This window comes from Pseudomonas sp. NY15181 (assembly GCF_048068055.1).
Lineage (GTDB): Bacteria > Pseudomonadota > Gammaproteobacteria > Pseudomonadales > Pseudomonadaceae > Pseudomonas.
In genome coordinates this window covers 334,712-390,706 of record NZ_JBLUPT010000001.1, presented here as the reverse complement: position 1 = coordinate 390,706, position 55,995 = coordinate 334,712, and the positions used below count along the sequence as shown (strand labels likewise).

Below are 55,995 nucleotides of genomic sequence, written 5' to 3'. Positions count from 1 at the left end.
AATGATGCCGCGCGGGGCGAAGGCGCGAACTTCGTCGTCGCTCATGTCGAACGGATGGATCTCGCAGTACACGCCGATCTCGCGGACGCGGCGGGCGATCAGCTGGGTGTACTGGGAGCCGAAGTCCAGGATCAGGATCCGGTGAGCGTGAATGTCTTGGGCCATGACCATCTCTCGTAGCGAAATTCTCAAACGACACGGGGCTGTATCAACCAGCCCCGTGTCCGACTCATTAACCTGAAACCCTTAACCTACGCGGTAGTTCGGGGCTTCCTTGGTGATCTGTACGTCATGCACATGGGACTCGGCCATGCCGGCGCCGGTGATGCGCACGAACTGCGGCTTGGTGCGCATGTCGTGGATATCGGCGCTGCCGGTGTAGCCCATGGCGGCGCGCAGGCCACCCATCAGCTGGTGGACGATGGCGGTCAGCTGGCCCTTGTAAGGCACGCGGCCTTCGATGCCTTCCGGTACCAGCTTCTCGGCGCCGGCGGAGGCGTCCTGGAAGTAGCGGTCGGAGGAACCGGTGGAGCCGGCCATGGCGCCCAGGGAGCCCATGCCACGGTAGGACTTGTAGGAACGGCCCTGGAACAGCTCGATCTCGCCCGGAGCTTCTTCGGTACCGGCGAACATCGAACCCATCATCACACAGTAGGCGCCAGCCACCATGGCCTTGGCCAGGTCGCCGGAGAAGCGGATGCCACCGTCGGCGATCAGCGGAACGCCAGTGCCTTCGAGGGCAGCAGCGACGTTGGCGATGGCGGAAATCTGCGGCACGCCGACGCCAGCGACGATACGGGTGGTGCAGATGGAGCCCGGGCCGATGCCGACCTTCACGGCGTCGGCGCCAGCGTCAGCCAGAGCCTTGGCAGCTTCGCCGGTGGCGATGTTGCCGCCGATGACCTGTACGTGCGGGAAGGTTTCCTTCACCCAGCGCACGCGGTCGATTACGCCCTTGGAGTGGCCGTGGGCGGTGTCGACAACGACTACGTCAACGCCAGCGGCGACCAGCGCGGCAACGCGCTCGCCGGTGTCGGCGCCGGTGCCGACGGCCGCGCCGACGCGCAGGCGGCCCAGGTCGTCCTTGGACGCCAGCGGGTAGGTCTTGGCCTTCTCGATGTCACGGAAGGTCACCAGGCCGGTGAGATAGAAGTTCTCGTCGACGATCAGCATCTTCTCGATGCGGTTCTCGTAGAGCGCTGCCTTGATCTCTTCCAGCGGAGTGTTCTCGCGGGCGGTGACCAGCTTTTCCTTCGGGGTCATGATCGCGGCGACGCTGTCGCCGACGTTCGGCTTCACGCGCAGGTCGCGACCGGTGACGATGCCGACCAGTTCACCCTCTTCCACCACCGGGAAGCCGGAGAAGCCGTACTCGCGGGCGATCTGCAGCAGCTCGATGATCTTGGTCGACGGGGTTACGGTGATCGGGTCGCGGACGATCGCGGTCTCGTGCTTCTTGACCTTGCGAACTTCGGCAGCCTGCTGCTCGATGCCCATGTTCTTGTGGATGATGCCGATGCCGCCTTCCTGCGCCATGGCGATCGCCAGGCGGGATTCGGTCACGGTATCCATCGCGGCGGACACCAGCGGGATGTTCAGTTCGATGCCACGGGTCAGTCGGGTTTTCAGGCTCACGTCCTTGGGTAGGACTTCCGAATAACCGGGAATCAGGAGGACGTCGTCGAAAGTGAGGGCTTCTTGGCTGATGCGCAGCATGGCGGGGGCTCCCGATCGGGAAAAATGGAAGCGCGGCATTATATCCCAGCTGGGGGGCGCGGCTCAACGTAACCAGACGATCTGAATAAAGCCTTTCTCAGCCTTGCGCGCTGGCCCCTGTTCACAGGCCCGCTTATCATCCTTCGCCATGCAGAATGATCCCTTCCAACGGCTGGGCCTCGACCGCGAGGTACTGACCGTCAGCCAGCTCAACCAGCGCGCCCGCCACCTGCTGGAGGACGTGTTCCCGCAGGTGTGGGTCGAGGGCGAGATCTCCAACCTCGCCCGCCCCGCGTCGGGCCATATGTATTTCACCCTGAAGGACAGCAACGCCCAGGTGCGCTGCGCGCTGTTCCGGCAGAACGCCCTGCGCGTGCGCCAGGCCCTGCGCGACGGTCTCGCCGTACGGGTACGCGGCAAGGTCTCGCTGTTCGAAGGGCGCGGCGACTACCAGCTGATCGCCGACGCTGTGGAACCGGCCGGTGACGGCGCCCTGCGCCTGGCCTTCGAAGCACTGAAAGAGAAACTCGCCGCCGAGGGCCTGTTCGCCGCCGAGCGCAAGCGCGAACTGCCGGCGCATCCCCGGCGCATCGGCATCGTCAGTTCGCCCACCGGCGCGGTGATCCGCGACATTATCAGCGTGTTCCGCCGCCGCGCGCCGCAGGTCGAGCTGACGCTGATCCCTACCGCCGTGCAGGGCCGAGAGGCCATCGGGCAGATCGTCCGCGCGCTGAAGCTGGCCGATGCGCAGGGCTTCGACGCGCTGATCCTGGCCCGTGGCGGCGGCTCGCTGGAGGACCTCTGGTGCTTCAACGAAGAGCCGGTGGCCCGTGCCATCGCCGCCTGCGTGACGCCCATCGTCAGTGCCGTGGGCCATGAAACCGATGTATCGATCAGCGACTTCGTCGCCGACGTGCGCGCGCCCACGCCTTCGGCCGCCGCCGAACTGCTGGCGCCCCACAGCGGCGACCTGCAGCAGCGCCTGGACGGCCTGCGCCGCCGCCTTATCCTGCGCATCCAGGACCGTCTGACCCGCGAACGCCTGCGCCTGGAGGGCACCGCCCGGCGTCTGCGCCACCCCGGCGAACGTCTGCGCCAGCAGGCCCAGCGCCTGGACGACCTGGACATGCGCCTGCGCCGCGCCTTCGAGCGCCAGTTGCAGATCCGCCAGGAGCGCGTCGCCCGTCTCGACACCCGCCTCGCCGCGCAACACCCGGGTCGCAACCTCGCCCTGCTGCGCCAGCGCCTGGAAAACCTCAGCGGCCGACTGCCCCGCGCCACCCAGGCGATCCTGCGCGAACAGCGCCAGCGCCTGGACGGCCTGATGCAGACGCTGCACATCGTCAGCCCACTGGCTACCCTGGGGCGCGGCTACAGCATCCTGCTGGACGACCGCGGCCAGGCGATCCGCAGCGCCGCGCAGACGAAGAACGGCCAGCGCCTGAAAGCCCGGCTGGCCGAAGGCGAGCTGGAGGTGCGGGTGGAAGACAACCACCAGGCCCCCGTCACCCTTTCCCTGCTGGACTGAATTGCAATGACCGACCTGCTCGCACCGATCCTGCCGCAACCCGATCCGGACTGGGCCGAAGCCTTCCGCATGCCCATCGTCGAATGCGGCCAGCCGCTGCAGGCGCTGGGCATCGCCACCGGGTTCGCGGTGTGGCCGGCCTATCACCGCCTGGGCGTACCCAATGCGCAGCCGGAGTGCTATGCGCGCAGCGACGTGTTCGAGCGCCTGCTGCAAGCCGCCCGCCTGCTGCCGGACGGCCTGCGCCTGGTGATCCTGGATGCCTGGCGGCCCTTCGCGGTGCAGCAGCATCTGTACGACACGCTCTATGAAATCCTTCGCCAGCACGAACCGGATGCCGATCCAGCCGAGCTGACCCGCCGTACCCGAGAGTTCGTCGCCCCGCCCAGCACCCGTGCCGAATCACCCAGCCCGCATCTCACCGGCGGCGCCATCGACCTGACCCTGTGCGACCGTGACGGCCGCTGGCTGGACATGGGCAGCCTGTTCGACGAGGCGACGCCACGCTCCTACACCCGTCATTACGAAGAGATCGCCGCGCCGGACGAAGCCCAGCGAAAGATCCGCGACAACCGCCGGATGCTGTTCAATGCCATGAGCGCGGCGGGGTTCAGCAACCTCTCCAGCGAGTGGTGGCATTACGACTACGGCGATCAGCTGTGGGCGGCGCATCTGGGCAAGCCCCACGCCATCTACGGCCCCGCGCAGGTGCTGTCGCTGGAGCAGTTGTGGCGTCAGCAGCTGGATGGCCTGCGCCGCTAGCGCTTTGGCGAAGAAACATCCGGGAACTGTAGGAGCGAGCTTGCTCGCGAACAGCTCCGCTGCAGGTTGGTTCGCGAGCAAGCTCGCTCCTACATTGCTTTTTGGATCCCCGCGTTCGCGGGGAAGACGACTGCGGAGTGCGGTGCATGACATCGTCACTCCCGCGAACGCGGGAGCCCAAAAGACAGTTGCTTCTACAAAAAGCGCGCCGTGCTACCCCGTAGTGCTTTCGACGAAATCGCCCCGCTCGCCGAATCGCCCCGTGTAGACTGCCCGCTTCATCCGCCGACACGTCCACGGATAGCGCCATGCTCCGACTCTTCTGCCTGCTCACCGCCACCCTCCTCGCCCTGCCCGCCCACGCTGAAGGCTTCATCAGCCGCACCCTGAACAAGCCGGTGCCCGGCGGCGTCGCCGTGGTGCAGCTGGGCCAGGACGCCGCCGTGCCCACCGCCAGCTACCAGGGCAAACCGGTGCTGGTGGTGCGCGAGGAAGGACGCGACTGGATCGCTATCGTCGGCATTCCGCTGACCGCCAAGGCCGGCGCCCAGCAGATCGTCGTGAGGCAGGCCGGCGCCAGCCGCAACCTCGGCTTCAGCGTCGACAGCAAGCACTATAAAGAGCAGCACATCACCCTGAAGAACACCCGCCAGGTGAACCCGCTGCCCGAGGATCTAAAGCGCATCAACCGCGAGCTGGCCGAACAGACCGCCGCCTACCGCAGCTTCAGCCCCGGCACGCCGAGCAACCTGGTGCTGGACAAGCCGGTCAACGGCCCGCTCTCCAGCCCCTTCGGCCTGCGCCGCTTCTTCAATGGCGAGGAACGCAACCCGCACTCCGGGCTGGACTTCGCCGTGCCCGCCGGCACCCCGATCAAGACACCGGCTGCCGGCAAGGTGATCCTGATCGGTAACTACTTCTTCAACGGCAACACGGTGTTCGTCGACCACGGCCAGGGCTTCATCAGCATGTTCTGCCACATGTCGAAGATCGACGTGAAACTCGGCGACCAGCTCCCGCGCGGCGGCGTGGTCGGCCGCGTCGGCGCCACCGGCCGGGCCACCGGTCCGCACATGCACTGGAACGTCAGCCTGAACGACGCCCGCGTCGACCCGGCGATCTTCATCGGCGCATTCAAGCCCTGAGCCGATGAACATCCGCCTGAGATTCGACCTGACCAGCGCCGTCTTCGCCCTGCTCTGGTTCGCCGTGCTGGTGTGGCTGGCCACTGCTGGCGCCCATCTGGGCTGGCTGCGCGGCTTCGGCGGCGACGTGCTGGCGGTGGTCTGGCTGTACTGCCTGCTGCGCGCCGCGCTGGACGCGCCCGCAACCGGGCTGGCCAGCACAGCGCTGGCCTGTGGGTTGCTGATCGAGTTCGGCCAGTTTCTGGCGGCGACGCTGCACTGGCAGATCGGCAATCGCGCGCTGCGTATCGTGCTGGGCGCCACACCGGACTGGCCGGATGTGCTGGCCTACTGCATCGGCTTCGTGCTGATCTTCGCGGCGCGCCGGACGCGCCTAGCCTTCAAGCCAGCGAGCAACTGAAGAACCGCGCCCTCTCCCCGAGCCGCACATGCACCGAACGTCGGCCTGAATAACCCGGCGATCTTCATCAGCGCGTTTAAGCCCTGAAGAACGCCCAAGGGCGAATCAATAGCCGCCCTCGTGCTGCGGCTTCTTGGGCACACGTTCCAGTTCGTGGAGCTGGCCGATCAGACAGGGCTCGGGGATGCCCGCCGAGTCGACCGAGATGATGCGATCAAGCGTCGTGACCGACCCGACCGTATTGCTGATATTCAGCCGATTGCTGAACCCCAGGTTGTTGCACGGCGCGGAAAAGGTCACCAGGTAACGCCGCCCCGGCGATTGGCCAAGGACGATGTGGCCCTTGTCGAGGTATTGCCAGCCCTCGGTATCCCGCACCGGGATCGACTTCACCGCATCGCCCTGGCGCAGGCCGAGCTTCTCCAGGTGCTGGTCCAGCGGCAGTTGGTCGTCGTGCAAGCTGGAGTGGCTGCAGGCGGCCAGCAATGAAATAGCCGCCAGCAGGATGGCGCCGTGTACGCTGCGCATGCTCTACCTCCCGACCACGGGTGGTGGCCACAGGCCGGATCACCTGGGACCCGGCCCCATTTTCCCACCAGACCGCCGCCGCGGCGCGCAGCCGGCCAGACGGTCAGTCCATCTTCATACCGTGCATGTCATGGCCCATGTCGGTGCCTTTCGGGGCTTCCTTCTGCACGGCAACCTCGACCTTCACGTCGCCGGCCTTCTGGAAATGCAGGGTCAGCGGGAAGCGCTCGCCATCGGCCAGCGGCTTCTTCAGGCCGAACAGCATCAGGTGGTATTGGCCGGGGGCGAAGACCAGCTTGCCGCCGGCGGGGATGTCCACGCCCTCGACCTTCTGCATCTTCATCATGCCGTCCTTCTCCACGTGCTGGTGGATCTCGGCGCTGGCGGCGCGCTCGGTGTCGGCGCCGAGCAGGCGGTCGGCGTCCTTGCCGTGGTTCTCCACGACGAAGTAGGCGGCGCCGTTCACCGAATTGGCCGGCAGCAACAGTGACCAGGGGTGATCGATATGCAGGTTGCCGGCCTCATATTCGTGGGCCGTGGCGGCGCCGGAGAAGCCCAGCAGGACAGCGAAAGCGAGCAGGGTTTTACGCATCTTCGAGACTCCAGTTGTGCTTGTGATCAGATCCGCCAAGGCGGCGGAGAAACATCGAGCCGCCGGCGCAACGATCGCGCCGCAGCATAGCCTGCCTCGCGGCAGGCGTCAGGGTAAAACAGCGCACGAATCAGCCCAGTGCCGGGCTGCGCGATCTGAAGCGCGACAGCACGGCCCAATCCAGTGCCCACACCAGCAGCAGCGACGCGCCCACCAGGGGGAAGGCGACGCCGAGGATGGCCATGATCGCCACCCCGCCCTTCCACACCGGCAGCGCGTGTGGCATCGGCGGCACGCCGAGGCGGCCCTGCGGGCGGCGCTTCCACCAGATCCACAGGCCGCTGACCGCGCTGAGCAGGATCATCAGGCAGACGGCGAGCATCAGCAGCTGGTTGAACAGGCCAAACATCTTGCCCTCGTGCAGCATCACACCGGACTCGACGCCCTTGGCCACCAGCCCGTAGTCCTTCCAGCGCAGGTCGGCGAGCACCTTGCCGGTGTACTGGTCGATGTGCAGGGTGGCGTCGTTGCGCGAATCGTCGGCGAACACCGAAACGGTGAACACGCCTTCCGCGCCCTTGGGCAGGGCGATGGCGTAACCCGCCGTCACACCGGCCTGGTCGGCGGTATCGACCACCTGCTGCAGGCTGATCTGCGGCATCGCCATGCCGCCGGAACCGTGGGCCATGTGCTCGGCGTGGGCGCCGCCGGACATCGGCATCGGGGTGTTTTCCATCGCCCAGGGAATGGTCTGGCGATGCGCCTCATTGAGGGTGCGCGCCTCCAGGTCCGACTTGGGCACCTCGTTCCACATGGCCGCCGGGAAGCGGTTCCACACGTCGGCGAAGGACTTGCCCCAGAAGCCGGTCCAGGTCATGCCGGTGAGCAGCATGAACAGCATCAGCAGCGAGCCCCAGAAGCCGACCACCATGTGCACGTCACGCCACAGGGCACGGCCGCGGCGCGACAGGTCCGGCCAGAGCAGCACGCGCAGCGAACGCTTGCGCGGCCACCACAGGTAGAGACCGGAAACGACGAGCACGATCCCCCAGCCGGCAGCCAGCTCGATCAGCCGGTCGCCGACGGTACCGATCATCAGCTCACCGTGCAGCGCGCGGGCCATGGCCTGCAGGTTGGACTTGGCGTCCTGCAGGCCGAGCAGCTTGCCACTGTAGGGATCGACGAAGGCGTTCACCTCACGCCCATCAAGCTGGGCAACGAACTGCGCGCTGCGGTCGGCAGCGGGAGCCGGCAGGTACTGGCTGACCTGCAGCTGCGGGTTCTGGTGATGCAGGTGCATCAGTTGCTCGTCGGCGGACAGCCGCACTTCGCCGGGCTTCACCTGCAGCAGGTCGCTGTACATCAGCGGGTCGAGCTGCGGCTTGAACAGGTAGATGATCCCGGTGATCGACAGCAGGATCATGAAGGGCGCGACGAACAGCCCGGCGTAGAAGTGCCAGCGCCAGGCCAGGTTGTAGAAATCGAATGTCTGCTTCTGCATTCGTTGATCTCCTCACACAAGGAGGCCCCGACTGGCGGGGCCGGTCGGGCTTAGAACGAGAAGTCCACTTTGGTCCAGAGCGTGCGCCCCGGCTCGTGGATCGATTCGGGGTTGTTCGCCGGGTAGCCGAAGCCGGCGTTGCCCGCCAGGTTCAGGTGCTCGGCGTAGTCCTTGTCGAACAGGTTGTCGACGCCGGCGCTGACCTTGAAGTGCTGGCTCAGCCTGTACGCGCCGTTGAGCGAGAACACCGCGAAGCCCGGGCTTTCATCGAAGTCGTAGCCGACCACGTTGCCCTGCCCCTCGGCGACCCTCCCCTGGCGCGCCACCACCCGCCAGAGGCCGCCCGCGCTCCAGGCGTCCTGCCCGTAGGTCAGGCCGAAGCGCGCCTCCAGCGGCGGCATCTGCGGCAGGGCGCGGTCGTCGGTGGTGTTCTTGCCCCAGGCGTAGGCCAGGGTCGCGTCGGTCGCCCAGTTGGTGGTGAGCGCATAGGCCGCGCCCAGTTCGCCGCCCATGATGCGCGCATCGACGTTCCGCGCCTGGGAGGTCTTGCCCATCATGCCGTCGCTGTACTCGAACAGGATGTAGTCGCGGATCACCCCGACGTAGCCGGAGGCCCAGGCCTTGAGCTTCTCGTCCTCGTACTGGGCGCCGAAGTCCAGTTGGGTGGTCTTCTCCGGCTCGATGCTGTCGAAGGCGTTGACCGAGCCGGCCGGCCCCTTGTCCGGGGAGAACAGCTCCCAGTAGTCGGGGAAGCGCTGCACATGGCCAAGGCCGGCATAGAGGGTGGTCGGCGTATCGGCCAGATCGTGCTCGTAGCGCACGAAGCCGCTGGGCAGGGTATCGGCGCGGGTATCATCGGCGGTCGGGTTGGGGTGGGTCATGTGCCCCGACCCCGCGGTCTGCCGGTAGTCCTTGGCCGAGGCGCGGTCCAGGCGGGCGCCACTGATCACGCGGTCACGCTCGGCGGCGTACCAGGTCAGCTCGCCGAAAGCGCCGTAGTTGTGGAAGACCGCGTCCTTGTTCCACGGCTGGTCATCGTAGGTATTGATGCCCATGCCCATGCGTTCGCGGTGCTCGCTGGTCTGCGCGTCGACGCCGGAGACCAGCTTGAAGTCGTCCCAGCGCCAGGTGGCGGCCAGGCGCCCACCGAGGGTGCGGCGATCGACATTGGAGGCCATCGGCCCGGCCATCATCCCGGTGCCCGAGGGCGTGCGCAGGCTGTAGTTGTCCATCACGTGGTCGGCGTAGTTGTAGTAGACCTGCGCCTCCAGCTTGTCGAGCACCTCGCCGAGGTTGGACTTCTCGAAGCGCAGGCCGAGGCTTTCGCGCTTGAACTGCGAGCCGTCCATCCCGCGTCCGGCGTAACGCGCCTCGCCGTCGCCCTTGCCGGCGGTGAGTTCGACCAGGGTATCGGCGTCCGGCGTCCAGCCGAGGGCCACGTCGCCGTTCCACTTGTTCCAGCGCGAGGGCACGGTGTCGCCGGCGCCGTCCTCGTAGTCATCGGACTGCGATTTGTTGCCGGTGAAGCGCATATAGCCCTCCGGCCCGCCGGCAGCGGCGTCCAGCACGCGGTCGAAACGGCCGTTGGAACCGGCGACCAGGCTGCCGTTGATCCGCGAGCCCAGCTCGCCGAAGCGCTCCGGTTCGCGGTCGAAGCGGATGGTGCCGGCCGAGGCGCCGGGGCCCCAGATCACGGTTTCCGGGCCCTTGACCACGGTGAGCCTGTCGTAAGTTTCCGGCGAGATATAGGAGGTCGGTGCGTCCATCCGCGCCGGGCAGGCGCCGAGCAGGGTGGTGCCATTGGTAAGGATGTTCAGGCGCGAGCCGAACATGCCGCGCAGCACCGGGTCACCGTTGGTGCCGCCGTTACGGATGGCGGAGAAGCCGGGGATGGTCTTGAGGTAGTCGGCGCCGTCGCTGGCCGGGATCGGCTGGCGCGGCTGCTTCGGGTCGGTGACGATGGTGAGCGGCGAGCTCTGCGCCACGGCGGTGATGACGCTGGGCTCCAACTCCACAACGTGGGTGGAGTGATCGTCGTCCTCGGCCAGGGCCGGGACGGCAGTGAAACCGCCAAGGGCGGTCAGCGCGCACAGGGCGCGCAAGCCGGCGGCACGCGGCCGACGGCGCATTTGCATGCGGGACATTCCATTTATTCCGTGATCGGTGAAATCGCCCGTTCCATGCGGACACGCACGGCGCGCAGGCGGAAGCGGTCATCCGCGCCTGCGGTCGATGGATTCGGGATAGGGGATCAGCCGATCAGGGCCGGTGGAGCGCGGGAGCGGGCGCCGGGGAAGACCGGCGAGGCGGGAATGGTGGAGCTCGTGAACTGGGCGACAGGTGTGCCGGTGGCGGGCTGGCCATGGTCCAGCAGGACCGGCGGCGGCGTCAGCGGCGGGCTGTGGATCAGCAGGCTGCAGTAGCCGCACTTCTCCATGAAGGCATCGGCGCTGAGAGGCTTCTCGCCGTGGGATACCGGTGCAGCATGCTGGTCCGCAGCGCGATGGCCGTCGGAGCAGGCCAACTCGTCCATGCCGGCCATGTCGTGCGCCGCCACGTCCTCGCCGCCGTGCCCCATCCCATCGTGGTGCTCACTGGACGCCCCATGCTGCATCGGCATGGGATGGTCCATGGGCATAGGGTGATCCATCGGCAGCGACTGGGATACCAGCGGGCCGACATAGATCATCAGCATGGCGAACAGCGCCAGCCAGGTTCCTATGCCTTGTCGGGTGCGGCCATGTCGGGTGCGACGGGTCACGAAATGTCCTTGCGGATGGAAAGCCCCGCCTTGAGCGGGTGCGCAATGATCGCACGGAGTTCCGCAGCTCCGCTGCGGCACGTGGACGCAGAATCAGTTAAGCACAGCAAATGACTCTAATAAAAATTGCTCAAACACGGAAATCTAAGCAATTTTTTATCACCACAGTCGTAGCAGAGAGTTTTTCTACCAATTTTTAACGAATGCTTGCCATCGCCCTCTCAGGCCATTAGGTTGGCACTCATGAAAACCGCACACACCCTCATCCTGCTTCGCCAACACGCCTGCCTGCGCCTGGTCAGCCCGCGACTGCGTGGCTGATTCCTCCTCCCGGTTTCGTCTCTTTTTCATCTTTTTTTCGCGCAGGCCCGCTGGCCAGAAAGAACAAGGATTCCGCTCATGAGCATGTTGAAAGATCCGTCGAAGAAATACCGTCCGTTCACCCAGATCACCCTGCCCGACCGCACCTGGCCGGACAAGATCATCGACAAGGCGCCGATCTGGCTGTCCACCGACCTGCGCGACGGCAACCAGTCGCTGATCGAGCCGATGGACGCCGAGAAGAAGATGCGCTTCTTCAAGTGCCTGGTTCAGGTCGGCCTGAAGGAAATCGAAGTGGGCTTCCCGTCCGCCTCGCAGACCGACTTCGACTTCGTCCGCGAGCTGATCGAGGGCGGCCACATTCCCGATGACGTCACCATCCAGGTACTGACCCAGGCCCGCGACGACCTCATCGAGCGCACCTTCGAGTCCCTGAAGGGCGCGAAGAAGGCCATCGTCCACTACTACAACGCCTGCGCGCCGAGCTTCCGCAAGATCGTCTTCAACCAGGACAAGGCTGGCGTGAAAGCCATCGCCGTGGCCGCCGGCCAGACCATCAAGCGCCTGGCCGATGCCGCGCCGGAAACCCAGTGGGGCTTCGAGTACTCGCCGGAAGTGTTCAGCTCCACCGAGACCGACTTCGCCGTCGAAGTGTGCAACGCGGTGATCGACGTGTTCCAGCCGACCCCGGCCAACCGTCTGATCCTCAACCTGCCCGCCACCGTCGAGTGCGCCACCCCGAACAACTATGCCGACCAGATCGAATGGTTCGGCCGCCAGATCGACAAGCGCGACAGCGTGCTGATCAGCCTGCATACCCACAACGACCGTGGCACTGGCGTGGCCGCCTCCGAGCTGGCGCTGATGGCCGGCGCCGACCGCGTCGAAGGCTGCCTGTTCGGCAACGGCGAGCGCACCGGCAACCTGTGCCTGGTGACCATGGCGCTGAACATGTACACCCAGGGCATCGACCCCGAGCTGGACTTCTCCGACATCGACGCCGTGCGCAAAGTGGTGGAAGAGTGCAACCAGATTCCGGTGCACCCGCGTCATCCGTACGTTGGCGACCTGGTCCACACCGCCTTCTCCGGCTCCCACCAGGACGCCATCCGCAAGGGCTTCGCCCAGCAGAAGGAAGACGCCGTGTGGGAAGTGCCGTACCTGCCGATCGACCCGGCGGACATCGGCCGCAGCTACGAGGCCGTGATCCGCGTGAACAGCCAGTCCGGCAAGGGCGGCATCACCTTCCTGCTGGAGCAGGAATACGGCATCAGCCTGCCGCGCCGCATGCAGATCGAGTTCAGCCAGGTGGTACAGAACGAGACCGATCGCCTGGGCCTGGAAATGACTGCCGAGCAGATCTACAACCTGCTGCAGAACGAGTACCTGCAGGCCGTTTCCCCGTTCGGCCTGAAGAGCTACCGCCTGCAGGAAGAGAACGGCATCTGCGCCATCGACATCGACGTCACCCACAAGGGCGAACAGCACCGCTGGCACGGCAAGGGCAAGGGCACCCTGGAAGCCCTGGTCGCCTCGCTGCCGGTGGACGTCGAGATCATGGACTACAACGAGCACGCCATTGGCGCCGGCACCAATGCCCGCGCGGCCGCCTACATCGAACTGCGCGTCGAGGGTGGCCGTTCGCTGCACGGCATCGGCATCGATGAAAACATCACCACCGCGAGCTTCCGTGCGCTGTTCAGCGCCCTGAACCGCGCCGTGACGCTGGGCCACGCGAAAGCCGCGTAAGCCCGGTAGCACCGCTGTCCCCTTTGCCCCGGACGCCTTGTGCGTCCGGGGCTGTTTTCGAAGGAACGAAAACATGAACGCGCCCAAGGACAATCCCTTCCGGCCTCCCCACGCCTCCTTGCTGGACAACCCGCCGAGAAAGCCGCTCTACCGCCTCGCCGCCGTCGGCATCGCCACCTTCTTCGGTACGCCCGTCGCCGGCGCCTGGATCATCGCCCACAACCTGCGCTGCCTGGGCCGACACGAGCAGATACGCAACGTCTGGCTGGCAGGGGTCGGACTGTTCGTGGTTCTGTCGCTGATCGGCTGGTTCCTGCCGGACAACTTCTCCGCCGCCCCCACCACCATCGCTGCCGTACTGGGCCGGCGTCTCGGGTAGGCCGTCGCGCGTTTTTCAACGCCTGAAAACACCGAAGGCCCCATCGGGGCCTTCATGTCTTACTCGTCGTCACCGCTGGCGGTCACCGCGCCCAGGCAACACAAGCGATGCTCCTGGCCGCCGGCGTGCAGCAACCAGCTTTCCTCCGTGGCCTGATAGCGTGCCTCCATCACCTCGTTATAGGTGAAGGCCCACTGACGGCGGTCGCGGCCATCGATGGACTCGATCAGCAGCACCACCTCGTCGCTGGCGAAGGGCTGGTCGGCGTGGGCAGCGGCGTCGGCCTGGTCCAGCAGCGACTCGTTCAGCTCGAACTGCCAGGCGTGCAGGCCGTCGATCAGCAGCATGTCGGCGGTTTCCAGCTGGTCCAGCAGGTAGGGAGTGGTGGTCATGGCGGGCACTCGGCAATGGGCAGGCCGTCATGATAGAGCAAAACCCATTGCCGGCCCTCCCCTCCTAATCGGCCAGCGCCGCCAGCACGCCACGCAGCCGCTCGACGGTGGCCGGGGCGCAGGGCTGCATCGGCTCGCGCAACTCGTCGGCGATCAGCCCCTGCAAGGCCAACGCCGCCTTGACCGCCGCCGGGTTGGGCTCGGCGAAGGCGGCCTGGATCCATGGCAGCAGGCGGTAGAAGGTCGCCCGCGCCGCGGCCAGATCGCCCGATTCGACCTGACGCTGCATCCGCACATAGAGATCGGCGCGCACATGGGCTGACGCGGAAATCGCTCCGGCACCGCCCTGGCACAGGTTGTTGAAGATCTGCAGGTCCTCGCCCGTCAGCACCTCGACCTCGCCATCGGCGATCAATGCGAGGGTGGTCTCCAGATCACCGCTGCAATCCTTGATCGCGGCGATGCGCGGATGGCGCACGATGCGCCGCAGGGTTTCGCGCTCGATGCGCACGCCGGTGCGGTAGGGAATGTCGTAAAGCACCACCGGCACACTGGCGGCATCGGCCACAGTCTGGAAGAACGACTCCAGGCCGGCCTGCGACGGCCGGATGTAATACGGCGCCGGCACCAGCAGGCCGGCCAGCGGGCGGCGCTGGATCCCCTGCTGGAAGGCCAGCAGTTCGCGCAGGTTGTTGCCCGCCAGGCCCATGATCACCTGCTGCGGCGGCACCCACTGCAACACGGCATCGAGCACGGCGAGCTGCTCCTCATGGCTCAGCGCCGCCGCCTCCCCAGTGGTGCCACAGACCACGAAGCCGGCGACGCCGTCCTCCAGCAGTCGGGAAACCAGGTTGTGCAGCGCGGCGAAATCGACTTCCCCGGCACGGAAGGGAGTGGCCAGGGCCACCCAGATTCCACGAAACGTAGACATGCAAAAACTCCTTGTGGCTGACCGTCTGGTCACCGTCAGGGAGGGATGCGGGAATCAAGCGGGGGAGAGATGTACGACCTGCGCGCCTTGTGTCCTGTCAGCCCATCTGACGGGACAGCACGCCCCGGTCAAATGAGCGACTGTTTCTTCGATTTCTTGGCAACGACGACGCATACGCCAGCCTGGGCGGAGAAGCCCGGGAGCGGCAGCGAAGAGTCGAGGTTGGCAAGCATGGGCAATTTTCGTGTGCGAAATCAGGTCACCGATAGTGCGCAAGCTCCTAGGCGCCTGTCAACCATCTCCCACGTCTATCACGCCTCAGCCGTCTATGCTGGTTCAACGACAGTGCAGCCGGGGGAGACCTGACAGATGAAACATCGCGAACTGGGCCAGTCCGGACTGGCGATTCCGCCCCTGGTATTCGGCGGCAACGTGTTCGGCTGGTCGGCGGACGAAGCCACCTCCTTCCGCCTGCTGGATGCGGTGGTCGACGCCGGGATCAACTGCATCGACACGGCCGATGTGTATTCGCGCTGGGTGCCCGGGCACGTCGGCGGCGAGTCGGAAACCCTGATCGGCAAGTGGCTGAAGAAGACCGGCAAGCGCAATCAGGTGCAGATCGCCACCAAGGTCGGCATGGACATGGGCAACGGCCACAAGGGCCTGTCGGCGGTCTATATCGAGCAGGCCCTGGAGCGCTCGCTCAAACGCCTGCAGACCGACTACATCGATCTCTACCAGGCCCATTGCGACGATCCGCACACCTCCATGGAGGAAACCATGGGCGCCTTCGCCGAAGCGGTGGAAGAAGGCAAGGTGCGAGTGATCGGCGCCTCGAACCTCGACGCCCGGCGCCTGCGCGAGGCCCGCGAGCTTTGCGATCGTCTGAAGTTGCCGAACTACCAGAGCCTGCAGCCCAACTACAACCTTTACGACCGCGCCAACTACGAGACCCATCTGGAACCCACGGTGAAGCAACTGGGGCTCGGGGTGATCAGCTTCTACTCCCTGGCGGCGGGCTTTCTCACCGGCAAGTACCGCAGCGAGGCGGACCTGGGCAAGAGCAGCGTGCGCGGCTACAAGGTGAAGAACTTCATGAACGAGCGCGGCTTCGCCATCATCGATGCGCTGGAGGAAGTGGCCGGCGAGCTGAACGCCACGCCCACCCAGGTAGCCCTGGCCTGGCTGATTGCGCGACCGAGCATCACCGCGCCGATCGCCAGTGCATCGAAGCTGGAGCAGTTGCCGGACCTGATCGCGGCGGTGGACCTGAAGCTCAGTGACGAGGCGATGCAGCGGCTGAACACTGCCAGTGCGTATTAAGCGCCGAGGTCGGATCTACCTGTAGGAGCGACTTTGCTCGCGAACCGCCCAACACTGATGCGGCTGAAAATCTCTGTTCGCGAGCAAGCTCGCTCCTACGAAAAGCACACCTTCCCTGAGGCCCTCAAATCTGGATATCGAACCGATCCGCATCCAGATAGGCCGGGAAGCGCTCCCGGTAGACCGCCAGTTCGGATGCGCTCAAGGCAACCTGGAACACACCATCGGCACTTCCCGCCGCCAACAGGTTGTCGCCCTGGAAGTCCAGCACCTGGCTGTCGCCGGAATAGGCGTGGCCCTTGCCGTCCTCGCCGACGCGATTGACCGCCGCGACATAGCACAGGTTCTCGATGGCCCGCGCTGGCAGCAGACGGTTCCAGTGCTGGCGACGCGCGGCCGGCCAGTTGGCGGTATAGAGCAGCAGGTCGGTGTCCTGGGCATTGCGGCTCCACACCGGGAAGCGCAGGTCGTAGCAGACCAGCGGACGAATCCGCCAGCCCTTCCACTCCAGCAGCACCTGCTGCTCACCCGGCGTGTAGTGCTTGTGCTCGCCGGCCATACGGAACAGGTGGCGCTTGTCGTAGTACTGCACCTCGCCGTCCGGGCGAGCCCAGAGCAGGCGATTGCGGTGGCTGCCGTCGGCGGCGCGAATGATCACGCTGCCGCAGACCACGGCATCGAGCTGCGCAGCCTGCCCACGCAGCCAGGCGTAGGTGTCGCCCTCCTCTGCTTCGGCCAGGGCCTCGGAGTCCATGGAAAAGCCGGTGGTGAACATCTCCGGCAGGATCACTACGTCCGCGCCGCGGGCACTTTCCAGCAGCACATCGAAGCGCTCGCGGTTGGCCCTGGCGTCATGCCAGACCAGGGTGGTCTGCACCAGGGCCAGCTTGAGGTCGGGCAATTGACTCAGATCGCGCATAGTCTTTCCGCCGCCTGGCGCAGCGTCTCCTCTTTCTTGGCGAAGCAGAAGCGCACCAGGCGCATGTCCGCCGGGGCCTGCTGGTAGAACACCGAGACCGGAATGGCGGCCACGCCGTGCTCGCGGGTCAGCCACTCGGACATGGCGACGTCGTCCAGGTCCGGACGGATCGCCGAGTAGTCGACCACCTGGAAGTAGGTGCCGGCGGCCCGCTGGAAGCCAAAGCGCGAGCTTTCCAGCAGGTCGCAGAACAGGTCGCGCTTGGCCTGGTAGAAACCCGGCAGTTCGCGCAGGTGCTCGGGGTGCTCGGCCATGAAGTCGGCCAGGGCGCACTGCAGCGGGGTCACCCCGCAGAAGTTCACGTACTGGTGGATCTTGCGCATTTCCGCCGACAGCGCCGGCGGTGCCACCACATAGCCGGTCTTCCAGCCGGTGACGTGGTAGGTCTTGCCGAAGGAGCTGATCACGAAGGCGCGGGGGTAGAGCTCGTCGTGGGCCAGCACGCTGGCATGCTGCACGCCGTCGTAGATCAGGTGCTCGTAGACCTCGTCGCTGATGACGTAGATCTCGCGGTCGCGGATCAGCGCCGCCAGGCGGTCCAGGTCGGCGCGGTCGATCAGCGCGCCGCTGGGATTGTGCGGGCTGTTGAGGAAGATCAGGCGGGTACGCGGGGTGATGGCGTCGGCCATGCGCTGCCAATCGATGCGGAAGTCCGGCAGGCTCAGCGGCACATGCACGCAGCGGCCGCCGGCCAGCTCCACCGAGGGCTCGTAGCTGTCGTAGCAGGGATCGAGGACGATGGCCTCGTCGCCCGGGCGAATCAGCGCCTGTACCGCGCAGAAGATCCCTTCGGTAGCACCGGGGACGATGGTCACCTCCGCGTCGGCGCTGACCTTGCGGCCATAGAAGCCGGCGACTTTCAGCGCGACCTGTTCGCGCAGGGCCGGCAGGCCGGTCATCGGGCTGTACTGGTTATGCCCGGCCATCACGTGGCGGGCGACGGCTTCGAGCAATGGCGCGGGGCTGTCGAAGTCCGGGAAACCCTGGGAGAGATTCAGCGCACCGCATTCGGCGGCGAGCTGGGACATGCGGGTGAAGATGGTGGTGCCGACGTTCGGCAATTTGCTGGTGAGCATGGCGTGACTACAGGCTGCGGGCGATGAGAGGGAGGCCCTACTCTATCGCCTGCAGCCTTGCGCCTGAAGTCCGACAGACGTTATTTACGCTTGTCTTTCTTCTTCTTCTCGGCCTTCTTGTGGTGCGACATCAGCCGGCGCTTCTTGTTGACCTGGCGTTCGGTGAGCTGGGTCTTCTTGCCCTCGAACGGGTTGTCGCCGCCCTTGTACTCGATGCGGATCGGCGTACCGACCAGCTTGAGCACACGGCGGTAGGTCTTCTCCAGGTAACGGGTGTAGGCCTTGGGCACCGCGTCCACCTGGTTGCCGTGGATCACGATCAGCGGCGGGTTGGCACCACCCAGGTGCGCGTAGCGCAGCTTGATGCGGCGGCCGTTGACCATCGGCGGCTGGTGGACCTGGATGGCGTCCTCGAGGATCTGCGTGAGCTTGCTGGTGGGCCAGCGGGTCACGGCGGAACGGAAGGAGTCCTGCACCGACTTGTACAGGTGGCCGACGCCGGTGCCGTGCAGCGCAGAAATAAAGTGGATGTCGGCGAAGTCGGCGAACATCAGCCGGCGCTCCAGCTCGGTCTTCACGTACTCGCGCTCGGCGGATTCCATGCCGTCCCACTTGTTCAGCGCGATGACCAGCGCGCGGCCGGTCTCCAGCACGAAGCCGAGCAGGTTGAGGTCGTGCTCGACCACGCCTTCGCGGGCGTCCATGACGAAGATGACCACGTTGGCGTCCTGGATCGCCTGCAGGGTCTTCACCACGGAGAACTTTTCCACCGCTTCGAAGATCTTGCCGCGGCGGCGCACGCCAGCGGTGTCGATCAGGGTGTACTTCTCTTCGTTGCGCTCGAAGGGGATGTAGATACTGTCGCGGGTGGTGCCGGCCTGGTCGTACACGATCACCCGCTCTTCGCCGAGCATGCGGTTGACCAGGGTGGACTTGCCGACGTTAGGGCGACCGATGATGGCGATCTTGATGCCATCCTTCTCGCTCGGGCCGGGAATGCGCTTGGCTTCCTCGCCCTCGGCGACTTCTTCCAGCTCGCTGGGCAGGTCGTTGTCTTCCGGCGCCTCGGGCTCCGGAGCGAACATCTCGCCCAGGGCTTCCTGCAGCATCTGGGTGATGCCACGGCCGTGGGCTGCGGCGATCGGGATCGCATGGCCCAGGGCCAGCGGGCTGAACTCGGCACGGGCGATGTCCGGATCGACGGTATCGACCTTGTTCGCCACCAGATAGGTGCGCTTGTTCTTCTTGCGCAGGTGCTCGCCGATCATCTCGTCGGCGGCGGTGAGGCCGGCACGGGAGTCGACCATGAACAGGACGGCGTCGGCCTCTTCGATAGCCTGCAGCGACTGCTCGGCCATCTTGGCGTCGATACCCTCTTCGTCACCGGAAATACCACCGGTATCGATGACGATGAATTTCTTGCCCTGCCACTTGGCCTCGCCGTACTGGCGGTCACGGGTCAGACCGGCGTACTCGGCGACGATGGCGTCACGGGTGCGGGTCAGGCGGTTGAACAGGGTGGACTTGCCGACGTTCGGGCGGCCCACCAGGGCTATTACGGGAACCATGCGGCTCTCCAGGAAATTTGAATTTCAGAAAACACGACGGCCGCTGCCGTTTTTCACGGCAGCGGCCGGCAGTAACACTCAGCTTAGCGGAGCGTGTAGGCGACCAGCTTGCCGCTGTTGCCGAACACGTACATCCAGCTGCCGACTACCAGCGGACGAACCCGCACACCGTCGCCATCGACCTTCTCGCGGCCAACGAAACGACCGTCAACCTGGCTCAGCAGGTGCACGTAACCTTCCAGGTCACCCACCACCACGTTGCTCGAGAACACGGCCGGGGCGGACAGCTGGCGGCGAGCCAGCGCGTCGTTGCTCCACAGCGAGGACGAGCCACGGGAGTCCAGGCTTTCCACAGTACCGGTGGCCTGGCTGATGAACACGCTGCCGGTACCTTCGGCAACGCCGACATAGCTGGAGGCTTCACGCTGCCACAGTACACGGCCAGTGCTCTCGTCCAGCGCCGCGGCGCGGCCCTGATAGCTGGCGACGTAAAGGACGCCATCGGCCAGCAGCAAACCGCCGTCGATATCGACCACGCGGTCCAGTTCGGAACGGCCCTGCGGGATAGCCACACGCTGCTCCCAGACCGGCAGGCCACGCTGGACGTCCACGGCAACGACCTTGCCGCTGGCCAGACCCGCCAGTGCCAGACGGCCGTCGATCAGCGGAGCGCCGGTACCGCGCAGGGTCAGCACCGGCACGGTGCCTTCATAGATCCAGCGCTGGTTGCCGGTGGCGGCATCGAAGGCGACCAGTTTGTCGTCCTGGGTCTGCACTACCACCACGTCGCCGTTGGTGGCCGGAGCCGCCAGCACTTCGCTGGTGACCTTGGCGCGCCACTTCTGCTCGCCGCTGCCGGCGTCCAAGGCGATCACGTCACCACGCATGGTGCCCAGCAGGACCAGCCCGTTGCCGACGCCAACGGCGCCGGAAACCGGCAAGTCGAGATCCTTTTTCCACAGCACGTCACCGCTTTCGCGCTGGATCGCCATGATCCGGCCTTCGGCGGATGCGGCGTAGATGGTCTGGCCATCCACCGCCGGCTCGAGCAGGTTGTACAGCTCGCCCTGGCCGTCACCGACCGAGCGGCTCCATTGCTTCTCCAGACGAACCTCTTCCTTGAAATCGGTGAGCTCCGCCGGGGGCAGTTCTTTCTTGCTGTTGCTGCTGCAGCCTACGGCCAACAGAGTCAGCGCGAGCAGCGCGGCATGTTTCCAGCGCAGCATGTCAGGCGTCTCCCTTGGCCAGGTCGTCGAGTTTCATCTGCAGGGCGCCGACGGCGGCGTCTTCCGGCAGGGCGGCCTTGGCCTTCTCGTAGGCACTGCGCGCCTCGTCGGCACGCTTGAGCTGGACCAGCAGGTCGCCACGCAGTTCTTCGCGGGTGGCGACATAAGCCTTGTCGGCGCTGCCATCGAGCAGCTTCAGCCCTTCCTCGGCCTTGCCCTGGGCGCCCATCACGCGGGCCAGGCGCTGGCGAGCCAGCTCGCCGAGGGTGGCGTCTACCGGCTTGTCGACGATGGCCTTGAGCTCCAGGACGGCGTCATCCAGCTTGCCGCTGTCCACCGCGACCTTGGCGACGAACAGGCGACCATACTGGGAATACGGAGTACCGGCATATTCGCTGGTCAGCTTGTTGGCCAGCTCGGCGACCTTGGCGGTATCCGGCTTGCCAGCGGGGTTCAGGGCGGTTTCCAGCAGGGCCTGATAGATCACCGAGGCACCCTGCGCCTGGTTGTTCTGGTACTTCTTCCAGGCTTGCCAGCCGAACACCACCACCAGTGCCAGGGCGGCACCGGTCAGCAGGGGCATGCCATTGCGCTGCCACCAGTCCTTGATGTCCGCCAGTTGTTCTTCTTCGGTACGCGTACTCACCCCAATACTCCTATCCGCTCGATTCTCAAGCCTGCTCGAGACAGGCTGCCAGGTGCTCGGGCAGAGCGTCCCAGGCGATGTTCTGTTGTTCGCCCTCGCCACGCAGGGGCTTGAAACCTACCACGCGGTTGGCCAGTTCGTCGTCACCCAGAATCATTGCGAACTGTGCACCGCTCTTGTCGGCCTTCTTGAACTGGCTCTTGAAGCTGCCACCGCCGGCATTGACCAGCAGGCGGACGCCGGGGATGGCGTCACGCAGGCGCTCGGCCAGGCTCAGGCCGGCGAGCTCGGCCGCTTCGCCGAAGGCGCAGAGGAAGAGGTCGGCCGGACGGCTGAGTTCCTCGGGAACCAGGCCCAGGGTTTCCAGCAGCAGCACCAGGCGCTCCACGCCCATGGCGAAGCCCACGCCTGGGGTCGGCTTGCCGCCGAACTGGCTGACCAGGCCGTCGTAGCGGCCACCGCCGCAAACGGTGCCCTGGGAACCGAGCTTCTCGGTGACCCACTCGAACGCGGTGCGGCAGTAGTAGTCCAGGCCGCGCACCAGCTTCTGGTTGATCTCGTAGCGCAGGCCGACCGCGTCCAGACGGGCCTTCAGGCCCTCGAAGTGGGCGAGCGACTCTTCGTCCAGGTAGTCGTGCAGGGTCGGCGCGCCGACCAGCAGGGCCTGGGTGCTTTCCACCTTGCTGTCGAGGATACGCAGCGGGTTGGTGGTCATGCGGCGCTGGCTGTCTTCGTCGAGCTGGTCGAAGCGATCCTGCAGATAGGTGACCAGTGCGTCGCGGTAGCGCGCGCGGGCCTCGCTGGAACCCAGGGTGTTGAGCTGCAGGGTCACGGCATCGGCCATGCCCAGCTTCTGCCACAGGCGCCAGGTGAGGATGATCAGCTCGGCGTCGATGTCCGGTCCGGGCAGGTTGAAGACTTCCACGCCGATCTGGTGGAACTGGCGATAGCGGCCCTTCTGCGGCTTCTCGTAGCGGAACATCGGGCCGGTGTACCAGAGCTTCTGCACCTGGCCGCCGCCGGAAAGACCGTGTTCGAGCACGGCGCGCACGCAACCTGCGGTACCTTCCGGGCGCATGGTGAGGGATTCGCCGTTGCGGTCGAGGAACGTGTACATCTCCTTGTCGACCACGTCGGTGCCTTCACCGATGCCACGGGCAAAGAGTTCGGTGAACTCCAGGATCGGCATGCGGATTTCTTTGTAGCCGTAGCCATCGAGCAGCTCGGCAAAGGTACTTTCCAGATAGCGCCAGGCCGGAGTCTGTTCCGGCAGGATGTCGTTCATGCCACGGATGGCTTGCAGGGACTTGCTCACTTAGGGTCCTTGTTGCGGTCAGCCGCGCACGATCAGGGCGGCGTCGGCCTCGGCCTTCTCGGCCGCTTTTGCGCGGATCAGCCGTTCCAGCTCATCCACCAGGTTTTCGTTCTGCAGCTTCTGCGCCGGCTTGCCGTCGATGTAGATCAGGTTGCTCGGCGTGCCGCCGGTAAGACCGATGTGGGCTTCCTTGGCTTCGCCGGGGCCGTTGACCACGCAGCCGATCACGGCCACGTCCAGCGGCACCAGCAGGTCCTCCAGGCGGCCTTCCAGCTCGTTCATGGTCTTCACTACATCGAAGTTCTGCCGCGAGCAGCTCGGGCAGGCGATGAAGTTGATGCCACGGGAGCGCAGGCGCAGCGACTTGAGGATGTCGAAACCGACCTTGATCTCTTCCACCGGATCGGCGGCCAGGGAGATGCGGATAGTGTCGCCGATGCCTTCGGCGAGCAGCATGCCCAGGCCGACGGCGGACTTCACGGTGCCCGACCGCAGGCCACCGGCTTCGGTAATGCCCAGGTGCAGGGGTTGTTCGATTTCCTTGGCCAGCAGGCGATAGGCGGCCACCGCCATGAACACGTCGGAGGCCTTCACGCTGACCTTGAAGTTCTGGAAGTCCAGGCGCTCGAGGTGGTCGACGTGGCGCATGGCCGATTCCAGCAGGGCTTCCGGGGTCGGCTCGCCGTACTTCTTCTGCAGGTCCTTTTCCAGGGAGCCGGCGTTGACGCCGATGCGGATCGGGATATTGCGGTCGCGGGCGGCATCCACCACGGCCCTCACCCGGTCTTCGCGACCGATGTTGCCGGGGTTGATGCGCAGGCAGTCGACGCCCAGTTCGGCCACGCGCAGAGCGATCTTGTAGTCGAAGTGGATGTCGGCGACCAGCGGGACCTTGACCTGCTGCTTGATCTTGCCGAACGCCTCGGCGGCGTCCATGTCCGGCACGGAGACGCGCACGATGTCGGCGCCGGCCTCTTCCAGACGGCGGATCTGGCCGACGGTGGCGGCCACATCCAGGGTATCGGTGTTGGTCATGCTCTGCACGGCGATGGGAGCATCCCCACCCACCGGCACGTTACCCACCCAGATCTTGCGGGACGGGCGACGTTTGATCGGAGACTCGCAATGCATCGTTACTGTCCACCCAACGTCAGGCGCGCGGTACCGCCGCGCGCCGGTGTCACTTCGACCGGCTGGCCGTTGTAGCTGACCTGCGCACCGCGGGCGAAGCCCAGGCGCAGTTGAACCGGAGCCTTGGCCGCCAGCTCCAGGGAATCGCCCTTGCGCTTGAGCGAGCCGAATAGGACCTTGCCATCGGCATCGGTGACCTGGGTCCAGCAGTCTTCGGTGAACTGGATCTTGACCACGCCCTGGCCTGCGGCGGCGACTACCGGGGCAGCCGGCTGGGCTTCGACCGGCGCGACCGGAGCGACCGGTGCAACAGGCTGCGGAGCAGCGGCTTGGGCTACAGGAGTAACCGGAGCCGGGGCCGGAACGGCATCAGTGGCGACCGGCGCCCCCGGCACAGACGGAGCGACGGGGTTGGCCGCAACCGGCGGCGTGCCTTCGGCCGGAGCCTCCGCAGCGGCGCTTTCGCCGGCAGGCTCGGCGGGCACGGCCGAGGGATTGGCCTGGTCTTCGGCGACTGCCTGGTCTTCCGGCTCGTCAAGCGTATGGATCTCGGTGGTGCCGTCGGCGCTCTCGACCTCGACATGCTCCATGTTCAGGCTGCCACTCTCGGCGGTGCGGGCAGCACGCTCCTGCCACCAGAAGTAGCCGAAGCCGATCAACAGGGCGAGCAGCACCAGGCTGAACAGGCGCAGCAGATTGCGCGACAGCCGCACCGGCTCGACTACGCGGCCGATGCTGTGCACGTTGCTGCCGGTGGCGTCGGTGCCGGTGTACTGGTCGAACGCCTGGACCATTTGCCCCTGGTCCATGCCCAGCAGCTTGGCGTAGGCGCGGACGTAGCCACGCGCGAAGGTGTGTCCGGGCAACTGGTCGAAAGAGCCTTGCTCCAGCTGGCGCAGGGAGTGCTCGGTCAGGTTTAGCTGGCCCGCAACCTGGGCGACGCTCCAGCCTTTGTTTTCACGCGCCTGGCGCAGCGTGTCGCCAGGATTGGCGCGGGTCGTGCCGATGACATCGGACTGCGACGTGCTCATCATTTATCCGCCTGGTATGCCTGGTATTCAGGAGAAGCGGGATACAGGCGCTTGAGTTGCAGCCCGTAGCTGGCAGCGGTATCCCGGTCGTCATAGATCTTCGCCAGTCGAATTCCCAGCAGCAGGCTGCGCGCGGTCTGCGGGCCCTGCCTGAGGTATTCCTGGTAGTAGGCTCGCGCCGGAACGTACTGACGATCCTGGTAATTGAGTTCAGCCATCTCGATCAGCGCGCTGGGCTGATTGCGATTGAGGCGAATGGCCTTCTCAAAGTATTCCTTGGCCTGCTCGCGCTGCTTGAGCTGCAGGCAGACCAGCCCGAGGTTCTCGAAGATGCGCGAACGCTCGGGATAGAGTCCGTCCTCGGACGCCTTGATGTAGACGTCGTAGGCTTCCTTGTAGCGCTTCTGCTCGAACAGGAAGCCGCCGTAGTTGTTCAGGATGCGCGCATCGTCCGAACGGGCTGACAGCGCCTTGCGGTATTCGGTCTCGGCCAGCTGCGGCTCCATCTCGGTCTGGTAGACCGCGGCCAGTGCGGTATGGGCGTCGGCACTGGAGGAGTCCAGTTCCAGCGCCTGGCGCAGCGGAACCTTGGCCTGCTCGGCATTGCCGGCACGCAGGTAGCCGAGCCCGAGCTGGATGAAGGCGTCGCGCGCCTCATCCCGGCCCTTCTCGGTTTTCAGAGGATCCTGTTTACCAGACGTCACGCAACCCGTCAGCACGGTTGCCAACAGCAAGAACAGCGCGGCGCGCAGGGTCATAGGAATCCTCCCCAGGTCAATTTCGATTGGCGGCGTTCGACGCCTGCTCGTTTTCCGTCGCCAGCTGGCGGACGGCGATGTAGCGTTCGCTGCGGCGGGTGCGGTCCATCACCTGGCCCACCAGTTGACCACAGGCGGCGTCGATATCATCACCACGGGTGGTGCGCACAGTCACATTGAAGCCGCCTTTGTGCAGCATGTCCTGGAAACGGCGGATGGCATTGTTGCTCGGCCGCTCGTAGCCGGAGTGCGGGAACGGATTAAACGGAATCAGGTTGATCTTGCAAGGGAAATCCTTGAGCAATGCGATCAGTTGCTCGGCATGCTCGGGCTGGTCGTTGACGTTGGCCAGCAGGGTGTACTCGATGGTCAGCACGCGCTCCTTGCCCAGGCGCGTGATGTAGCGATAGCAGGCGTCGAGCAGCATCTCCAGCGGGTACTTCTTGTTGATCGGTACCAGCTTGTTGCGCAGTTCGTCGTTGGGCGCGTGCAGCGACAGGGCCAGGGACACGTCGGTCACCTCGGCGAGTTTGTCGATCATCGGCACCACGCCAGAGGTGGACAGGGTGACCTTGCGCTTGGAAATACCGTAGCCGAGGTCTTCCATCATGATGCTCATCGCGGTCACGACGTTGTCGAAGTTCAGCAACGGCTCGCCCATACCCATCATCACCACGTTGGTGATGGCACGGTCGATCTTGCCCGGGATGGTCCCGAACGATTGGTTGGCGATCCACACCTGGCCGATGATCTCGGCGGAGGTCAGGTCGCTGTTGAAGCCTTGTTTGCCGGTGGAGCAGAAGCTGCAGTCCAGCGCGCAACCGGCCTGGGACGACACGCACAGGGTGCCGCGGCCGCCTTGCGGGATGTACACGGTCTCGACGCAACTGCCCGAGGCCACGCGCACGACCCACTTGCGGGTACCGTCAGAGGAAATGTCCTGGCTGACGATCTCTGGGGGACGAATTTCGGCAACGGCCTTGAGCTTTTCGCGCAAGGCCTTGCCGACGTTCGTCATGGCGTCGAAATCGACGGCGCCAAAGTGGTGAATCCATTGCATCACCTGGCCTGCGCGGAAGCGCTTTTCACCGATGGACTCGAAGAATTCCTCGAGCTGGGGCTTGGTCATGCCCAGCAGGTTGGCCTTTACAGCGGTATCAGTCATGGATTCACCCTCGCTCATTCGCTGAAATCAGCGAATGCGCTCGCACACCTCGGTGCTGGAGAAGAAGTAAGCGATTTCACGAGCAGCGGAAGCTTCCGAGTCGGAACCGTGTACGGCGTTCTCGTCGATGGAAACGGCGAAGTCGGCGCGGATGGTGCCGGCGTCGGCTTTCTTCGGATCGGTGGCGCCCATCAGCTCACGGTTGCGCAGGATGGCGTCTTCGCCTTCCAGAACCTGCAGAACGACCGGGCCGGAAGTCATGAAGGCAACCAGGTCCTTGAAGAAGCCGCGCTCTTTGTGCTCGGCGTAGAAACCGCCAGCTTCGCGCTCGGACAGTTGAACCATCTTGGAAGCGACAACGCGCAGACCGGCTTTCTCGAAGCGGGTCAGGATTTCGCCGATGACGTTCTTGGCGACAGCGTCGGGCTTGATGATGGAGAAGGTACGTTGCAGGGCCATGGAAATAACTCCGGAAAGCAAGGTTGGTAAAGCCAAGAAGCCCCTGGCGTGGGCCAGGAGCTCCTGTGATTCAGGGTTTGCCGCAGGCGACGCCCGGCGGGCGACGGCGCGGGACCGCCTCCGCCTGTGCGGGGGCGGCAGCTGAAGAAATTCCCTCAGGAATTTCTTCAGGGCACACCTAAAGATAAAACCCGCGAATTATACGCGGGTTCATGACAAATGGGTACGCGGCAAGCGCGCCGCGCGCCCTCAGTCGAGCTCTTCGATCCAGGCGGCCTGGATGGCTTCCAGGACCTTTTCACCGCCGCGGGAAGGATCGTCGCTGAACTCCGGCAATGCCAGCACCCAGTTGTGCAGATCGACGAAGTTCACGTAGTGCGGATCGACTTCCGGCTTGGACTCGGCCAGCTGGATGGCGATTTCGAGCACATCAACCCATTTCAGACTCATCGTTGGCGCTCCACTCAGTGACCTTCGGAAACCTGGTTGATGGTGTACTTCGGAATCTCCACCACCAGGTCCTCCTCGCCCACCACGGCCTGGCAGGACAGGCGCGAATCCGGCTCCAGGCCCCAGGCCTTGTCCAGCATGTCGTCTTCCAGCTCGTCGGAGGCTTCCATGGAGTTGAAGCCTTCGCGCACGATCACGTGGCAGGTGGTGCAGGCACAGGACATCTCGCAGGCATGCTCGATCTCGATGCCGTTACGCAGCGCCGCCTTCATGATGGTTTCGCCCGGCTGGGCTTCGATCACCGCACCTTCCGGGCAATGTTCGGCGTTCGGCAGAAATACGATCTGCGGCATCTTGGCTTATTCCTCGATTTCGTTGAGCCGGCGACCGGCCAGTGCGGCCTTGACGGTGGCGTCCATACGGCGCGCGGCAAAGGCGTCGGTCACCTGGGACAGGCGCTTGATCTGTTGTTCGATGGCGGCGGTGTCGCTGCCGGCGGCCAGTTCGCGCAGGGAGTCCATGTTGGCATCGATAGCCAGGCGCTCCTCGGCATCCAGCAGACGCTCGCCGTCGGCGTCCAGCGCCGACTGCACGGCCTCCAGCAGGCGCTGGGCCTCGACCTGCTGCTCGCGCAGGGCGCGGGCGGCCATGTCGTCGCCGGCGTACTGGAAGGAGTCCTGCAGCATGCGGGCGATCTCGCCATCGGTCAGGCCATAGGACGGCTTGACCTGAATGCTCGCCTCGACGCCCGAAGACAGTTCGCGGGCGGAGACGCCCAGCAAACCATCGGCGTCGACCTGGAAGCTGACGCGGATCTTCGCCGCACCGGCCACCATCGGCGGAATGCCGCGCAGCTCGAAGCGCGCCAGGGACCGGCAGTCCTTGACCAGCTCACGCTCGCCCTGCAGCACGTGAATCATCATGGCCGTCTGGCCATCCTTGTAAGTGGTGAACTCTTGGGCACGCGCCACCGGAATGGTGGTGTTGCGCGGAATCACCTTCTCCATCAGCCCGCCCATGGTTTCCAGGCCGAGCGACAGAGGGATTACGTCCAGCAGCAGCAGTTCTTCGCCGCGCTTGTTGCCAGCCAGGGCGTCGGCCTGGATGGCGGCACCAATGGCCACCACCTGATCGGGGTCGATATCGGTCAGCGGTTCGCGACCGAAGAGTTCGCCCACCAGCTCGCGCACGCGCGGCACTCGGGTCGAACCGCCAACCATGACCACAGCGCTGACTTCCTCCAGCTCCACGCCGGAATCACGCACGGCGCGACGGCAAGCCTTGAGGCTGCGCTGGATCAGCGGATCGATCAGCGACTCCAGGTGTGCGCGACTCAGCTCACCGCTCCAGCCCTCGTAAGCAACCGGAACACTGGCGCTATCGGTCAGCGCCTCCTTGGCCGCGCAGGCGGTCTGCAGCAGACGGCGCTGGGCACCCGGATCGAGATCAGCCGATACACCAGCCTGCTCGATGATCCAGCTGGCGATGGCATGGTCGAAATCATCACCACCCAGGGCGCTGTCGCCACCGGTGGCCAGAACCTCGAAGACACCGCGAGTCAGGCGCAGGATGGAAATGTCAAAGGTGCCGCCGCCCAGATCGTAGATGGCGACCACGCCCTCGGCGTTCTTGTCCAGGCCGTAGGCCACTGCGGCTGCGGTCGGCTCATTGAGCAGGCGCAGCACATGCAGTCCGGCCAGACGCGCGGCGTCCTTGGTGGCCTGGCGCTGGGCGTCGTCGAAATAGGCGGGAACGGTGATCACCGCGCCAACCAGCTCACCACCGAGGGTCGATTCGGCACGCTGACGCAGGGTACGCAGGATTTCCGCCGAGACTTCCACCGGACTCTTGGCGCCCTGGACGGTCTCGATGAAGGGCATGTGCGACTCGCCCTGAACGAAGCGGTACGGCAGTTGACCACCGAGCTGTTTCACATCTTCCAGACCACGCCCCATGAGGCGCTTGACCGAGATGATGGAGTTCAGCGGGTCCTGGGCCGCCCCGATACGTACACTCTCCCCCACCTCGATGCGATCGGCGAGGTAGCGCACGGCCGACGGCAGGATGACTTCTCCATGCTCATCGGGCAACGGAGCGGCAACACCGCTACGCACGGCGGCGACCAGGGAATTGGTGGTGCCCAGATCGATCCCCACGGCCAGTCGACGCTGGTGTGGCTGGGGGCTCTGTCCGGGCTCGGCGATCTGCAGTAGGGCCATGCGTTTTCTAATCAGACTTATCGGGCGCGGCGCGGGCCGCGCGAATTAATCGTCGAGTCGCTCTTCGAGCTGCCGCACTTCCTGCGCCAGCTTGTCGAGGAACTGCATGCGCCGCACCAGGCGCTCGGCCAGCTCGCGGCGGTCGGCGTCATCCCAGCAGTCGGCGAACTCCGAGTCCAGCTGCTGCTGGGCCGCTTTCAGCTGGCTCTTGAAGTACGCCACGCCATCGAGATCGGCGCTGTCCTGCAGGTCCTCCACCTCCTCGCGCAGACGCATCTGCTGCAGGAGGAACTCCGGGTCCTGCACCGTGGCTTCCAGTGGCAAGGCATTGCCGCGCAGGGCCAGCAGGTAGAGGGCACGGCGCGGAGCGCTCTTGAGCGTCTGGTACGCGTCGTTGAGTTCGGCGGCCTTTTCCAGCGCCAGTCGCTGCTCGCGCTCGGAAGCATCGGCGAAACGATCCGGATGGACGTTGCGCACCAGCTCGCGGTAGCGGTTGCCAAGGGCTTCCAGATCGACCCGGAAGTCCGGCTGCAGGTCGAACAGCGCAAAGTGACAGGGACTACCCACACCCGGCCTCAGACGTTGAAGCTTTCGCCGCAGCCACACTCACCGCGCACGTTCGGGTTGTTGAACTTGAAGCCCTCGTTGAGGCCTTCCTTGGTGAAGTCCAACTCGGTGCCGTCGAGGTAGACCAGGCTTTTCGGGTCGATGATGACCTTCACGCCGTGGCTCTCGAACACCTGGTCCTCGGCTGCCAGTTCGTCGACGAACTCCAGCACGTAGGCCAGGCCGGAACACCCGGTGGTGCGCACGCCAAGACGAATACCCTCGCCCTTGCCGCGCCCTTCGAGGGAGCGGCGAACGTGATTGGCGGCGGATTCGGTCATGCTGATGGCCATGGGAACTCCTTACTCAACGAATCGCGATTCAGAGAAGACCTTTCTTCTGCTTGTAGTCGCGCACGGCCGCCTTGATGGCGTCCTCGGCGAGCACCGAGCAGTGGATCTTCACCGGCGGCAGAGCCAGCTCTTCGGCGATAGTGGTGTTCTTGATGGATTCGGCCTCGTCCAGGGTCTTGCCCTTCATCCACTCGGTGGCGAGGGAGCTGGAGGCGATGGCCGAGCCGCAACCATAGGTCTTGAACTTGGCGTCTTCGATGACGCCCTGCTCGTTGACCTTGATCTGCAGGCGCATCACGTCGCCGCAGGCCGGCGCGCCGACCATGCCGGTGCCGACGTCCGGATCCTCGGCATTGAGCTTGCCGACGTTGCGCGGATTTTCGTAGTGGTCGATGACCTTGTCACTGTAAGCCATGGCTAATCCTCACTTCTATGGGGCGGGTCAGTGGGCCTGCCATTCGACCTTGGACAGGTCGACACCCTCTTTGAACATATCCCACAGCGGCGAGAGTTCACGCAGCTTGGAAACGGCTTCCACCACCTTATTGGCGGCATAGTCGACCTCTTCTTCAGTGGTGAAGCGGCCGAAGCTGAAACGGATGGAGCTGTGCGCCAGTTCGTCGTTGCGACCCAGGGCGCGGAGCACATAGGACGGCTCCAGCGAGGCCGAGGTGCAGGCGGAACCGGACGATACGGCCAGATCCTTGAGCGACATCATCAGCGACTCGCCCTCGACGTAGTTGAAGCTGACGTTGAGGATGTTCGGCGCGTAGGAAGTGGCGCTGCCGTTGACGTACAGCTCTTCCAGGCCCTGGACCTGCTCGAAGAAGCGCTTGCGCAGGCCTTCGATACGGGCCATTTCCTGGTGCATTTCTTCCTTGGCGATGCGGAAGGCTTCGCCCATGCCGACGATCTGGTGGGTCGCCAGGGTGCCCGAACGCATGCCGCGCTCATGACCGCCACCGTGCATCTGGGCTTCCAGGCGTACGCGCGGCTTGCGGCGCACGTACAGGGCGCCCATGCCCTTGGGACCGTAGACCTTGTGGGCGGAGAAGGACATCAGGTCGACCTTGAGCTTCTCAAGGTCGATGTCGATCTTGCCGGCCGACTGGGCGGCGTCGACGTGCAGCAGGATGCCGCGGGAGCGGGTCAGCTCACCAATGGCGGCGATGTCGTTGACGCTGCCGACTTCATTGTTCACGTGCATGACCGACACCAGGATGGTGTCCTCACGCAGGGCGGACTCGACCATCGCCGGGGTGATGATGCCCTCGGGAGTCGGTTCCAGGTAGGTGATCTCGAAGCCTTCGCGTTCCAGCTGGCGGCAGGTATCCAGGACCGCCTTGTGCTCGATCTTCGAGGTGACGATGTGCTTGCCCTTGGTGGCGTAGAAGTGCGCGACACCCTTGATCGCCAGGTTGTCGGACTCGGTGGCACCGGAAGTCCAGACGATCTCGCGGGGGTCGGCATTGACCAGCTCAGCGACCTGGCGACGGGCGTTCTCAGCCGCTTCCTCGGCCTTCCAGCCAAAGACGTGGGAGCGCGAAGCCGGGTTGCCGAAATTGCCATCTACCAGGAGGCAGTCAGCCATTTTCTGAGCGACACGCGGGTCCACCGGGGTTGTGGCGGAGTAGTCGAGGTAAATCGGCAATTTCATCAGGTAACTCCTACAGGCGGGCGTTCGCTCAATCGATGGCGGACGCTTCAATCTTGTCGAGGCGCGGCGTCTTGCTGCCCGAGCAGCGGCGCTCGTCCTGGCGCTGGGCCACCTCTTGAACTTCGCGGCGCTCGACCAGGTCGGCCAGGCTGATGCCGCTGAGGAACTCGTGAATCTGCTGACTGAGGTCGCACCACAGGTGGTGGGTCAGGCAGGTATCGCCGGAGTGGCAGTCACCCTGCCCCTGGCAACGGGTAGCGTCCACCGATTCGTTGACCGCATCGATCACCTGGGCGACATGGATGCCGGTCATGTCCCGGGACAGCTGGTAGCCGCCGCCCGGACCGCGCACGCTGACCACCAGGTTGCCACGGCGCAACTTGGCGAACAGCTGTTCCAGGTAGGACAGGGAGATACCCTGGCGCTCGGAAATATCGGCGAGAGAAACCGGGCCACGCTGGGCGTGCAACGCCAGATCGAGCATGGCGGTGACGGCATAGCGGCCTTTGGTGGTCAATCGCATGGGGAAATCCGGAAGAATCGCTGGTGTGGGGGAGTATGCTCTTTTCCGACTATTTAGGTCAACTATAAGCCCTATTACTTTAGTCGGAATTAACCAGCGAACGGCGGCGCATTTTAACAGAGAGCCAGCGTCGGCGCATCACTGCGCCGACTTGCTGTCCTCGATGTCCTTCACGCCGGCGAAGTCCTCTTCACGCAGCGCCGGCAGATCTTTCGCGCAATAGTCGCTACCTAGAGCCGTCAGCGCCTTGCACATCCCCTCGAGTCGACCATCGACCGCCTGCAGGTGATCGAGCAACTGACCGATGGCGCGCGCCACGGGGTCCGGCATGTCCTGACCGACGCCGTAGGCATCGAAGCCAAGTTTCTCGGCCATCGCCTGGCGCTTGGCCTGCTGCTCGGCGTCGTCCTTCATGATGATCCGACCCGGGATGCCGACCACGGTCGCACCCGGCGGAACTTCCTTGGTCACCACGGCATTGGAACCGACCTTGGCGCCGGCGCCCACGGTGAACGGGCCGAGCACCTTGGCACCCGCCCCCACCACCACGCCATCGGCCAGGGTCGGGTGACGCTTGCCCTTGTTCCAGCTGGTGCCGCCCAGGGTCACGCCCTGGTAGATGGTCACGTCGTCACCAATCTCGGCGGTCTCGCCAATGACGATGCCCATGCCGTGGTCGATGAAGAAGCGCCGACCGATCTTCGCGCCGGGATGGATCTCGATGCCGGTCATCCAGCGACCGAAATTGGACACCATGCGCGCCAGCCACTTCCAGCCGGACGCCCACAGGGCATGGGCCAGACGATGCAGCCATACTGCATGCAGCCCCGGATAGCAGGTGAGCACCTCGAAGGCGTTGCGCGCCGCCGGGTCACGATGGAATACGCTCTGGATATCTTCGCGCACACGCTCAAACATCTTCATCACTCCGCTTGGAAAGCTCCCCACGGGCAGCCTTCTGTGTTTCGGTCAGAATACCCCGCAGGATATTCATCTCCAGCTTGCTGACGCCGCTGCGGCCGTACAGGCGGCGCAGGCGCGACATCAGGTGGCGCGGCTTCTGCGGGTCGAGAAACTGGATATCCACCAGCGTCGATTCCAGGTGCGCGTAGAAGCGCTCCAGCTCATCCGACGTCACCGGAATGCTGTTGAGCATCGCGGTGGACTCCACCTTCTCCTGCTTGGTCGGCTGGCCTTGTGCGGCCAACCAGGCCATGCGCACTTCGTAGACCAGCACCTGCACCGCCGTCGCCAGGTTCAGCGAGCTGAACTCGGGATTGGCCGGGATATGCACATGGAATTGACATCGCTGCAATTCCTCATTGGTCAGGCCCGCGTATTCGCGACCGAAGACCAGCGCGACCTCGCCACCCTGCTGCACATGCTGCAGGCTGGTGGTGGCGCACTCGCGGGGATCGAGCAGCGGCCAGGGAATGCGGCGGTCGCGCGCACTGGTGCCGAGCACCAGGCTGCAACCGGCCAGGGCATCTTCCAGGGTCGGCACGACCACGGCCGCATCGAGGATGTCATCAGCGCCGGAGGCACGGGCGCGCGCCTCGCCACTGGGGAAGTCCATCGGATCGACCAGCACCAGGCGCGACAGGCCCATGTTCTTCATCGCACGGGCCGTACCGCCGATATTGCCGGGGTGACTGGTATTGACCAGTACCACGCGAATTCTGTCGAGCAACGCCAGCGACTCCACACAAAAGCGAAAAAAGGGAGGGAATCCTACCGCAGCGGTGGGTCTTGCGCCACGCAGGCGACAGGTCGCTCTATGAGTGCCAAGGTTTTCTGTTAGAATGTCCGGCTTTCTTTAACGACCCAGGTGACCTCTCCATGCAGCCTATGCTGAATATCGCCCTGCGCGCCGCTCGCAGCGCCGGTGAACTGATCTTCCGCTCCATCGAACGCCTGGACACCCTCTCGGTCAACGAAAAAGAAGCCAAGGACTACGTCACCGAAGTCGATCGCGCCGCCGAGCTCTCCATCGCCACCGCCCTGCGCAAGGCTTACCCGAACCACGGGATCATGGGCGAAGAAGGCGGCATGCTGGAAGGCAGCGGTGAAGGCGCCGACTACCTGTGGATCATCGATCCGCTGGACGGCACCACCAACTTCATCCACGGCGTTCCGCACTTCGCCATCAGCATCGCCTGCAAATACCGCGGCCGTCTCGAGCACGCCGTGGTCCTCGACCCGGTCCGCCAGGAAGAATTCACCGCAAGCCGTGGCCGTGGCGCCGCCCTGAACGGCCGTCGCCTGCGCGTCAGCAACCGCAAGAGCCTGGAAGGCGCCCTGCTGGGCACCGGCTTCCCGTTCCGCGACAGCCAGATGGACAACCTGGACGCCTACCTGGGCATGTTCCGCAGCCTTGTCGGCCAGACCGCCGGCATCCGCCGCGCCGGCGCCGCCAGCCTGGACCTGGCCTACGTCGCCGCCGGCCGCTACGACGCCTTCTGGGAGTTCGGTCTGTCCGAGTGGGACATGGCAGCGGGCGCCCTGCTGATCCAGGAAGCGGGCGGCCTGGTAAGCGATTTCACCGGCGGTCACGAGTTCCTCGAGAAGGGCCAGATCGTCGCCGGCAACACCAAGTGCTTCAAGGCCCTGCTGACCAGCATCCAGCCGCACCTGCCGCCGTCGCTCAAGCGCTGAGTTTGAGCCTCGAATGAAAAAGCCCGGCAATGCCGGGCTTTTTTATACCTGCGAGTACGCCACCCTTGTAGGAGCGAGCTTGCTCGCGAAGCTTTTCATTCCGGAGCTACGGTGCTGGGCAGTTCGCGAGCAAGCTCGCTCCTGCGAAAAGCCCAAAAAGAAAAAGGCGCCCTGATGGGCGCCTTTTTCCTTCACTCCTGGCGAATGCTTATTGCTGACCCAGGATCAGGCGGCCGCTCTTGTCGACCGGAATCTGCGAGCCCGGATCGCGATCCATGCGGACCTGGCCGGGTTTGCCGTCCAGCAGGTACTTCACGTCGTAGCCGACGACCTTATCGCTGGTGTCGTTGACGGTGCTGCAACGGGTTTCATTGGTGGTGTAGGTATCACGCTCCTGCATGCCTTCCTGCACCTTGTTACCGGCATAGCCACCGCCGATGGCACCCGCTACGGTGGCGATCTTCCGGCCGTTGCCGCTGCCGATCTGGTTGCCCAGCAGGCCGCCAGCGATGGCGCCGATCGCCGTACCGGCGATCTGGTGGGTGTCCTTCACAGGACGCTGGTGGGTTACCGCGACGTCCTTGCAGACCTGGCGAGGCGTCTTGATGGTTTCCTTGACCGGCTGGACAGCGAGCACTTCGGCATATTGCGGTCCGTGATCCACCAGCTTGTAAGTGGCCACGGCGCCACCGGCAGTCACGCCTATAGCGCCCAGCACGGTACCGATGAGCAACGACTTGTTCACATAAACCTCCTGGTCTTTCGTCTCGTTCGGGCTCTGCCCGTTACCTTGCCTTGGAGCGCTTGAATTGTAAGAAAGTTCCGGCAAATACGTAGTGCACAGCCGACAAACGAAAACTCCCGCCGTGGCGGGAGTTTTCTGCGAGGCCTGGAAACGCTCTATTACGGGCGTTCGTCAGCTTCCTTGCTCGGCGGCGGAATCAGGTCCTCGCTGGACAGATTCAGCCAGATCAGCACCACGTTGGCGATGTAGATCGACGAGTAGGTACCTGCCATCACACCGACGAACAGGGCGATGGAGAAGCCGAACAGGTTGTCGCCACCGAAGAACAGCAGCGCGGCGATGGCCAGCAGGGTCGACACCGAGGTGGCGATGGTCCGCAGCAGGGTCTGGCTGGTCGAGATGTTGATGTTCTCGATCAGGCTGGCCTTGCGCAGTACGCGGAAGTTCTCGCGCACCCGGTCGAAGATCACGATGGTGTCGTTCAGCGAGTAACCCACCACCGCCAGCACCGCGGCCAGCACGGTCAGGTCGAAGGTGATCTGGAAGAACGACAGCACGCCCATCACGATGATGGCGTCGTGGATCAGCGAGAGGATCGCACCCAGGGCAAACTTCCACTGGAAGCGGAAGCCGACGTACAGCAGGATGCCGCCCAGCGCCAGGAGCATGCCGAGGCCGCCCTGGTCGCGCAGCTCTTCACCCACCTGCGGGCCGACATACTCGACGCCATTCACCTTGGCCGGGTTGGAAGCGTCGGCCTTCTGCAGCGCAGTGGCGACCTTCTTGCCCAGTTCCGGGTCTTCGCTGGGCATACGCACCAGCACGTCGCGGGTATCACCGAAGCTCTGCACCACGGCCTCGCCGAAACCGGCGGCAACCAGCTGCTCACGCACCTTGGCGAGATCGGCAGGCTGCTCGTAGGCCAGCTTGATCGACGTACCGCCAGTGAAGTCGAGGCCGAAGTTGATGCCCTTGACGAACCAGCTGCCGAGGGCGATCAGGGTCAGGATCAGGGTGCCGGCGAACGCAATGTTGCGAACGCCCATGAAGTTGATAGTACCGATCTTGATGTTCATCTCAGGCCCCTTAGATCCACAGCTTCTTGAAGTCGCGACCGCCGAAGATCAGGTTGACCATCGCACGGGTGACCAGAATGGCCGTGAACATCGAGGTGATAATGCCGAGGGACATGGTCACGGCGAAGCCCTTCACCGGGCCGGTGCCCATGGCGTAGAGGATGCCGCCGACCAGCAGCGAGGTCAGGTTGGCGTCGAGGATCGCGGTGAAGGCGCGGTTGAAGCCTTCATGGATCGCCCGCTGCACGGACATGCCCGCCGCCAGCTCCTCGCGTATCCGCGAGAAGATCAGCACGTTGGCGTCCACCGCCATACCCATGGTCAGCACGATACCCGCGATACCCGGCAGGGTCAGGGTCGCACCGAGGATCGACATCAGCGCCACCAGCATGACCATGTTGAAGGCCAGGGCGACGGTGGCGATCACGCCGAAGAAGCGGTAGATCACGATGATGAACAGGGACACGAAGACCATGCCCCAGAGGGAAGCATCGATACCCTTGGCGATGTTGTCCGCACCCAGGCTAGGGCCGATGGTGCGTTCTTCAGCGAAGTACATCGGTGCGGCCAGACCACCGGCGCGCAGCAGCAGCGCCAGTTCCGAGGACTCGCCCGGAGCGTCCAGGCCGGTGATGCGGAACTGGTTGCCCAGCGGCGACTGGATGGTCGCCAGGCTGATGATCTTCTTCTCTTCCTTGAACGCCGGAACGGCGACTTCCTGCTCGACGCCGTCGACGACCTGCTTGGCATAGCGGGTGATCGGCTTCTGCTCGATGAACACCACGGCCATGCTGCGGCCGACGTTGTTGCGGGTCGCGCGGTTCATCAGTTCGCCGCCGTGGCCGTCCAGGCGGATGTTCACCTGCGGGCGGCCGTTCTCGTCGAAGCTGGCGCTGGCGTCGGTGACCTGGTCACCAGTGATGATCACGCCACGCTCCAGGGTCGCCGGCGGACGGCGCGGCTCACGGAACTCGAAGGTTTCGGTGGCGGACTTGATCGCATCCGGCTCGGCGGCCAGGCGGAACTCCAGGTTGGCGGTCTTGCCGAGGATACGCTTGGCTTCGGCGGTGTCCTGCACGCCCGGCAGCTCGACCACGATGCGGTTGGCGCCCTGGCGCTGTACCAGCGGCTCGGAAACGCCCAGCTCGTTCACACGGTTGCGGACGGTGGTGAGGTTCTGCTTGATCGAGTACTCGCGGATTTCCGCCAGCTTCGCCGGGGTCATGCCCAGGCGCAGCACCTGCATGCCGGTGCGCTCGCTCTGGGTGACTTCGAAATCGCGGTAGTCCTTGGCGAGGATGGACTTGGCCTTGTCCAGGTCGGCCTCTTCGGTGAAGCCCAGCTGGATGCCACTGTCCTGCGCCGGCAGGCTGCGGTAGCGCACGCGCTCCTTGCGCAGGGCGCTCTTGATTTCGCTTTCGTAGACCTTCATGCGGGCGTCGACGGCCTTGTCCATGTCCACTTCCAGCAGGAAGTGCACACCACCGGACAGATCCAGACCCAGCTTCATCGGGTGGGCGGCAATGTTGCGCAGCCAGTTCGGCGTGGTCTGCGCCAGGTTCAGGGCCACCACGTAGTCGTCGCCCAGCGTGCGGCGGACGATGTCCTTGGCCGGCAGCTGGTCTTCCTGCTTGGCCAGGCGGATCAGGCCGCTGTTCTTGCCGAGGGAGCCCGCCTTGACGGCGATGCCTGCATCGGTCAGCGCCTTGCTGGCCTTGTCCAGATCGGCCTGCGACACCTGCAGCGCGGTGCTCGCACCACTGATCTGCACGGCCGGGTCATCCGGGTAGAGGTTGGGTGCGGAATAGATGAAACCGACGGCCAGGACCGCCAGGATCAGCAGATACTTCCACAGGGGATACTTGTTGAGCATGACACCGCCCGTTATGACGCGGGGCGCATCATGCGCCCCGTCGATTGGGTTTCTGTTGGTTGGCTCAGATGGCCTTCAGCGTGCCTTTCGGCAGGGTCGCGGCGATCGCGCCCTTCTGGAACTTCAGCTCGACGCTGTCGGAGACTTCGACCACGACGAAATCGTCAGCGACCTTGGTCACCTTGCCGGCGATACCCGCGGAAGTGACGACTTCATCACCCTTCTGCAGGCCGGCGATCAGGTTCTTGTGCTCCTTGGAACGCTTGGCCTGGGGACGCCAGATCATCAGGTAGAAGATGACCAGGAAACCGACCAGGAACACCCACTCGAAGCCGGTGCCAGCCGGGCCGGCGGCAGCGGCGGGGGCTGCAGCGTCAGCGAAGGCAGCGGGAATTAGAAAGCTCATTGGAAACTCCTGTCACAAAGCTTTTTCGATGAAGGGTCAGTCCGCCAGCGGCGGCGTGGGAAGGCCGCGCTTGGCGTAGAAGGCGTCGACAAAGTTCGCCAATGTACCCTGTTGGATTGCCTCGCGCAAACCAGCCATAAGCCGCTGATAATGCCGCAAGTTATGGATGGTATTGAGCATGCTGCCGAGCATTTCGCCGCACTTGTCCAGGTGGTAGAGATAGGCGCGGGAGAAGTGCTTGCAGGTGTAGCAATCGCAGGTCGGGTCCAGCGGCGATTCGTCGTGCTTGTGCACCGCATTGCGGATCTTGATCACCCCGGTGTCGACGAAAAGGTGACCGTTGCGCGCGTTGCGGGTGGGCATGACGCAGTCGAACATGTCGACGCCCCGGCGCACACCTTCCACGAGGTCCTCGGGCTTGCCCACACCCATCAGGTAACGAGGTTTGTCAGCCGGCATGTGCGGCGGCAGGAAGTCCAGAACGCGGATCATCTCTTCCTTGGGCTCGCCCACCGACAGGCCGCCGATGGCCAGGCCGTCGAAGCCGATTTCCTGCAGGCCTTCCAGCGAGCGCATGCGCAACTCTTCGTGCATGCCGCCCTGGACGATGCCGAACAGCGCCGACGGGCTGTCGCCATGGGCGATCTTCGAGCGCTTGGCCCAGCGCAGCGAGAGCTCCATGGAGCGCTTGGCCACGTCGAACTCGGCCGGGTACGGCGTGCACTCGTCGAAGATCATCACGATGTCCGAGCCCAGCGCGCGCTGTACCGCCATGGACTCTTCCGGCCCCATGAAGACCTTGGCGCCGTCCACGGGCGAGGCGAAGTAAACACCCTCCTCCTTGATCTTGCGCAGCGCGCCCAGGCTGAACACCTGGAAGCCGCCGGAGTCGGTGAGGATCGGGCCTTTCCACTGCATGAAGTCATGCAGGTCGCCGTGCTTCTGGATCACCTCGGTGCCCGGGCGCAGCCACAGGTGGAAGGTGTTGCCGAGGATGATCTGCGCGCCGATGCCCTCGATATCATGCGGGAGCATGCCCTTCACGGTGCCGTAGGTGCCCACCGGCATGAACGCCGGGGTTTCCACCACACCGCGGGGGAAGGTCAGGCGGCCGCGACGGGCCTTGCCCTCGGTGGCCAGCAGTTCGAATTTCATGAAGCTCATGGATCAGTCCTCGGGGCCGCGCGGTGCCGGATTGCGGGTGATGAACATGGCATCGCCGTAGCTGAAGAAGCGATAGCCCTGTTCCACCGCGGCCGCGTAGGCGGCCATGGTCTCCGGGTAGCCGGCGAAGGCCGAAACCAGCATCAGCAGCGTGGATTCGGGCAGGTGGAAATTGGTGACCAGGGCGTCGACCACATGGAAGGGCCGCCCCGGGAAGATGAAGATGTCGGTGTCGCCGCTGAAGGGCTTGAGCACGCCGTCGCGGGCGGCACTCTCCAGCGAACGCACACTGGTGGTGCCCACGGCTACTACGCGACCACCGCGCGCCTTGCAGGCAGCCACGGCGTCGACCACGTCCTGGCCGACTTCCAGCCACTCGTGGTGCATGTGGTGATCCTCGATGCGCTCCACGCGCACCGGCTGGAAGGTGCCGGCGCCGACATGCAGGGTCACGAAGGCGGTTTCCACACCCTTGGCGCGGATCGACTCCAGCAGTGCCTCGTCGAAGTGCAAGCCGGCCGTAGGCGCAGCTACGGCACCTGCACGCTTGGCATACACGGTCTGGTAGCGCTCGCGGTCGGCCTCGTCGTCCGGACGGTCGATATAGGGCGGCAGCGGCATGTGACCGACGCGCTCCAGCAGCGGCAGCACATCCTCGCTGAAGCCCAGTTCGAACAATGCGTCATGGCGCTGCAGCATCTCGGCCTCGCCGCCACCGTCGATGAGAATCTTCGAACCCGGCTTGGGCGACTTGCTGGAGCGCACGTGAGCCAGCACGCGATGGCTGTCGAGCACGCGTTCCACGAGGATTTCCAGCTTGCCGCCGGAAGCCTTCTGGCCGAACAGGCGGGCAGGAATCACCCGGGTGTTGTTGAACACCATTAGGTCACCCGGCTTGAGGAAGCCGAGGATGTCAGCGAATTGCCGATGGCTGAGCTCGCCGCTCGGACCATCCAGCACCAGCAGACGGCTGGCGCGGCGTTCGGCGAGCGGATGGCGGGCGATCAGCGCCTCGGGCAGATCGAAATGAAAGTCAGCGACGCGCATGAGGGGGAGCTATCTCGAAGGGCCGGATATATTACTGGAATTGCCAAATTCTGACCAATCGAGCGGATTGACCGATGCAGAGCGTCTCCCTATACTCCGCCGCCATTGCCTCGGTGGCGGAATCGGTAGACGCGGCGGATTCAAAATCCGTTTCTGGCGACAGAGTGAGAGTTCGAGTCTCTCCCGGGGCACCACTGATACTTCGAGAAAGTGTCAGGACACCACTAAAAACCGGCCTTAGAGCCGGTTTTTTGTTGTCTGCGATTCGCGGCCCCTCAAGACTTTCATAGCGCGGGGCAACACCTCTCCTTCCGCACAGATGGACAGGCTCCATCGATGTATTGCGAAAAGTGGCGAAGTTACAGAGTCCGATCTCGGACTCTGGATACATGGGGTCTCGTCAGTACCAGCGAGAATAATCCCATCCATCATTAACGGCCTCGTCCGCCCTCCTCACGCATCGCCTGCACGAATGCATCCAACGGCATCGGCCTGCCGAACAAGTAGCCCTGCAGCACATCCACCTGGCGCTCGGCCAGGTAGCGCCGCTGCTCCTCGGTTTCCACCCCTTCGGCGATGATCATCAGGTCCAGCTTGCCGCACAGCTCGACGATGCTGTCGAGGATGCGCACTGAAAGCGCGTCCACGCCGATCATCGCGACGAAACTCTTGTCGATCTTCAGCGCATCCACCTTGAAACGGTGCAGGTAGGCCAGACTCGAGTTGCCCGTGCCGAAATCGTCGAGGGCCAACTGGATACCCTGGGCATCCAGACGGTCGAACAACTGGTCAGTGACGTCACTGGCCGCGATCAGCTCCCGTTCGGTCAGTTCCAGCACCAGGCGCGGTCGGTACGGCAGGAACTTCGCCTGCAGGCTCTGGCAATCCTCGAGTAGCCCCGCCTCGCTGCAATGTACGGCGCTGATATTGATCCCCAGGTGAAAGTCCTCCCCCAACAAGGCGCCATGGGGAGCCAACCCCTCCCCCACCTGGCGCATCAGGTCGCGGGTCATCGGTACGATCAGGCCGGAACGCTCGGCCATCGGGATGAACAGGTCCGGCCCGACCATGCCTTCACGCGGGTGCTGCCAGCGCATCAATACCTCCGCGCCGACCCAACGCCCATCGTGCGCATCCACCAACGGCTGCAAGTAGGGGATGAACTCTCCAGCCAGCAGCGCCCGTTCGAGCTCCAGGCTCGGCGTCGCGGAGCGCCCCCACAGCCAATAGCAGACCAGCCCGGAGACCGCCCCCAGCATCAGTAGCAAGGCGGCAAGCGGCAGCGCCTCCTGGCGAATGTGGAGCCACTGAGAACCTGCGGGAAATCCTCCTATCACCGCGTATGGGTAGCGTTCGGAGAGCAGGCGTATATGGCCGATCGGCAACGGGTCGGGCTCCCCGGCATGGACATGCCCCGCCTCATCCATCCACGCCCCACCAACCTGTAACTGCAGGTCGCTGCGTTGATCCACCAGTTGCAGGGTATTGCTCAGGTAACGCCCATCGATGGTCGCCAACGCGCCGTACTCACCCGCGACCTGGCGCAGGATCAGCACAGCGACATTGGGCGTCACCGGGTTGCCCGCCATCAGGCGCAAGCGCCCATTCACGTAGGAAGAGCCCTCCAGCGGCGCCTTGAAGTCACCGAACAAGGAGGTGCAATAGATAGTGTCGCCCCGCGTGAGGTTGACCGTACGCACGAAGGGCACCACCGCCACCTGCTCGCGCAGTACCAGGGTCGAGTCGTTGCAGGGCTTCCCCTTCTGCGAGAGCGCTACCCTGGCCGCCCCCTCGGCATTGCCCAGCATGAGATCGAACAGGCGCAGCGCTTCGTTGGATGCCGTGCGCGCCTCTGCGGACAGGCTGCGCAGGGCCTGCCAATAGATGATGGAGCTGCCCAGCGCCAGGGGCAGCACCGCCATCGACAGGGCAAACACCAATCGCGGCACCAGCCGGCGTCGGGCATAGTTGCGTAACGGCATCCTTGTTCCTTGCTGTACGACCTTTCGCTTCGCCTCCGGGGAAGCGTCTTGGGTGCAGCTTAGAACAGAGCCCGCTCGATATCGGCCGAACGTGGCCGGAAACCGTATAATCCCGCCCCACTCATCCAGGGCAGTGCCCTGCCGATCCACGATTCGTTCCAGAAGGCGCCATGTCCAGACCGCAGCTCCAGCCCGCGGGAAACTTCCCGCCCGCCACGCTCATCCGCCGTTTCGCCGCCATGTTCTATGACTTCCTGCTCTGCGTAGCCCTGATGATGGTCGTGACCCTGATCTATCAGCAGGGCCTCCTGCGGATCATCTATGGCAGCGAGAAGCTCAAGCAGTTGGCCGACCAGGGCGGATTGATCGGCGACCCGCTGCTGTCCAGCCTGCTGTTCATCAGTCTGTTCGCCTTCTTCGCCAAGTTCTGGACCCACAGCGGCCAGACCCTCGGCATGCAGGTCTGGGGCATTCGCGTGCAGAACGCCAACGGCTCGCGCATCAGCCTGCTCCAGGCATTGCTGCGCTTCGTCATTTCCATTGGTTCCTGGGCGTGCCTGGGACTGGGCTTCCTGTGGATGCTCTGGGACAAGGACAAGCGCACCTGGCAGGACCGCTACTCGGAAAGCGTGGTGATCCAGATCCCCAAGGACGTACGCAAGGCGACCCAGGGGCGAAGCTGATCCCCATCCGCCCATGAAAAAGCCCGCCAATTGGCGGGCTTTTTCGTCTTTGGTGGTCTTCGCAGGAGCGAGCTTGCTCGCGAACAGGGCCGGCAACGCTGCCAGAGATGGTTCGCGAGCAAGGACTGGGCGTCCCCCTCGGTCCTACCAGGCCCAGATCACCCCGCCCGTCGCAGCAACAGCATGCCGAGGAAGGCACAGATCGCCGCGGGCACCAGCACCGCCAGCAGCGGCGGGAAGTTGAACACCTGGCTGGATGGGCCGAGCAGATCCTGGGCGATCCGGAAGCTGAAGCCCACCAGCACGCCGGTGAACACACGCTGCCCCAGCGTCACGCTGCGCAGGGGGCCGAAGATGAAGGAAATCGCCATCAGCACCAGCGCCGCCGTGACCAACGGCTGCATGATCTTGGTCCAGAACGCCAGCCAATAGCGGTTGGCGCTCAGCCCCTGGTCCTGCAGGTAATGGATGTAGTCCCACAGCCCACTGATCGACAGGGCCTCCGGCTCCGTCACGACGGTGTTCAGCAGTTGCGGAGTGAGCTGGATATTCCACGGCTCGTATTTCGCCTCACGCACTTCGCTGCGCTTCTCATCCGTGTGCAGTACCGTGGTGGTCACGTTCTCCAGCACCCACTGGTTGTCGCGGAAGCGCGCACGCTTGGCGAAACTGGAGGTCTGCAGGCGGCGCGCATCGTCGAAGTTGTAGCGGGTCACGCCCAGCAGCACACCGTCGGAGCGCACCACGTTGATCTGGATGAATTCATGGCCCTGGCGGTGCCACAGGCCGTTGCGCGAACTCAATACCCCGCCGTCGCTCTGGGCCAGGGCACGGTCGTTCTGGGCCTGGGTCTCGGTGTAGGGCACCACGTACTCGCCGAGCAGGATACCGGCGAACATCAGCACCAGCATCGGCTTCATCACCGCCCAGACGATACGCTGCAGCGACACGCCAGCGGCACGCATGATGGTCAGTTCGCTGCTGCTGGCCAGGCTGCCGAGGCCCACCAGGCAACCGATCAGCGCGGCCATCGGCAGCATGTCGTAGGCGCGGCCGGGGGCGGTGAGGAGCACGAACTTGAGGGCATCGACGAGGGTGTAGGTATCGTTGATCTGGCTCAACTGGTCGACGAAGGCGAACAGCTCCGCCAGGCCGAGAATCACCCCGAGCACGGCAAGGATGGAGAGGAAAACGGTGACGCCGATGTAACGGTCCAGCTTACGCATGCTTCGGCTCCCGCCCAGAATTCGCCCGTGCAGCGGCCAACTTGAGCCTCAGCGGTTCCCAATACAGCAGCAGCAATCCGATCGCCAGGAACAGTGCGTGGATCCACCACAGGCCCAGTGCGAGGGGAATCTTGCCCTTGTCGAGCATGCCACGGCCGGCGATCAGCAGCGCCAGATAGGCCATATAGAGCAGGACAGCCGGCAGCAGCTTGAGGAAGCGGCCCTGACGCGGATTCACCCGCGAGAGCGGCACCGCCAGCACGGTGACCACGAAGACCAGTAGCGGAATGGAAAGACGCCATTGCAGCTCGGACCTCATGCGTACGTCATCGCTACCGATCAGCTCGCTGGTGGGCACAGCATCGCGGTCGTCGATCTCACTGCTGACTTCCGGCTTGGGCAGCAACACACCATAGGTGTCGTACTTGATCGTCCGGTAGTCGGCCTGCCCCGGCAAGCCGTCGTAGCGATAGCCGTCCTTGAGGATCAGGTAGCGGCTGCCGTCGGCGTGGATCTGCTGCTCGCCACTGCTGGCCACCAGCACCGAAGCGCTGCCCGCCTTGCCGTTGCGCGGCGCATTCTTGTCGGCAATGAACACCCCGCCCAGTTGCGTGCGTTCATTGGCCAGGGTCTCGGTATAGGTCACCCGCGAGCCGTCGCGCATCGACTGGAAACGCCCCGGCGCCAGGGTATCGAACTCGGTCATCGCATCCTGTTTGTTCAGCAGCAGCTGCATCTGCGCGATGCCCTGCGGCGCCGCCCACAGGCTCAGCCAGGCCACGATCAGCGCCACCAGCAAGGCCGGGGCCAGGGTGTAGGCCGTCAGGCGCTGCTGGCTCATGCCAGTGGCGGTCAGCACCGTCATCTCGCTGTCCAGGTACAGCCGCCCGTAGGCCAGCAGTACGCCCAGGAACAGCCCCAGCGGCAGGATCAACTGGAGGAAGCCCGGCAGGCGCGTGCCCATGATCATGAACAGCGAGCCCGGATCGAGCATGCCTTGGGCGGCCTGCGCCAGGTATTTGATGAAACGGCCGCTCATGATGATGACCAGCAGCACGGCACTCACCGCGCTCATGGTGATCAGCACTTCACGGGACAGATAACGGAAGACAATCAAACCGGACACTCCAGGGTTGTCACGCTCAGGCGGCTACGCTCAAACTAGCCGTCGTGAAGCGTTTGCCGGCCCGCGCGAGCGCGATCCAGCGAAAATAGCCGGCATTATCCTGCGATTCGCCAGGCCTGTCACTGCGCAGTCTGCCTGAGCCTCGCGGACCACCTTGCCATCGTGAGCCTTTTGTCCTGGGGACACCAAGCCATGGAATTCCTTGTAAAAAGCGTACGCCCGGAAACCCTGAAAACCGCCACCCTGGTCATCGCCGTCGGCGAAGGCCGCAAGCTCGGCGCCACCGCCAAGGCCGTTGACGACGTCACCGGCGGTGCCATCGGCACCCTGCTCAAGCGTGGTGACCTGGCGGGCAAGGTTGGACAGACGCTACTCCTGCAGGATTTACCTAACATTAAGGCCGAGCGCGTGCTGCTGGTCGGCGCCGGCAAGGAGCGCGACCTCTCCGACCGCGCCTACCGCAAACTGGTTTCCTCGGTCCTCGCCACCCTGAAGAACCTGGGCGGCGGCGACGCCGTGCTGGCCCTGGGTGATCTCGCCGTGAAAGGCCGCAACGCCCACGGCAAGGCGCGCCTGCAGGTGGAGACCCTGGCCGATGGCACCTACGTCTTCGACCGTTTCAAGAGCCAGAAGGCCGAAGCGCCGAAACTGAAAAAGATCACCCTGCTGGTCGACAAGGCCGATGCCGCCGCCGTCGAACAGGGCGCCAAGGAGGCCCAGGCCATCGCCAACGGCATGGCCCTGACCCGCGACCTGGGCAACCTGCCGCCGAACCTCTGCCACCCGACCTTCCTCGGTGAACAGGCCAAGGCGCTGGGCAAGGAATACAAGGGCCTGAAGGTCGAAGTCCTCGACGAGAAGAAACTGCGCGAGCTGGGCATGGGCTCCTTCCTTGCCGTCGCCCAGGGCAGCGACCAGCCGCCGCGCCTGATCGTGCTGCAGTACAACGGCGGCAAGAAGGACGAAGCTCCGCACGTCCTGGTCGGCAAGGGCATCACCTTCGACACCGGCGGCATCAGCCTCAAGCCCGGCCTGGGCATGGACGAGATGAAGTTCGACATGTGCGGCGCCGCCTCCGTGTTCGGCACCTTCCGCGCCGTGCTGGAACTGCAGCTGCCGATCAACCTGGTGGGCGTGATGGCCTGCGCCGAGAACATGCCCAGCGGCGGCGCCACCCGTCCGGGCGACATCGTCACCACCATGAGCGGGCAGACCGTCGAAATCCTCAACACCGACGCCGAAGGCCGCCTGGTGCTGTGCGACGCGCTGACCTACGTCGAGCGCTTCAAGCCGCAATCGGTGGTGGACATCGCCACCCTGACCGGCGCCTGCATCGTCGCCCTGGGCTCCAACACCTCGGGCCTGATGGGCAACAACGACGCGCTGATCAAGCAACTGCTCAAGGCCGGTGAAGTCGCCGACGACCGCGCCTGGCAGCTGCCGCTGTTCGACGAATACCAGGAACAGCTGGACAGCCCCTTCGCCGACATCGCCAACATCGGCGGGCCGAAGGCCGGCACCATCACCGCCGGCTGCTTCCTGTCGCGCTTCGCCAAGAAGTACCACTGGGCGCACCTGGACATCGCCGGCACCGCCTGGATCAGCGGCGGCAAGGACAAGGGCGCCACGGGCCGCCCGGTTCCGCTGCTGACCCAGTACCTACTGGACCGCGCAAAGTAATGGCACAGTGCAACCTGCCGATGGGATCGAACGCATGACGCGCGTGGATTTCTACGTCATCCCCAGCGCCGATCCCGACGCACGCCTGACCATCGCCTGCCGCCTGGCCGAAAAGGCCTGGCGGCAAGGCATGCGCATCTTCGTGCTGTGCGCCGACGAGGCCCAGCGCGAAGCACTGGATGCGCGGCTGTGGAACTTCCGGGGCGAAACCTTCATCCCACACAATGCGGTGGAAGAAGATGCCGACTCGCCGGTGGTACTCGCCCTGGGCGAGCCGCCCCAGAGCCACCGGGACCTGCTGATCAACCTGACCCTGGCCATTCCCACCTTCGTCGACCACTTCAACCGGGTCGCCGAACTGGTGATCGAAGAACCGGCGATTCGTCAGGCCGCGCGGGAGAATTTCCGCCGCTACCGCGAGCAGGGCTATCCTTTGCAGGACCATCGCCTGCCGCGCCCTTGAGAACGCACCAGCCAAGACCATGGACAGCCGTAAGCCCCCGCACGACCCCGATCACCTGTTGGAAGACCTGAAATCGATCCAGGAACTGCTGGACGAGTCAGGCGCCGAGCCGCCGCTGCTCACCGAATCCTTCGAGCCGGACAACATCCCGCTGCTCTCCGATGTTGTTAGCCCGGCGACGCGCGCGCCGGAACCGCCCGCTGCCGAGCCTGCCGAGCCTGCCGAGCCGAAAGTCTCACCCCAGGCCAGCGAGCTCAATCGCCTGGACCTGGAGCTGCGCGCCGCCGCCCAATTGATCCTCCAGGACGTGATCGACGACTTCGCCCCGCAGATCGAGGCCGAACTGCAGCGCCGCCTGGAAGCGCGGATGCAGCGCCTGCTGGCCCAGCGCAAGAGTTGATCCAACGCCCCGCCTTGTACGCCGATTGACCTTGGTCCCTGGGCACGCCGAATTCGACCTCGACGCCGCCGACAATCCAAGCGTATTGGCGCACAACCGCGAACGGTTGTACGCCCTACGGATACGCCACCTGGAAAGCGCCCTGCCGCCCCGGTGGCCTGCAAGGCCCGCGCCCCGTTATACTCACCGGTTTTCCGTCTAGCCTTATCAGGGTCCCGCCGCGCTCATGGACAAGACCTACCAGCCCCACGCCATCGAATCCCACTGGTACCCCCTGTGGGAACAGAACAACTATTTCGCCCCGCAAGGTTCCGGCGAGCCGTACACCATCATGATCCCGCCGCCGAACGTCACCGGCAGCCTGCACATGGGTCACGGCTTCAACAACGCCATCATGGACGCGCTGATCCGCTACCGCCGCATGCAGGGCCGCAACACCCTGTGGCAGCCGGGCACCGACCACGCCGGCATCGCCACCCAGATGGTGGTGGAGCGCCAGCTGGCCGCCCAAGGCATCGCCCGTCATGACCTGGGCCGCGAGAAGTTCCTGGAGAAGGTCTGGGAGTGGAAGGACCAGTCCGGCGGCACCATCACCCGCCAGATCCGCCGCCTGGGTTCCTCCGTGGACTGGTCGCGCGAGCGCTTCACCATGGACGACGGCCTGTCTGAAGCGGTGAAGGAAGCCTTCGTGCGCCTGCACGAGGACGGCCTGATCTACCGCGGCAAGCGCCTGGTCAACTGGGACACCAAGTTCCACACCGCCATTTCCGACCTGGAAGTGGAGAACCATGACGAAAAGGGCCACCTCTGGCACCTGCGCTACCCGCTGGCCGACGGTCACAAGACTGCCGACGGCAAGGACCACCTGGTCGTCGCCACCACCCGTCCGGAAACCCTGCTCGGTGACAGCGCGGTCGCCGTGCACCCGGAAGACGAGCGTTACGCCGCCCTGATCGGCACCTTCGTCGACCTGCCGCTGGTGGGCCGCCGCATCCCGATCATCGCCGACGACTACGTCGACCGCGAGTTCGGCACCGGCTGCGTGAAGATCACCCCGGCCCACGACTTCAACGACTATGAAGTCGGCAAGCGCCATGACCTGCCGCTGATCAACATCTTCGACAAGAACGCCGCCGTGCTCGCCACTGCCCAGGTGTTCAAACTCGACGGCAGCGTCAACCCCGACTTCGACGCCAGCCTGCCGGCCGCCTATGCCGGTCTCGACCGCTTCGTCGCGCGCAAGCAGATCGTCGCCGACTTCGAAGCCGCCGGCTTCCTGGAAAAGATCGACGACCACGCGCTGAAAGTGCCCAAGGGCGACCGCTCCGGCACCGTCATCGAGCCCTGGCTGACCGACCAGTGGTACGTCTCCACCAAGCCGCTGGCCGAACCCGCCATCGCCGCCGTGGAAGACGGCCGCATCCAGTTCGTGCCCAAGCAGTACGAGAACATGTACTTCAGCTGGATGCGCGACATCCAGGACTGGTGCATCAGCCGCCAGCTGTGGTGGGGCCACCGCATCCCCGCCTGGTACGACGACGCCGGCAACGTCTACGTCGGCCGCAACGAGGCCGAAGTGCGTGCCAAGCACAACCTGGGCGACGCCAACCTGCGCCAGGACGAAGACGTCCTCGACACCTGGTTCAGCTCGGGCCTGTGGACCTTCTCCACCCTTGGCTGGCCGGAACAGACCGAATACCTGAAGACCTTCCACCCCACCGACGTGCTGGTGACCGGCTTCGACATCATCTTCTTCTGGGTTGCGCGCATGATCATGCTGACCATGCACCTGATCAAGAATGGCGACGGCACCGCGCAGATCCCGTTCAAGACCGTCTACGTCCACGGTCTGGTGCGCGACGGCCAGGGCCAGAAGATGTCCAAGTCCAAGGGCAACGTGCTCGACCCGCTGGACATCGTCGACGGCATCACCCTCGATGAGCTGCTGGAGAAACGCACCAGCGGCATGATGCAGCCCAAGCTCGCCGAGAAGATCGCCAAGCAGACCAAGGCCGAGTTCCCCGAAGGCATCGCCAGCTATGGCACCGACGCCCTGCGCTTCACCTTCTGCTCGCTGGCTTCCACCGGTCGCGACATCAAGTTCGACATGGGCCGCGTCGAGGGCTACCGCAACTTCTGCAACAAGCTGTGGAACGCCGCCAACTTCGTCATCGAGAACACCGATGGCAAGGACACCGGCGTCAATGGCGAGCCGGTCGAGCTGTCCTCGGTGGACCGCTGGATCATCTCCGCCCTGCAGCGCACCGAGATCGAAGTCGCGCGCCAGCTGGACGCCTTCCGCTTCGACCTGGCCACCCAGGCCCTCTACGAGTTCATCTGGGACGAGTACTGCGCCTGGTACCTGGAACTGGTCAAGCCGGTGCTGTGGGACGAGAACGCGCCGATCGAACGCCAGCGCGGCACCCGTCGCACCCTGGCGCGCGTGCTGGAAACCGCACTGCGCCTGGCGCACCCGTTCATGCCGTTCATCACCGAGGAAATCTGGCAGCGCATTAAAGGTGCCGCGGCCAAGAGCGGTGACACCCTGATGCTGCAACCCTGGCCGATCGCCGACGAGGCGAAGATCGACGCCGCCGCAGAAGGCGACATCGAGTGGGTCAAGGCCCTGATGCTGGGCATCCGCCAGATCCGTGGCGAGATGAACATCTCCATGGCCAAGCGCATCGACCTGGTGCTGAACAACGCCTCGCCCGAAGACCACCGTCGCCTGGCCGACAACGAGCCGCTGCTGATGAAGCTGGCCAAGCTCGAGACCATCCGCGTGCTGGACGAAGGCGAAGAACCGCCAATGTCCGCCACCGCGCTGGTCGGCGACCTGCAGGTGCTGGTGCCGATGGCCGGCCTGATCGACAAGGCTGCCGAGATGGCCCGCCTGGACAAGGAAATCCAGCGCCTGGAAGGCGAAGTCAAGCGCGTGGGCGGCAAGCTCGCCAACGAAGGCTTCGTCGCCAAGGCCCCGGCCGACGTCATCGAGAAGGAACGCGCCAAGCTGGCTGAAGCCGAGCAGGCGGTAACCAACCTGATCCAGCAGCGCGAGAAGATCGCCAGTCTGTAAGCGTCATCCACAAGGCCCGCCAATGCGGGCCTTGTGCTTTTCGCTTGTGCTACCTTCAGGCGTATTCCCTGACCCGGCGCCACTGCCATGAATCGCGAAAACGTCCTGACCCTGCTGGAAAGCTGCAAACCCGAGCTGTCTCAGCGCTTCGGCGTGGTCCGGCTCGCCCTGTTCGGCTCCACCGCGCGCGACGCCGCCGGCCCCGACAGCGACATAGACGTTCTGGTGGACTTCGACGGCCCCGCTACTTCGGAACGCTACTTCGGTGTGCAGTTTTTCCTCGAAGACCTGCTGGGCAGCGATGTCGACCTGGTGACCGAAAAAGCCTTGCGCCCCGAACTGCGCCCCTTCATCGAAGCGGAGGCAGTGAATGTCTGAACGGCCGGAGCGAGTCTGGTACTTCTATATCGACGACATGGTGGTCTGCGCGGAGAAAGTCCTGGGCTACTGCGCGGGGCTGGACCAGCAAGCGTTCGTCGACAACGCACTGGTCTATGACGCCACCCTGCGCAATCTGGAAATAATCGGCGAAGCGGCAACGCGCATTCCCCAAGATGTGCGGCAAGCCCATTCGCACATTCCCTGGCGTATGCTGGTCGCCACTCGCAATCGTCTGATCCACGGCTACCTGGGCATCGATAACGATACCCTGTGGAGCATCGTTTGCGATGAGGTGCCTCCCCTGCTTGCGCAATTGCGCATATTGCGCCAGCAGCAACCGTAATACGCCACATCACCTCATAGAGCCCCTCTTTTGCGCGACTGCACGCGCGAACGAACCGAAAGTCGCCAGCGTCATTCCGGCACGGAATGACCTCGCGAAGAATGGTCACTTGGCGCTCGCCGCGCTTTGCATCGAAGATCGCAACGCCGGGCCGCTCCAGGGGTTCGTCGGCGCTCTACCAGGAGCGGCACCGGCACCACCCAAGGAGCCCGAAGTCCATGTCCGACCTCCCCATCCGCAACGGCGGCCAGATTCTCGTCAATGCCCTGCAGCAGCATGCGGTGGACACCGTCTACTGCATCCCCGGCGAAAGCTACCTGCCGGTGCTCGATGCCCTGCACGACGCTCGCGGCATCCAGACCATCGTCACCCGCCACGAAGGCGCCGCCTCGAACATGGCCGACGCCTACGGCAAGCTGACCGGCCTCCCCGGCATCTGCTTCGTCACCCGCGGGCCGGGCGCGACCCATGCGGCCAACGGCGTGCACACCGCGATGCAGGATTCGACGCCGATGATCCTCTTCATCGGCCAGGTGGAAAGCGCCTTCAAGGGGCGCGAAGCCTTCCAGGAAGTGGACTACCGGCAGATGTTCGGCGGCCTGGCCAAGTGGGCCACGGAGATCGACGACATCCGCCGCATCCCGGAAATCGTCGCCCGTGCCTTCCGAGTCGCCCAGTCCGGACGGCCCGGCCCGGTGGTGATCGGACTGCCGGAGGAAGTGCTGTTCGGCTCCGCGCAGGTCGCCGATCTGGCACCGACACCGATCACTCGTGCGGCCCCGGGGGCTGACGCCCTGGCCGAACTGCGCAAGCGCCTGAGCCAGGCCAAGCGCCCGCTGCTGATCGTCGGCGGCACCGGCTGGACCCTTGAGGCCTGCGAACAGGTTCGCCGCTTCGCCCGTGCCAACCGCCTGCCGCTGGTGGCCTCGTTCCGCCGCCAGGACCTGATCGACAACCGCGACGAGCAGTACGCCGGCCAGCTCGGCTTCGGCGCATCGCCCAAGCTCACGGCGCGGGTGCAGGAAGCCGACCTGCTGCTGGTGCTCGGCTCGCGCCTGAGCGAAACGCCCACTGCCGGCTACACCCTCATCCAGAGCCCGCGTCCGCGGCAGGGCATGATTCACGTGTACGCCGATGCCAGCGAATTGGGCCGCGTCTACCAGGCTGACCAGACCATCGAGTCCGGTATGCCGGAGATCGCCGCAGCGCTGGCCAGCCTCGCCCCCCTCGCCGAAACGCCGTGGGCCGACTGGACCGCCGCCGCGCGCGCCGACTACCTCGCTTACGCCACGCCACCGCAGAATCCCGAACCGCCGCAGGGCGTGGACCTGGCGCGGGTCGTCGAGTACCTCGCTCAAACCCTCCCCGACGACGCGGTGATCAGCAATGGCGCCGGCAACTACGCCGTCTGGGTGCATCGTTTCTATCGCTATCGCAGCCCGCGCAGCCAGCTCGCGCCCACCAACGGCGCCATGGGCTATGGCTTCCCGGCGGCGATCGCCGCGAAGCTGCGCGACCCGCAGCGCAGCGTGGTGTGCTTCGCCGGCGACGGCTGCTTCATGATGTACCCGCAGGAGCTGGCGACCGCCGTGCAGTACGGCGCCGCGCTGACGGTCATCGTGGTCAACAACGGCATGCTCGGCACCATCCGCATGCACCAGGAGCGCGAGTACCCGGGACGCATCAGCGCGACCGAGTTGCGCAACCCCGACTTCGTCGCCCTCGCCCGGGCCTTCGGCGCCCACGGCGAACTCGTCGAGCGCACCGAGGACTTCGCCGCCGCGTTCGAACGCGCCCAGGCCAGCGGCAAGCCGGCGCTGATCGAACTGCGCACCGATCCCAAACAGATCACGCCCATCGCGCGCCTGCCGTAACGGTGCGATTCACCGCCGCGCAGGACCGCAGGCTTCGCTAAGCTGCACCGGGTCAAGACATTGCGCCCGCCTCGGCGGGCACAATGGCGCCGAATATCCGCTAGGGAAGCGCATGAGCCTGCCACTGATCTGGGTCCTGTTTCTGCTCGCCACCGCCGTGGCGCTGTTCGTCATCAACCGTCCGCGCATGGACGTGGTCGCCCTGCTGGTGATGGTCGCCCTGCCCCTCTCCGGCATCCTCAGCGTGCAGGAATCGCTGGCCGGCTTCGCCGATCCCAACGTGATTCTCATCGCCGCGCTGTTCGTCATCGGCGAAGGCCTGGTGCGCACCGGCGTGGCCTACCGCATCGGCGAATGGCTGACGCGCCGCGCAGGCGCCAGCGAAACGCGTCTGCTGGTGCTGCTGATGCTCGCCGTGGCCGGGCTCGGTTCGGTGATGAGCTCCACCGGCGTGGTCGCCATCTTCATTCCCGTGGTGCTGAGCATCGCCGCGCGCCTGCATGTGTCGCCACGGCGACTGATGATGCCGCTGAGCTTCGCCGGGTTGATCAGCGGCATGCTCACCCTGGTCGCCACCGCGCCCAACGTGGTGGTGCACAGCGAGCTGGTACGCGAAGGCTCGCCGGGTTTCGGCTTCTTCAGCTTTACGCCGTTCGGCCTGGTGA

The 55,995-nt window shown here is 64.9% G+C and carries 56 protein-coding genes and 1 tRNA gene (2 of these 57 only partly in view); 18 read left to right on the top strand and 39 right to left on the bottom strand.

Features of this window, described 5'->3' with window-relative positions; all coding sequences use genetic code 11:
- Both guaA and guaB read right to left on the bottom strand, forming a co-directional pair.
- Positions 1-165, bottom strand: partial view of a glutamine-hydrolyzing GMP synthase gene (guaA, locus tag ACNFBT_RS01830; RefSeq protein ID WP_416745930.1) — the 5' end (the start) only. 1,413 nt of this gene lie to the left of the window's left edge; only the first 165 of its 1,578 coding nucleotides appear in the window; its start codon is at positions 163-165; the stop codon falls past the left edge of the window.
- 81 nt (positions 166-246) lie between these two features.
- A complete protein-coding gene (gene guaB / locus ACNFBT_RS01825; RefSeq protein WP_416745928.1) occupies positions 247-1,716 on the bottom strand; it encodes an IMP dehydrogenase in 1,470 nt (489 codons plus the stop codon).
- A 148-nt stretch (positions 1,717-1,864) separates the two neighbouring features.
- Between guaB and xseA the strand changes: the two genes are divergently transcribed.
- The 4 genes from xseA to ACNFBT_RS01805 all read left to right on the top strand — a co-directional run bounded on the left by xseA (position 1,865) and on the right by ACNFBT_RS01805 (position 5,551).
- On the top strand, positions 1,865-3,244 hold the full coding sequence (xseA, locus tag ACNFBT_RS01820) for an exodeoxyribonuclease VII large subunit (RefSeq protein ID WP_416745926.1): 1,380 nt from the start codon (positions 1,865-1,867) through the stop codon (positions 3,242-3,244).
- Positions 3,245-3,250: 6 nt separating this feature from the next.
- A complete protein-coding gene (locus ACNFBT_RS01815) occupies positions 3,251-4,006 on the top strand; it encodes a M15 family metallopeptidase (protein WP_416745924.1) in 756 nt (251 codons plus the stop codon).
- A gap of 308 nt (positions 4,007-4,314) precedes the next feature.
- Positions 4,315-5,151 (top strand): peptidoglycan DD-metalloendopeptidase family protein, encoded by an 837-nt coding sequence (locus ACNFBT_RS01810; protein ID WP_416745923.1) that lies wholly within the window; start codon positions 4,315-4,317, stop codon positions 5,149-5,151.
- Between the two features lie 4 nt (positions 5,152-5,155).
- Positions 5,156-5,551, top strand: a complete 396-nt coding sequence (locus ACNFBT_RS01805) for a DUF2809 domain-containing protein (RefSeq protein WP_416745921.1) — start codon at positions 5,156-5,158, stop codon at positions 5,549-5,551.
- Positions 5,552-5,656: 105 nt separating this feature from the next.
- Here the strand turns inward: ACNFBT_RS01805 and ACNFBT_RS01800 are convergent, their stop codons facing one another.
- The 5 genes from ACNFBT_RS01800 to ACNFBT_RS01780 form a co-directional block, all read right to left on the bottom strand.
- The gene (locus ACNFBT_RS01800; protein WP_416745919.1) at positions 5,657-6,079 is read right to left on the bottom strand and encodes a DUF6491 family protein; all 423 of its coding nucleotides are present in this window, start codon (positions 6,077-6,079) and stop codon (positions 5,657-5,659) included.
- Between the two features lie 103 nt (positions 6,080-6,182).
- A complete protein-coding gene (locus ACNFBT_RS01795; RefSeq protein ID WP_416745917.1) occupies positions 6,183-6,671 on the bottom strand; it encodes a copper chaperone PCu(A)C in 489 nt (162 codons plus the stop codon).
- 130 nt (positions 6,672-6,801) lie between these two features.
- Positions 6,802-8,172: a PepSY-associated TM helix domain-containing protein gene (locus ACNFBT_RS01790; protein ID WP_416745915.1), complete on the bottom strand. Its 1,371-nt coding sequence runs from the start codon at positions 8,170-8,172 to the stop codon at positions 6,802-6,804.
- Positions 8,173-8,222: 50 nt separating this feature from the next.
- Positions 8,223-10,316: a TonB-dependent copper receptor gene (locus ACNFBT_RS01785; RefSeq protein ID WP_416745913.1), complete on the bottom strand. Its 2,094-nt coding sequence runs from the start codon at positions 10,314-10,316 to the stop codon at positions 8,223-8,225.
- Positions 10,317-10,423: 107 nt separating this feature from the next.
- The gene (locus tag ACNFBT_RS01780; RefSeq protein ID WP_416745911.1) at positions 10,424-10,933 is read right to left on the bottom strand and encodes a DUF2946 domain-containing protein; all 510 of its coding nucleotides are present in this window, start codon (positions 10,931-10,933) and stop codon (positions 10,424-10,426) included.
- A 399-nt stretch (positions 10,934-11,332) separates the two neighbouring features.
- Between ACNFBT_RS01780 and leuA the strand changes: the two genes are divergently transcribed.
- Together leuA and ACNFBT_RS01770 are read left to right on the top strand one after the other, a co-directional pair.
- Positions 11,333-13,003 (top strand): 2-isopropylmalate synthase, encoded by a 1,671-nt coding sequence (gene leuA / locus ACNFBT_RS01775; RefSeq protein ID WP_416745909.1) that lies wholly within the window; start codon positions 11,333-11,335, stop codon positions 13,001-13,003.
- A 73-nt stretch (positions 13,004-13,076) separates the two neighbouring features.
- Positions 13,077-13,382 (top strand): hypothetical protein, encoded by a 306-nt coding sequence (locus ACNFBT_RS01770; RefSeq protein WP_416745907.1) that lies wholly within the window; start codon positions 13,077-13,079, stop codon positions 13,380-13,382.
- A gap of 59 nt (positions 13,383-13,441) precedes the next feature.
- Here the strand turns inward: ACNFBT_RS01770 and ACNFBT_RS01765 are convergent, their stop codons facing one another.
- Positions 13,442-13,774: a DUF5629 family protein gene (locus tag ACNFBT_RS01765; protein WP_416745905.1), complete on the bottom strand. Its 333-nt coding sequence runs from the start codon at positions 13,772-13,774 to the stop codon at positions 13,442-13,444.
- Positions 13,775-13,838: 64 nt separating this feature from the next.
- Positions 13,839-14,705, bottom strand: coding sequence for a 4-hydroxy-tetrahydrodipicolinate synthase (gene dapA / locus ACNFBT_RS01760; protein ID WP_416745903.1), 867 nt, complete (start codon positions 14,703-14,705; stop codon positions 13,839-13,841).
- A 369-nt stretch (positions 14,706-15,074) separates the two neighbouring features.
- On the opposite strand from dapA, the gene ACNFBT_RS01755 reads away from it, so the two are divergent.
- Positions 15,075-16,028, top strand: coding sequence for an aldo/keto reductase (locus tag ACNFBT_RS01755; protein ID WP_416745901.1), 954 nt, complete (start codon positions 15,075-15,077; stop codon positions 16,026-16,028).
- 124 nt (positions 16,029-16,152) lie between these two features.
- On the opposite strand, the gene ACNFBT_RS01750 is transcribed toward ACNFBT_RS01755, so the two are convergent.
- The 21 genes from ACNFBT_RS01750 to trmJ form a co-directional block, all read right to left on the bottom strand.
- A complete protein-coding gene (locus ACNFBT_RS01750) occupies positions 16,153-16,947 on the bottom strand; it encodes an amidohydrolase (protein WP_416745899.1) in 795 nt (264 codons plus the stop codon).
- Complete coding sequence (locus tag ACNFBT_RS01745) at positions 16,935-18,083, bottom strand: pyridoxal phosphate-dependent aminotransferase (RefSeq protein ID WP_416745897.1); 1,149 nt, start codon at positions 18,081-18,083, stop codon at positions 16,935-16,937. Before ACNFBT_RS01745 ends, ACNFBT_RS01750 begins: the two co-directional genes overlap by 13 nt.
- An 80-nt stretch (positions 18,084-18,163) precedes the next feature.
- Complete coding sequence (gene der, locus ACNFBT_RS01740; RefSeq protein ID WP_416745895.1) at positions 18,164-19,651, bottom strand: ribosome biogenesis GTPase Der; 1,488 nt, start codon at positions 19,649-19,651, stop codon at positions 18,164-18,166.
- Positions 19,652-19,734: 83 nt separating this feature from the next.
- The gene (gene bamB / locus ACNFBT_RS01735; RefSeq protein ID WP_416745893.1) at positions 19,735-20,877 is read right to left on the bottom strand and encodes an outer membrane protein assembly factor BamB; all 1,143 of its coding nucleotides are present in this window, start codon (positions 20,875-20,877) and stop codon (positions 19,735-19,737) included.
- Position 20,878: 1 nt separating this feature from the next.
- A complete protein-coding gene (locus ACNFBT_RS01730) occupies positions 20,879-21,523 on the bottom strand; it encodes a YfgM family protein (protein WP_416745892.1) in 645 nt (214 codons plus the stop codon).
- 25 nt (positions 21,524-21,548) lie between these two features.
- Complete coding sequence (gene hisS / locus ACNFBT_RS01725; protein ID WP_416745890.1) at positions 21,549-22,838, bottom strand: histidine--tRNA ligase; 1,290 nt, start codon at positions 22,836-22,838, stop codon at positions 21,549-21,551.
- 18 nt (positions 22,839-22,856) lie between these two features.
- Positions 22,857-23,969 carry a flavodoxin-dependent (E)-4-hydroxy-3-methylbut-2-enyl-diphosphate synthase gene (ispG, locus tag ACNFBT_RS01720; RefSeq protein ID WP_416745888.1) on the bottom strand — a complete coding sequence of 371 codons (1,113 nt, stop codon included), beginning with the start codon at positions 23,967-23,969 and terminating at the stop codon, positions 22,857-22,859.
- A 2-nt stretch (positions 23,970-23,971) separates the two neighbouring features.
- Entirely contained in the window at positions 23,972-25,003 is a 1,032-nt protein-coding gene (locus tag ACNFBT_RS01715; protein WP_416745886.1) for a RodZ domain-containing protein, read from the bottom strand.
- Positions 25,000-25,758 (bottom strand): type IV pilus biogenesis/stability protein PilW, encoded by a 759-nt coding sequence (gene pilW, locus ACNFBT_RS01710; RefSeq protein WP_416745884.1) that lies wholly within the window; start codon positions 25,756-25,758, stop codon positions 25,000-25,002. The genes ACNFBT_RS01715 and pilW overlap by 4 nt, the downstream gene beginning before the upstream one ends.
- A 16-nt stretch (positions 25,759-25,774) precedes the next feature.
- On the bottom strand, positions 25,775-26,923 hold the full coding sequence (gene rlmN / locus ACNFBT_RS01705; RefSeq protein WP_416745882.1) for a 23S rRNA (adenine(2503)-C(2))-methyltransferase RlmN: 1,149 nt from the start codon (positions 26,921-26,923) through the stop codon (positions 25,775-25,777).
- Positions 26,924-26,950: 27 nt separating this feature from the next.
- Entirely contained in the window at positions 26,951-27,382 is a 432-nt protein-coding gene (gene ndk / locus ACNFBT_RS01700) for a nucleoside-diphosphate kinase (protein WP_152225347.1), read from the bottom strand.
- Between the two features lie 249 nt (positions 27,383-27,631).
- Positions 27,632-27,832 carry a Fe-S cluster assembly protein IscX gene (gene iscX, locus ACNFBT_RS01695; protein ID WP_416745880.1) on the bottom strand — a complete coding sequence of 67 codons (201 nt, stop codon included), beginning with the start codon at positions 27,830-27,832 and terminating at the stop codon, positions 27,632-27,634.
- A gap of 14 nt (positions 27,833-27,846) precedes the next feature.
- The gene (gene fdx / locus ACNFBT_RS01690; RefSeq protein ID WP_015478501.1) at positions 27,847-28,185 is read right to left on the bottom strand and encodes an ISC system 2Fe-2S type ferredoxin; all 339 of its coding nucleotides are present in this window, start codon (positions 28,183-28,185) and stop codon (positions 27,847-27,849) included.
- A 6-nt stretch (positions 28,186-28,191) separates the two neighbouring features.
- Complete coding sequence (gene hscA / locus ACNFBT_RS01685) at positions 28,192-30,051, bottom strand: Fe-S protein assembly chaperone HscA (RefSeq protein WP_416745878.1); 1,860 nt, start codon at positions 30,049-30,051, stop codon at positions 28,192-28,194.
- A 45-nt stretch (positions 30,052-30,096) separates the two neighbouring features.
- Positions 30,097-30,618, bottom strand: coding sequence for a co-chaperone HscB (gene hscB / locus ACNFBT_RS01680; protein WP_416745876.1), 522 nt, complete (start codon positions 30,616-30,618; stop codon positions 30,097-30,099).
- 8 nt (positions 30,619-30,626) lie between these two features.
- The gene (gene iscA / locus ACNFBT_RS01675) at positions 30,627-30,950 is read right to left on the bottom strand and encodes an iron-sulfur cluster assembly protein IscA (RefSeq protein WP_017522292.1); all 324 of its coding nucleotides are present in this window, start codon (positions 30,948-30,950) and stop codon (positions 30,627-30,629) included.
- 28 nt (positions 30,951-30,978) lie between these two features.
- Complete coding sequence (gene iscU / locus ACNFBT_RS01670) at positions 30,979-31,365, bottom strand: Fe-S cluster assembly scaffold IscU (RefSeq protein WP_015478505.1); 387 nt, start codon at positions 31,363-31,365, stop codon at positions 30,979-30,981.
- A 27-nt stretch (positions 31,366-31,392) separates the two neighbouring features.
- Entirely contained in the window at positions 31,393-32,607 is a 1,215-nt protein-coding gene (locus ACNFBT_RS01665; protein ID WP_331319152.1) for an IscS subfamily cysteine desulfurase, read from the bottom strand.
- Between the two features lie 28 nt (positions 32,608-32,635).
- On the bottom strand, positions 32,636-33,130 hold the full coding sequence (iscR, locus tag ACNFBT_RS01660; RefSeq protein ID WP_152225360.1) for a Fe-S cluster assembly transcriptional regulator IscR: 495 nt from the start codon (positions 33,128-33,130) through the stop codon (positions 32,636-32,638).
- A 138-nt stretch (positions 33,131-33,268) separates the two neighbouring features.
- Positions 33,269-34,048 (bottom strand): serine O-acetyltransferase, encoded by a 780-nt coding sequence (cysE, locus tag ACNFBT_RS01655; protein ID WP_416745872.1) that lies wholly within the window; start codon positions 34,046-34,048, stop codon positions 33,269-33,271.
- The gene (trmJ, locus tag ACNFBT_RS01650; RefSeq protein WP_343577652.1) at positions 34,041-34,820 is read right to left on the bottom strand and encodes a tRNA (cytosine(32)/uridine(32)-2'-O)-methyltransferase TrmJ; all 780 of its coding nucleotides are present in this window, start codon (positions 34,818-34,820) and stop codon (positions 34,041-34,043) included. The genes cysE and trmJ overlap by 8 nt, the downstream gene beginning before the upstream one ends.
- A 149-nt stretch (positions 34,821-34,969) precedes the next feature.
- Here trmJ and suhB point away from each other — a divergent pair, with 149 nt between their 5' ends.
- Entirely contained in the window at positions 34,970-35,785 is an 816-nt protein-coding gene (suhB, locus tag ACNFBT_RS01645) for an inositol-phosphate phosphatase (protein WP_416745870.1), read from the top strand.
- A gap of 208 nt (positions 35,786-35,993) precedes the next feature.
- Here suhB and ACNFBT_RS01640 read toward each other — a convergent pair whose 3' ends face one another.
- The 6 genes from ACNFBT_RS01640 to queA form a co-directional block, all read right to left on the bottom strand.
- On the bottom strand, positions 35,994-36,530 hold the full coding sequence (locus ACNFBT_RS01640) for a glycine zipper 2TM domain-containing protein (RefSeq protein ID WP_416745868.1): 537 nt from the start codon (positions 36,528-36,530) through the stop codon (positions 35,994-35,996).
- A 158-nt stretch (positions 36,531-36,688) separates the two neighbouring features.
- Positions 36,689-37,606, bottom strand: coding sequence for a protein translocase subunit SecF (gene secF / locus ACNFBT_RS01635; protein WP_416745866.1), 918 nt, complete (start codon positions 37,604-37,606; stop codon positions 36,689-36,691).
- A 10-nt stretch (positions 37,607-37,616) separates the two neighbouring features.
- Positions 37,617-39,479, bottom strand: coding sequence for a protein translocase subunit SecD (secD, locus tag ACNFBT_RS01630; protein ID WP_416745864.1), 1,863 nt, complete (start codon positions 39,477-39,479; stop codon positions 37,617-37,619).
- 64 nt (positions 39,480-39,543) lie between these two features.
- The gene (yajC, locus tag ACNFBT_RS01625) at positions 39,544-39,885 is read right to left on the bottom strand and encodes a preprotein translocase subunit YajC (protein WP_152225372.1); all 342 of its coding nucleotides are present in this window, start codon (positions 39,883-39,885) and stop codon (positions 39,544-39,546) included.
- Between the two features lie 36 nt (positions 39,886-39,921).
- Positions 39,922-41,040 carry a tRNA guanosine(34) transglycosylase Tgt gene (gene tgt, locus ACNFBT_RS01620; RefSeq protein ID WP_275611997.1) on the bottom strand — a complete coding sequence of 373 codons (1,119 nt, stop codon included), beginning with the start codon at positions 41,038-41,040 and terminating at the stop codon, positions 39,922-39,924.
- Between the two features lie 12 nt (positions 41,041-41,052).
- Positions 41,053-42,096, bottom strand: a complete 1,044-nt coding sequence (queA, locus tag ACNFBT_RS01615) for a tRNA preQ1(34) S-adenosylmethionine ribosyltransferase-isomerase QueA (protein WP_416745861.1) — start codon at positions 42,094-42,096, stop codon at positions 41,053-41,055.
- A gap of 107 nt (positions 42,097-42,203) precedes the next feature.
- On the opposite strand from queA, the gene ACNFBT_RS01610 reads away from it, so the two are divergent.
- A tRNA-Leu gene (locus ACNFBT_RS01610) sits at positions 42,204-42,290 on the top strand.
- Positions 42,291-42,527: 237 nt separating this feature from the next.
- Here ACNFBT_RS01610 and ACNFBT_RS01605 read toward each other — a convergent pair.
- Positions 42,528-44,078 carry an EAL domain-containing protein gene (locus ACNFBT_RS01605; protein WP_416745859.1) on the bottom strand — a complete coding sequence of 517 codons (1,551 nt, stop codon included), beginning with the start codon at positions 44,076-44,078 and terminating at the stop codon, positions 42,528-42,530.
- Between the two features lie 170 nt (positions 44,079-44,248).
- Between ACNFBT_RS01605 and ACNFBT_RS01600 the strand changes: the two genes are divergently transcribed.
- The gene (locus tag ACNFBT_RS01600; protein WP_416745857.1) at positions 44,249-44,761 is read left to right on the top strand and encodes an RDD family protein; all 513 of its coding nucleotides are present in this window, start codon (positions 44,249-44,251) and stop codon (positions 44,759-44,761) included.
- A 158-nt stretch (positions 44,762-44,919) separates the two neighbouring features.
- On the opposite strand, the gene lptG is transcribed toward ACNFBT_RS01600, so the two are convergent.
- Positions 44,920-45,987 carry an LPS export ABC transporter permease LptG gene (gene lptG / locus ACNFBT_RS01595; RefSeq protein ID WP_416745856.1) on the bottom strand — a complete coding sequence of 356 codons (1,068 nt, stop codon included), beginning with the start codon at positions 45,985-45,987 and terminating at the stop codon, positions 44,920-44,922.
- Positions 45,980-47,104, bottom strand: coding sequence for an LPS export ABC transporter permease LptF (lptF, locus tag ACNFBT_RS01590; protein ID WP_416745854.1), 1,125 nt, complete (start codon positions 47,102-47,104; stop codon positions 45,980-45,982). The genes lptG and lptF overlap by 8 nt, the downstream gene beginning before the upstream one ends.
- A gap of 201 nt (positions 47,105-47,305) precedes the next feature.
- On the opposite strand from lptF, the gene ACNFBT_RS01585 reads away from it, so the two are divergent.
- The 8 genes from ACNFBT_RS01585 to ACNFBT_RS01550 form a co-directional block, all read left to right on the top strand.
- Complete coding sequence (locus ACNFBT_RS01585) at positions 47,306-48,793, top strand: leucyl aminopeptidase (protein ID WP_416745852.1); 1,488 nt, start codon at positions 47,306-47,308, stop codon at positions 48,791-48,793.
- A 34-nt stretch (positions 48,794-48,827) separates the two neighbouring features.
- A complete protein-coding gene (locus ACNFBT_RS01580; protein WP_416745851.1) occupies positions 48,828-49,256 on the top strand; it encodes a DNA polymerase III subunit chi in 429 nt (142 codons plus the stop codon).
- 19 nt (positions 49,257-49,275) lie between these two features.
- The gene (locus ACNFBT_RS01575) at positions 49,276-49,656 is read left to right on the top strand and encodes a DNA polymerase III subunit chi (RefSeq protein WP_416745849.1); all 381 of its coding nucleotides are present in this window, start codon (positions 49,276-49,278) and stop codon (positions 49,654-49,656) included.
- A 226-nt stretch (positions 49,657-49,882) separates the two neighbouring features.
- Entirely contained in the window at positions 49,883-52,732 is a 2,850-nt protein-coding gene (locus ACNFBT_RS01570) for a valine--tRNA ligase (protein WP_416745847.1), read from the top strand.
- Positions 52,733-52,819: 87 nt separating this feature from the next.
- Positions 52,820-53,110, top strand: a complete 291-nt coding sequence (locus ACNFBT_RS01565) for a nucleotidyltransferase family protein (protein ID WP_416745845.1) — start codon at positions 52,820-52,822, stop codon at positions 53,108-53,110.
- Positions 53,103-53,456 (top strand): DUF86 domain-containing protein, encoded by a 354-nt coding sequence (locus ACNFBT_RS01560; RefSeq protein ID WP_416745843.1) that lies wholly within the window; start codon positions 53,103-53,105, stop codon positions 53,454-53,456. Before ACNFBT_RS01565 ends, ACNFBT_RS01560 begins: the two co-directional genes overlap by 8 nt.
- 218 nt (positions 53,457-53,674) lie before the next feature.
- Positions 53,675-55,330, top strand: a complete 1,656-nt coding sequence (locus ACNFBT_RS01555) for a thiamine pyrophosphate-binding protein (RefSeq protein ID WP_416745842.1) — start codon at positions 53,675-53,677, stop codon at positions 55,328-55,330.
- 112 nt (positions 55,331-55,442) lie between these two features.
- A protein-coding gene (locus ACNFBT_RS01550) for an SLC13 family permease (RefSeq protein ID WP_416745840.1) crosses the window boundary here: on the top strand, positions 55,443-55,995 show its beginning. The gene runs 1,277 nt beyond the window's last position; only the first 553 of its 1,830 coding nucleotides appear in the window; the start codon lies at positions 55,443-55,445; its stop codon lies off the right edge, out of view.

Bases quoted from the DNA above. Each gene is read 5' to 3' on its own strand.
- guaB (WP_416745928.1), bottom strand. From the start codon at position 1,716: ATGCTGCGCATCAGCCAAGAAGCCCTCACTTTCGACGACGTCCTCCTG.
- xseA (WP_416745926.1), top strand. From the start codon at position 1,865: ATGCAGAATGATCCCTTCCAACGGCTGGGCCTCGACCGCGAGGTACTG.
- ACNFBT_RS01815 (WP_416745924.1), top strand. From the start codon at position 3,251: ATGACCGACCTGCTCGCACCGATCCTGCCGCAACCCGATCCGGACTGG.
- ACNFBT_RS01810 (WP_416745923.1), top strand. From the start codon at position 4,315: ATGCTCCGACTCTTCTGCCTGCTCACCGCCACCCTCCTCGCCCTGCCC.
- ACNFBT_RS01805 (WP_416745921.1), top strand. From the start codon at position 5,156: ATGAACATCCGCCTGAGATTCGACCTGACCAGCGCCGTCTTCGCCCTG.
- ACNFBT_RS01800 (WP_416745919.1), bottom strand. From the start codon at position 6,079: ATGCGCAGCGTACACGGCGCCATCCTGCTGGCGGCTATTTCATTGCTG.
- ACNFBT_RS01795 (WP_416745917.1), bottom strand. From the start codon at position 6,671: ATGCGTAAAACCCTGCTCGCTTTCGCTGTCCTGCTGGGCTTCTCCGGC.
- ACNFBT_RS01790 (WP_416745915.1), bottom strand. From the start codon at position 8,172: ATGCAGAAGCAGACATTCGATTTCTACAACCTGGCCTGGCGCTGGCAC.
- ACNFBT_RS01785 (WP_416745913.1), bottom strand. From the start codon at position 10,316: ATGTCCCGCATGCAAATGCGCCGTCGGCCGCGTGCCGCCGGCTTGCGC.
- leuA (WP_416745909.1), top strand. From the start codon at position 11,333: ATGAGCATGTTGAAAGATCCGTCGAAGAAATACCGTCCGTTCACCCAG.
- ACNFBT_RS01770 (WP_416745907.1), top strand. From the start codon at position 13,077: ATGAACGCGCCCAAGGACAATCCCTTCCGGCCTCCCCACGCCTCCTTG.
- ACNFBT_RS01765 (WP_416745905.1), bottom strand. From the start codon at position 13,774: ATGACCACCACTCCCTACCTGCTGGACCAGCTGGAAACCGCCGACATG.
- dapA (WP_416745903.1), bottom strand. From the start codon at position 14,705: ATGTCTACGTTTCGTGGAATCTGGGTGGCCCTGGCCACTCCCTTCCGT.
- ACNFBT_RS01755 (WP_416745901.1), top strand. From the start codon at position 15,075: ATGAAACATCGCGAACTGGGCCAGTCCGGACTGGCGATTCCGCCCCTG.
- ACNFBT_RS01750 (WP_416745899.1), bottom strand. From the start codon at position 16,947: ATGCGCGATCTGAGTCAATTGCCCGACCTCAAGCTGGCCCTGGTGCAG.
- ACNFBT_RS01745 (WP_416745897.1), bottom strand. From the start codon at position 18,083: ATGCTCACCAGCAAATTGCCGAACGTCGGCACCACCATCTTCACCCGC.
- der (WP_416745895.1), bottom strand. From the start codon at position 19,651: ATGGTTCCCGTAATAGCCCTGGTGGGCCGCCCGAACGTCGGCAAGTCC.
- bamB (WP_416745893.1), bottom strand. From the start codon at position 20,877: ATGCTGCGCTGGAAACATGCCGCGCTGCTCGCGCTGACTCTGTTGGCC.
- ispG (WP_416745888.1), bottom strand. From the start codon at position 23,969: ATGCATTGCGAGTCTCCGATCAAACGTCGCCCGTCCCGCAAGATCTGG.
- ACNFBT_RS01715 (WP_416745886.1), bottom strand. From the start codon at position 25,003: ATGATGAGCACGTCGCAGTCCGATGTCATCGGCACGACCCGCGCCAAT.
- pilW (WP_416745884.1), bottom strand. From the start codon at position 25,758: ATGACCCTGCGCGCCGCGCTGTTCTTGCTGTTGGCAACCGTGCTGACG.
- rlmN (WP_416745882.1), bottom strand. From the start codon at position 26,923: ATGACTGATACCGCTGTAAAGGCCAACCTGCTGGGCATGACCAAGCCC.
- ndk (WP_152225347.1), bottom strand. From the start codon at position 27,382: ATGGCCCTGCAACGTACCTTCTCCATCATCAAGCCCGACGCTGTCGCC.
- iscX (WP_416745880.1), bottom strand. From the start codon at position 27,832: ATGAGTCTGAAATGGGTTGATGTGCTCGAAATCGCCATCCAGCTGGCC.
- fdx (WP_015478501.1), bottom strand. From the start codon at position 28,185: ATGCCGCAGATCGTATTTCTGCCGAACGCCGAACATTGCCCGGAAGGT.
- hscA (WP_416745878.1), bottom strand. From the start codon at position 30,051: ATGGCCCTACTGCAGATCGCCGAGCCCGGACAGAGCCCCCAGCCACAC.
- iscA (WP_017522292.1), bottom strand. From the start codon at position 30,950: ATGGCCATCAGCATGACCGAATCCGCCGCCAATCACGTTCGCCGCTCC.
- iscU (WP_015478505.1), bottom strand. From the start codon at position 31,365: ATGGCTTACAGTGACAAGGTCATCGACCACTACGAAAATCCGCGCAAC.
- ACNFBT_RS01665 (WP_331319152.1), bottom strand. From the start codon at position 32,607: ATGAAATTGCCGATTTACCTCGACTACTCCGCCACAACCCCGGTGGAC.
- iscR (WP_152225360.1), bottom strand. From the start codon at position 33,130: ATGCGATTGACCACCAAAGGCCGCTATGCCGTCACCGCCATGCTCGAT.
- cysE (WP_416745872.1), bottom strand. From the start codon at position 34,048: ATGTTTGAGCGTGTGCGCGAAGATATCCAGAGCGTATTCCATCGTGAC.
- suhB (WP_416745870.1), top strand. From the start codon at position 34,970: ATGCAGCCTATGCTGAATATCGCCCTGCGCGCCGCTCGCAGCGCCGGT.
- secF (WP_416745866.1), bottom strand. From the start codon at position 37,606: ATGAACATCAAGATCGGTACTATCAACTTCATGGGCGTTCGCAACATT.
- secD (WP_416745864.1), bottom strand. From the start codon at position 39,479: ATGCTCAACAAGTATCCCCTGTGGAAGTATCTGCTGATCCTGGCGGTC.
- yajC (WP_152225372.1), bottom strand. From the start codon at position 39,885: ATGAGCTTTCTAATTCCCGCTGCCTTCGCTGACGCTGCAGCCCCCGCC.
- tgt (WP_275611997.1), bottom strand. From the start codon at position 41,040: ATGAAATTCGAACTGCTGGCCACCGAGGGCAAGGCCCGTCGCGGCCGC.
- queA (WP_416745861.1), bottom strand. From the start codon at position 42,096: ATGCGCGTCGCTGACTTTCATTTCGATCTGCCCGAGGCGCTGATCGCC.
- ACNFBT_RS01605 (WP_416745859.1), bottom strand. From the start codon at position 44,078: ATGCCGTTACGCAACTATGCCCGACGCCGGCTGGTGCCGCGATTGGTG.
- ACNFBT_RS01600 (WP_416745857.1), top strand. From the start codon at position 44,249: ATGTCCAGACCGCAGCTCCAGCCCGCGGGAAACTTCCCGCCCGCCACG.
- lptG (WP_416745856.1), bottom strand. From the start codon at position 45,987: ATGCGTAAGCTGGACCGTTACATCGGCGTCACCGTTTTCCTCTCCATC.
- ACNFBT_RS01585 (WP_416745852.1), top strand. From the start codon at position 47,306: ATGGAATTCCTTGTAAAAAGCGTACGCCCGGAAACCCTGAAAACCGCC.
- ACNFBT_RS01580 (WP_416745851.1), top strand. From the start codon at position 48,828: ATGACGCGCGTGGATTTCTACGTCATCCCCAGCGCCGATCCCGACGCA.
- ACNFBT_RS01575 (WP_416745849.1), top strand. From the start codon at position 49,276: ATGGACAGCCGTAAGCCCCCGCACGACCCCGATCACCTGTTGGAAGAC.
- ACNFBT_RS01570 (WP_416745847.1), top strand. From the start codon at position 49,883: ATGGACAAGACCTACCAGCCCCACGCCATCGAATCCCACTGGTACCCC.
- ACNFBT_RS01565 (WP_416745845.1), top strand. From the start codon at position 52,820: ATGAATCGCGAAAACGTCCTGACCCTGCTGGAAAGCTGCAAACCCGAG.
- ACNFBT_RS01560 (WP_416745843.1), top strand. From the start codon at position 53,103: ATGTCTGAACGGCCGGAGCGAGTCTGGTACTTCTATATCGACGACATG.
- ACNFBT_RS01555 (WP_416745842.1), top strand. From the start codon at position 53,675: ATGTCCGACCTCCCCATCCGCAACGGCGGCCAGATTCTCGTCAATGCC.